This window comes from Methanosarcina sp. 2.H.A.1B.4, assembly GCF_000979385.1.
GTDB lineage: Archaea > Halobacteriota > Methanosarcinia > Methanosarcinales > Methanosarcinaceae > Methanosarcina.
The window spans coordinates 1-40,516 of sequence record NZ_JJOV01000036.1; the positions used below are offsets into that span (position 1 = coordinate 1).

The following is a 40,516-nucleotide window of genomic DNA, read 5'->3' on the forward strand; positions in this document are numbered from 1 at the left end:
AATTAATACAGTTAAAAGAAGGAGATCCAATAACTTACACCGCTAAAATGACCAGATATGGTGAAATATTAGGAATGTCTGCTGAAGACGGTGTGGTTGAATAACTTATCACTGCATGAATCCGGACTGTGATTTCTGCATAAAAGTCAAAAACGGAGTGGGTTTAAAGTTTTACCTCACTCTTTTTCTTTTTTTTCCTGTCTTATTCTCTTTTTTATGTTCTCTCATATCTGGATATGTTGTTATCTGGTTCCTTCTCTGCTGGCAGATCCCATTAAACCGGGGCTTACTGAGAAGATAAAGATATACAGGCTTCCCCTTTTCGCCTTTTCTGTGGACTGTGTGTGTTAATCCTGAGTGCTCATACTGCGAAAAGTCCAAACCGGGAAATATAGAAGGTCAGTAAAAAACAGGCCTTCTTTTTAAATTCTCAGTTTCGGCGGTGGTAAAATGGTTAATGTGTTTCGGCTGTTCAGGATCGCCTTTATCTTTACATTGATGTATAAGGCTGTCTTCCTGCTGTTTAAATTAACGTGGCTTAGTTATACTGGCTCTGCCTGTATCCTCTGTATATAGCCTTCTATCTCGGGCTTTACCCTTTGATATGGATAGTAGAAGGGTCTTTTAACTATCCCCTACTCTTTTTCTTTTGTGCTCTTTTTGGCTCGATAGTGGCTCTAGTATAAGGCTATCTATACTGTCTATGTGCATGTAGTGGGTATTCTTGTACTCTTCTATCAGTGCCCTATATGGGCTTATACATGCCTTTGTGCTAGGCTGTGCGGTGCTGTGTTGCTAAGATATGGCTCTGGAAGAGATTAGATTGAATCTTCCACAAGGAAGGATTCCTCTCTATGGGAGTGGCGGGAATAGGTACACAAAAATACTTTTATTTTTATCTTTATGCTATTTTAAATCGCATGTAGATAATATATTTTCTTGAATGGGAACATACAAGGATGTGTGTGAAATCCTTATGGTGAGCCTGAGATTAAGCCAGAATTTGTATCTAAGATCTCTGATCAGATCAGCATAAAAAGTCCGGATGTTTTATCCTGCAGGGTCTGCAAGATCGTTCCTCAGAGCCCACTGTTTTTGAATTATAATCAACTTTTCTTTTACTCTGTTTTTTCACTTTCAGTTCATATGTTCAAGTTAAGCCTTGTCTATTCATAGTAATTCTTTTCAATTATTTTTCCCACTTCATCTAAGCCTGCCGTTTTACTATATGTTTCTACTGATAATAAAACTTCTATGTCAATACTGCCACATCTAATCCAAGGTGGGTCTAACATTGTAATTTTTTATATAATGTTAAAACTGCCTTTTTTTTGTTTAAAAATTTCAGCCAGATTTCAGAGCAAAGAAAATTTCAGAAATACCGGATTCGGTTTGGGTTTGGCTCATTACCTTGCACCCTGATATCAGCCTGACTTCGACTTCGACCCTAACCTGGGTTCTACATTCTGCGTTTTGAAGTTACAGAAAGATCAGGATAATAAAAAATTTTCTTCTGCACTCTATTATCCCTGTCTATAGAAATCAATACAGAGGACAGCACTATACATCAACCACTACATACACAGATACTAATACACTATAAAGAAATAAAATGAAATGAGCTTATTATCAGCCTGTCTGCAAGGCTTTCAGTGCATGGCTGGACAAATCACATTGCCTTTATTAAAAAGCTTCTTGTAAAGGATTAGATAAGGTGTAAGTTTGCAGATAAAATCAAGAGACGAGCACAGCTTAAACTACTTAGTACTTAAGCAGTTAATCATTCAGTTCAACTGCTTAAGTCCTAACTACTAAAACATTACTTATACTATTTCTTTACTGAAATTATATAGGGAGTTTCCCGATAAGCTTACGGTACTGATTTGTCGCCTGTTGCACCTTATTGAGGTAATGTGCACTTCCAACGGTTGCAGATGCTCTTCCTTGAATAAAGTCAGCCACACTTTCTGTAATTCCTTCCTTAATCATGACGTTTAAGTGCCATTTTCGAATGGTTTTTGCAGTCACACGTCCGCTTCTGATGTCTTTCATGACGCTACAATATGACTTGAGACTGCATAGTTTCCTTAGTTCAGGAATATATGAAGTAGGGAAAAATAGATGAAATGTCTTCTTTGTACCGCTTGATAAATAAGAAGTTGGATAGTGGGCAACTTCACCCTCAATAACTATATTGCGTTCGTCGAAGTTTTCAAGCATTCGATGGATATGAGTTAAGCGGTTTCCCGAATAAACCAATAGACTATATACAGGTTTCATTTCTTCGGGACATTCTTCATACCCTTTCTTGATTTCATCCTCATTTACGTAGACCTCAACAACACCTGATTTTTTGATCTTTACAAAGCGTCTCCATTTCTCAAGGCTATAGCCGCATATTTCATCAATCTCTTTGTCTTCAAAGTAATTGAATAAATTGCGTAACCCTCTTTCTTCTTTGTCTTTTAGTAGAATATCTCTAAATTGTATTGGTTTGCTTATAATTTGATTTTCAAAGAATCTTATTAAGGCATTAAAATAGTCTCTTTTAGTAGTTTGCGATATATTTTTATAGTGTAACCAATCTTCAAAAGAATTTTTATGCTTGAACCAGATATCATTGAGTATAGAGCTTTTACATTTACTTTCTTGTAGAGGGTACGTTATCAAGGAATGAGTACTTATTAGGTCGCAATTTAATTGGTTTATTTGATTTCCAATTAGAGGTTTAATAAGGTTGAATTTGTCAAATACAGCCTTTACACGGCGGGGATCCTGAGTTCGAATCTCAGCGGGCCCACTAATCTTTTTTAAGTTTACTCAGATTTTAAAACTGGGTAGTTTTTTTATATAGTAACGTTCATGTTTGTATAATTGTGTATTAACCGTATGTTAATTTTTCGATTTATAACATAATACTTTATATAATACTGATATTGTTATATAGAAAGGGAAACGATAAAGACTTAGAATCTTTGTTACCTACAAAAAGATACGCTTTAATATATTTTGAAAGCGTTGATTCTTACAAAGATTATTCTGAATCTACAGTGGGGGAGGAGTCAGTATTGAAGAGAAGGAGCAGGACAGATATTGCAGTAGATATTCTAAGAGTAGCAATGAATGGGGCAAAGAAAACACATATCGTTTATGAGGTAAATCTTAACTTTAACATTGCTCAGAAATATCTGGAAATGTTGAAAGAAAAAGAGCTTATAAAACACGAAAACGGTGTTTTCATCACAACTGATAAAGGAAAAGTTTTCCAGGAAATGGCTAAAGAACTTAAACTCTAATATTTTTCCTTTTTCATTTATATTAGACTTACGCACTTGAGAAATGAAATCAAGTGCATATGGTCTTATCAACATTATTGTGATTTATACCGTTAAGTGTTTTCCGCTTTTGTTTTCAGTTCAACTGCGTAAGTCCGATATATGTTTTTATTTTGTTTTCATCTTTTTTCTTTTTATTTCTACTATTCCGCTTTTCAGTTTTCTATTTTCCTTAATCTATGAGCTATTTTCCCATCTATTTTTTATCAAAGACTAAGTAGTGAAACCCATCCGAGAAAATCAAAGATGAATCGTAACTCCAGAAGGAAACCGGTATCCCGGCAGTAAATCCATAATAAGGCTTGGTGAAGTAATAATCCTTCTGAACATTTATACGTTTCCGTATATATAACGGCATTTGGAAACATATATACTATGGCGATGATACTATGGCGATGAGGGCGCTTTTTTTGAACTGCACACTGAAAAAATCACCTCAGGTATCGAACACCCGTGCTCTTGTTGACAGGGCTGTGATTATTTTTAAAGAACTTGGTGTTGAGAGTGAGGTCATGAGGGTTGTTGACTACAATATAGCTTTCGGGATTTCCTCAGATGAAGGAAACGGAGACGAATGGCCCTTTATACTTGAAAAAATAAAAGCCTGTGATATCCTGATAATAGCATCTCCCATCTGGTTCGGCGTACGCTCTTCGGTGGCCCAGATGGTCCTCGAAAGGCTGGACGGGACGTATATGGATGGGAATCCCGTTACAGGGCAGTATCCCCTTTATGGGAAAGTGGCAGGGGTTATAGTCACCGGCAACGAAGATGGAGCGCACAATGTTGCTGCAACCACACTCTTCAACCTGACCCACCTCGGATGTACTGTGCCACCCAATGTTGACTGCTACTGGGTTGGTGATGCAGGTCCGGGGCCCAGTTACATCGAAGCCGGAGGGGAAAAGCACCTTTACACGAATCGGACAGTAAGATACATGGCACATAATCTTGTGTACTTCGCCAGGCTTCTCAAAGAAAACCCTATCCCTACAAACTTAAAAAAGCTTGATGAGGAGGCAAAGAGGGTAAGCGACTGAAGCCAAACCAGCCTGAAAAGTCACACATTGATCTTATTTTTTCAAAAAGCCGTATACTTTTACAGAGGGGAATATTTTACTATGGAGATGGAGGGTGTTATTTGACTGAGGGGGATAAATCGATTGTAAAACTTAAGGTTGCGGAAGCCGATCAACGGGATGTCGGAAAAGGAATCGTCCGAATTGACGAACTATTCAGGGAGAAACTGGGCCTGAAACCCTTTGATGTTGTGGAAATCAAAGGTGGAAAATCAACTTCTGCCCTTATAGGCCGTCCTTATCCCAGTGATGCCGGGCTTGATATTGTCCGTATGGACGGGCTTATCCGTACCAATGCAAAGACAAGTATAGGGGAATATGTGGAAATCCGGAAAGCTGAATGGAAAGAAGCAAAGCATGTGACCCTGTCTCCCGTTACGAGAGGCATGCAGATCTATGCTCCCAGTGAGACCCTCAGTGCGGTCTTCATGAACCGTACGGTTTCAAAGGGGGACTTTATCTCCACCACCAGCTTAAGGAGGTCCAGGGAGAGGGACACTTATAGCAAGGGGCTCATGTTCGATGACTTTTTCCAGGACTTTTTCGGACAGGGTTTCGGCCCCTCGTTCGGGCTTGGGGAAATCAAGCTGCAGGTTATTTCCACTTCCCCTTCGGGGATCGTAAAGATCACGGACATGACCGAAATCGAACTCCTGCCAGAAGCCGTGGAAATTCCTCCGGAACAGACCATTCCCACTGTTATGTACGAAGACCTGGGCGGGCTCAAGGATGCCATTACAAAGGTCAGGGAAATGATAGAGCTCCCTCTGAAACACCCTGAACTTTTTGACCGGCTTGGGATTGACGCCCCAAAAGGGGTGCTGCTCCATGGCCCTCCCGGGACGGGCAAGACCATGCTTGCAAAGGCAGTTGCAAATGAGTCTGATGCCTATTTCATTTCCATCAACGGCCCGGAAATAATGTCCAAATACTACGGGGAATCTGAAAAAGCGATCCGTGATCTCTTCGATGATGCCGAAAAGAATGCCCCTGCAATCATCTTTCTGGACGAGATAGATTCCATTGCCCCAAAAAGAGCAGAGGTCACAGGGGAAGTAGAAAGAAGGGTGGTCGCTCAGCTTCTTTCCCTGATGGATGGCTTAAAAAGCCGCAAGAACGTGATCGTGATAGGTGCAACAAACCGCCCCGAAGCCCTGGACCTTGCACTGCGCCGTCCAGGCCGGTTTGACAGGGAAATAGAACTCCGGGTCCCTGACACCGAAGGCAGGCTTGAGATTTTCCAGATCCATACCAGGGGGATGCCTCTTACCGAGGACGTAAACCTCAGGGATCTCGCCCAGATTACCTATGGGTTTGTGGGGGCTGACATTGCGGCACTCTGCCGGGAAGCTGCCATGAGTGCTCTTCGGCGTATCCTCCCAAAGCTCAACCTGAAAGAACCCCAGATCCCAAAGGAACTCCTGGACACCCTGCAGGTCACAAGAGCAGACTTCGAAGAAGCCATGAAAGAAGTCCAGCCCTCAGCCATCCGGGAAATCCTTATTGAGATCCCCAATGTCAGCTGGAACGATGTGGGCGGCCTGGAAGATGTAAAATGCCTCTTAAAAGAAGCTGTGGAATGGCCACTTAAAAACCCTGAGTCTTACCGGGACATAGGAGTGGAAGCTCCAAAAGGCGTGCTCCTCTACGGTCCTCCGGGCACTGGAAAGACTCTTCTTGCAAAAGCCATTGCCCATGAATCCGACGCCAACTTCATTACAGCCAAAGGAAGCGACCTTCTCTCCAAGTGGTACGGGGAGTCCGAAAAGAGGATTGCCGAGGTCTTCATGCGGGCAAGACAGGTTGCTCCTTCCATTGTCTTTCTGGACGAACTTGACTCTCTTGCTCCCATACGCGGGATCTCCGCAGGAGAGCCTCAGGTTACAGCCCGGATCCTTAATCAGCTCCTCTCTGAAATGGACGGGCTCGAAGAGCTCCGGGGTGTGGTGGTGATTGGCGCAACCAACCGTCCTGACATCATAGACCCGGCCCTGATCCGTCCAGGGCGCTTTGATGAGCTTATCCTTGTGCCTATTCCGGATAAAGGGGCCCGGAGGGAAATCCTCAAGGTCCATACAAAGAAGATGGCTCTTGCAGAGGATGTGGATATTGAAGAACTCGTTGACCTGACTGACCAGTACACAGGTGCAGATCTCGCAGCCATATGCAAAAAGGCAGGAAGGTATGCCCTGCGCGAAGAAATCCATGCAAAAAACGTCAAACAGAAACATTTCCTTAAAGCGATTGCAGATACAGGGCCTTCAGTTACTCCGGATACCATGAAATATTATGAAGCTATTAAAGGCGAACTGAGGACCAAGAAGTCCAAAGAAATAGAAAATCCATCTTATATCTAAAAGTCAACTATCCGCTAAATCTAAAGATTTAACGGGTTTCCTGCTAAGGTTTTATACATCTATAATCTATTTGTTCTTTTTTAACTTTGATTCTTTTTTAACTTTGATTCTTTTTTAACTTTGATTCTTTTTTAACTTTGATTCATTTTTAACTTTGATTCTTTTTAACTTTTATTCGGTTTTGCTTTTTTATTTTTAATCTTTTTTATATTGTTTTTATTTATAGTTCTCTCTTCTTTGTTTTTCATTTCATTTTTTTGTACTGTCTTCGCATTGATCATTGTTTAAAATTGACCATTTTTAGATTTTGTTCTTTTTTGAAAACCTATTTTGCAGGTTTTTTCGGATCAGTATTTCGTGTTCCCGAAAGCAATTTATATACCTACTCTTTAAATAATGTTAACCAATGACATTAAATATCATAATTACTATCGGTAATATATATGCAGCTTCCAACACCCGAAGATCTTAAAAAAAGACGAAATGAACTCGGGCTTACCCAGAGCGACCTGGCTAAAAGGGCAGGTGTCAGTCAGCCTCTTATAGCCCGTATCGAATCGGGAGATGTAGACCCCAGGCTTTCAACGGTCAGGAAAATCCTTAATGCTTTTGAGGAGGCTGAAAAGGAGCAGCAGATCATCATAAAGGACCTGATGCATTCCCCTGCAATTCATGTTTCTCCTGAAGACTCGGTAGAAGAGGTGGTAAACCTTATGCATATTCATGGTTTTTCACAGATTCCCGTGCTTGACAGGGGTATTCCGGTTGGAAGTGTTTCGGAAGATATGATCATAAAACTGATGGGCGAGAGCAAGAAAAAATCCATCTCTCAGTTGAAAGTTTCAGGGATAATGGGGGAGGCGTTCCCTACAGTATCTCCTGGAATATCGATCTCAGTAGTTTCGCATATACTGGAAGGAAACCCTGCCGTACTTGTGGTAGAAAAAGGAACAGTCGTCGGCGTTGTAACAAAACATGACGTGATGAAGCTCCTCCAGGACCAATAACCGGAATCCTTTTTCCTTGAAGAAATCTGAGACCGAACATGGAAAGCACATGAATTATATACTAGGATTCATTTAAACCTGAATCCTTAATCTAATTCAGTGCTCAACCTGTCTGAAATTGCCGAATAAACATGGCAAATGCGGTCGAAAATGTATCAGGGCATGAGATACTGCAGAGCCATCCTGGCACACCGTATCATAAAGATATAACCCTGAATTATTTCAGGACTACATGATTGAAAATTATAGAGTTTACATAAATTTCCTTTATATATAGAAAACAAAAACCGATTAAATCTTTGAAAAAGTGTGGAGTCTTATATAAATGGATCTGGAAGATACCCTTCTCATGATGCCTGGTCCCGTACCTGTCGCACCCAGAGTCCTTAGAGCAATGTCAAAACCGATGATCAACCACCGGAGTGCTGAATTTGCCGCAATATATACTGATTGCAGGGAAATTCTTGCTGACGTTTTTCAGACAAAAAACGACATCTTTTTGCTCAGTGGTTCCGGGACTGCGGGAATGGAAGCTGCAGTCGGGTCTGTGGCCGGAAGAGGGGATAAAGTTATTGCTATAGAAAACGGAAAATTCGGAGAGCGTTTCAAAGACCTTGCAGCCCTCTATGCCGAAGTGGTGCCCCTGGAGTTTGAATGGGGTCTTCCTGTTGACCTTGAACAGGTTAAGGAAAAGCTCGAGGAAGGAGCAAAAGCCATCACCCTTGTCCACAACGAGACCTCTGCAGGTATCATGAATCCTGCTGCAGAAATCGGCAAACTTGCAAAAAAACACGATGCTCTTTTTATTATGGACGGCGTAACCTCCCTTGGGGGAGATGTAGTCAAAGTCGATGAATGGGGCGTTGACATTGCAATAGTTGGTTCTCAGAAATGCCTTTCAGCTCCACCTGGAATGGCAGCTGTTTCCGTAAGCGAAAAAGCCTTTGAGGTTATAAATGGCATGAAGAAGAGGCCTTACTATAATGACCTTAAGGCATATAAAAAGAGTGGGGATAAACCCAAGCCGGAAACACCTTACACTCCTGCTATTCCTCTATTTTATGCTCTTCAGGAAGCCCTTCACATCGTTAAAGAAGAAGGCATGGAGGCAAGGATTAGAAGGCACGCGACTCTTTCCGAAGCCGTAAGGGCAGCAGCCGGCGCAATGAACATAGAGATGTTCCCTCAGCTTAACGAGTACAGCCAGTACTCCAACACCATCACTGCAATGAAATCTCCTGCAGGGATTGATGGGGAAGACATTAAAAATGACATGAAGAAGCGGGGCATTATTATAGCCGGCGGGCAGGAACGCTTGAAGAGCAAGATTTTCAGAATTGGAAGCATGGGGAATGTAACTGCAAGGGATGTTCTTTCCACTATCCAGCAGATGGAAATCGTGCTGAAGAAGCGGGGTTACATTGACAGCGTGGGAGCAGGCACAGAAGCTGCAACACGCGTTATTGACAGGTTATGAGAGGATTTAAAAAATCTTTCATAACCAAAGTTTATAAACGTTTCAGGAAAACCAGAAGAATATTAATCATTAAATTCCGATCGGATTCACATGCCCACAATAGGAATTGCAGATACCACGTTTGCGCGCTATAATATGGGGCGTGCAGCAATCGACGAGATACAGAATAACGTATCCGTAAAGATTAAAAGGGTAACCGTGCCCGGGATAAAGGACCTTCCGGTAGCAGCCAAAAAGCTTATCGAAGAAGAAGGCTGCGATATCGTAATGGCCCTTGGAATGCCTGGCAGGGAGCAAAAAGACAAAATGTGCGCTCATGAAGCCTCTCAGGGCCTTATCATGGCCCAGCTCATGACCAATACCCATATTATCGAGGTCTTTGTCCATGAGGATGAAGGAAAAGACGAGAAAGAACTCGCTTTTCTCATGGACAAGCGGACCCGGGAACACGCCTTAAACGTGATAAAGCTGCTCTTCAAGCCGGAAAAACTGGTCAGGGAGGCCGGTACCGGTCAGAGGCAGGGTTTTGAGGACGCAGGTCCTTTGAGAATGTGAAGCGACTTTAAGTTAAAAACAAGACTGGAGACCTTACTAGATGACTATCAGCCTAGGATTTGTTGTAGCTGAATTTAACAGGGATCTGACCTATCAGATGGAGCTGCTTGGAAGAGAGCATGCGGAATTTCTGGGGGCAACAGTTAAAGAGACAATTCTCGTGCCAGGAGTCTTTGACATGCCCCTTGCAATCAAGAAGCTCTGCCAGAGGGAAGACATTGATGCAGTGGTTACCATAGGGTCGGTAATCGAAGGTGAGACCGACCACGACCAGGTGGTTATGCAGCATGCCGCAAGGAAGATCATGGATCTTTCCCTTGAGTTCAACAAGCCAGTAACTCTCGGAATCCCGGGTCCGGGTATGACCAGGATGGCTGCTCATGAACGTGTCGACTATGCTAAAAGGGCAGTAGAAGCTGCAGTAAAGCTGGTGCGGCGGCTGTGAAGTTCCTTGATGCTTCAATAAGCTAGCAAAAAAGTAACAAAGCAGGACTATTCCTATGACATCCGCAAGGCTCAAGCGTGTAGAAGAATCCGCAACGATCAGGATCTCCAACATTGCAACCAGAATGATTAAAGAGGGTACAGACGTTATCAATTTTAGCCTTGGCGAACCTGATTTCGACACCCCTAAAAACATCTGCGATGCTGCAGCAAAGGCTATGTATGAGGGAAAAACCCACTACGCTCCTTCTGCAGGCATTCCGGAGCTAAGGGCAGCTATTGCCGAAAAACTGAGGACTGAAAATAATCTGGATGTGACCGAAAAAGATGTGCTGGTCACCCCGGGCGCAAAGCAGGGGATTTTCGAAGTGATGATGGGGGCCCTCGACGACGGGGATCAGGCCCTTCTCTTTGATCCTGCCTGGGTAACTTATGACGCCTGCATCCGTTTTGCAGGAGCAGAAACTGTCTGGGTTCCTACGGTTCCTGAGAAAGGTTTCCTGCCGGACAATTTCGCCGATTACATAAATGATAAAACAAAGCTCATTGTTGTAAACAGCCCGGGCAACCCGACAGGTGGAGTATTCGGGAAAAAGACCCTCAAGTGCATTGCCGATCTTGCAATTGACCACGACCTTCTGGTAGTCTCAGATGAGATCTATGAGAAAATCATCTATGACCGGGAACATATCAGTATTGGCAGTTTTGATGGGATGCAGGAGAGAACCATCACTGTAAACGGTTTTTCCAAGGCATATGCAATGACTGGCTGGAGGCTTGGATACCTTACAGCTCCCCCTGAGATCTATAAACTTCTACAGAAGATCCAGTCCCACTCTGTAAGCAGCGCCACTACCTTTGTCCAGTACGGTGGGCTTGAAGCCCTTCAGGGCCCTCAGGACGGTGTCAAGGCAATGGTTGACCGCTTTAAGATGCGCAGGGATATCCTCATCGACGGGCTGAATAAAATAGGGCTTGAGTGCAAAAAGCCAGACGGGGCCTTCTATGCTTTTGCCAATGTGAGTGAGTTTGGAAACGGGACCAGGGTTGCTGAAAGGCTCCTGAAGGAAGCTCATGTGGCAGTGACCCCGGGAATTGCTTTCGGGTCTTCCGGAGAGGACTTTATCAGGATTTCCTACGCAACATCCATTGATAGAATCCGGGAAGCTCTTGACAGGCTTGAAAAGATATTTGCATAAAACACTATTCCGAAGCAACCTTTTTAAAAAGAGATCAAAAAATATTTTCTTAATAAAAACGGTAGGGGTAAATTTACCCATACCGTTTAAGGACCTCTTTTATGATTGCGCCGGTACTGCAGAGGGGGCACTCCTTTGAAAATGGAACCCTTACTACTTTTGCAGGGAGCCCTCTTTTAGTAAGTTCTTTTTCCAGAAGCTCAATATCAAAATACTGATCGTAACCCAGGGCAACGATGTCCGGCTTTATCTCTTTCAGGGGTTCGAACATGTCTGTTTCACTACCAAGAAGGGCTTTGTCCACCGTTCCAAGTGCATTTACCATCTCAAACCGCTGCTCTTCAGGAACTATTGGTTTCGGCTTATGAGTCACATTGGAATCCCTGGCAATAATGACGAAGAGCTCATCTCCAAGAGCTCGCGCCTGGGTCAGGAAATAAACATGTCCCGGATGCAAAATGTCAAAAGTTCCGGTAGCAAGTACACGTGTCAATAAATCACCTGATCTCGGGTAATATCCTGCAAGCATAAGAAACTTACTGAAAATAACCCCACTTCCTGACTTATAAAAATTCAATTTTATTCAACCTGTATATGATGTGAACGATTATTGCTAATTTAAGAAATAGCCTTTGTGGAAAGAGATTTTCAATTACCGTAAGTAATATATATAGCTCACAATTATGACTATTGATCATTGGAATGAAGATCTGACAGCGATAGTCTTAAAATAAATGATGCAAAGCCAGAACTTTTCACCTCTTCCGGAAGTGGCTGTTACCCCGGGATTATCACAAGTAATATATAATTCTGGCAAAAATTACCATCCAGATAAATTTGTACTAAGAGGAAACCCGCATGGTTGAAAAATCGGTTCATGAGATCAATAAAAAAATTGAAGATGGAAGCGTCAATGTAGTCACAGCCGAGGAAATGGTCGGGATTGTTGAAAACCTTGGCGTGGAAGGTGCCGCAAGAGAAGTGGATGTGGTCACTACAGGCACTTTCGGAGCCATGTGCTCTTCAGGTTTGATGCTTAATCTAGGTCATTCGGAACCCCCAATTAAGATTCAGAAAGTCTGGTTCAATAATGTGGAGGCATACAGCGGACTGGCTGCTGTTGACGCTTACCTTGGAGCTGCCCAGATCTCGGACACACGCGGGATACAGTATGGTGGAGCACATGTTATTGAAGACCTGCTGAGGGGAAAAGAAATCGATGTGCATGCAACTTCCTATGGGACAGACTGTTACCCCAGGAAAGTACTTGATACGACAATCACCCTTAATGACCTGAACGAGGCAGTCCTTCTCAACCCCAGGAATGCCTACCAGAAATATGCTGCTGCAACAAACAGTTCAAAAAGGATTCTGAACACCTATATGGGAGAGCTTCTGCCCAACTTCGGGAATGTAACCTATTCCGGAGCTGGAGTGCTTTCTCCTCTCTCAAATGACCCCAGCTATGAAACTATCGGGATGGGCACAAGGATTTTTATGGGCGGAGCCCAGGGCTACATTATCGGAAACGGGACCCAGCACTCCCCCTCCAGCGGGTTTGGGACCCTCATGCTTAAAGGGAACCTGAAGGAAATGAATCCTGATTATTTAAGGGCTGCTTCTTTTACAGGCTACGGGACAACCCTTTATATGGGAATTGGAATTCCGATCCCTATTCTTAATGAAAAACTCGCAGCCTCAACTGCAGTGCGTGACGTGGACATTATGACCAGTGTCCTCGACTATGCTGTGGGCAGCAAGGATAAGCCTGTGATAAAGCAGGTAAACTATGCCGAACTAAGGTCAGGCTCGGTGCAGATTGATGGAAAGGATGTTCCGACCTCCTCCCTCTCAAGCTTCAAGAACGCAAGAAAGATTGCAAATGAACTTAAGGAATGGGTAAAGCACGGGAACTTCTTTGTTAGCATGCCTGTGGAACGGATTTGCTGTGAAGGCTCGGCAAAATCCATGAAACAGACTCAGGCAGTACCTCTCGTAAAAGACGTCATGTCCGATTTTATTGTAACAATCAAAAAGAACCAGACGGTTCAGGACGCTGCAAAGAAAATCTGGGAGAACTCCTTCAACCACCTTGCTGTGATTTCGGATACAGGTGAACTGGTAGGAATCCTGACCGCCTGGGATATCTCAAAAGCCGTCGCCGAAAACAGATTTGATTCCGTAGAAAGCGTCATGACGAAAAAAGTCCTTACCTGTGCCCCGAACGAACCTGTAGATCTTGCAGCTCGCAGGCTGGACCGTTACGGCGTTTCTGCAATGCCTGTAATCGATGCACAGAGACAAGTCCTCGGAATAATCACCAGTGACAATATAAGCAAACTTCTTGCAAGGAGGTACTGAGCGTGAAAATAAAGATCAGCATCCCTACGGAAAGGATCCATAATCCCATTATCTCCGAGTCCATTATCGAAACAGGAATCCTGCTTAATATCATGGTCGCTAATATCGACTCGACTTACGGAGAACTGATTGCAGATGTGAAAGATTCCAGGTTCGACAAGATTAAAAATGCTCTCGAATCAAGAGGGGCAATAGTTGCGATTCTGGACCGGCCCATTCACAGGGATGAGGAAGAATGTGTTGAATGCGGAGCCTGCATCTCAGTCTGCCCGATGAAGGTTTATGCTTTTGATGAGACCTGGGGCCTCTGCGTGGACGAAAAGAAGTGTATCCAGTGCGGCATGTGCATCAAGATGTGCCCGCACGGGGCTTTAAAACTTGGAGAATGAAAGAAAAACCGATCCGCGGATTTTTCTTCTTTTTTCTTCTTTTTTTTCACCTTTTCTTTTTTCTATCTTTTCCTTTTTTCCTCCGATTTTCCTTTTTTTCTATCTTTTCCTTTTTTTCTATCTTTTCCTTTTTTCCTCATCTTTTCCTTTTTTCCTCATCTTTTCTTTTTTTCCTCATCTTTTCCATCTTTCTATCTTTTCTTCCTTTCTCCGGTTTTCAGCTTTTTTTATCCGGCATAGAGCGCTCATACAGGAGTTTAGTTGTGGATACTGATTTCTATTTTGAAACTCCCCTTATTTATAGATTGAAACAAATAATTATAATGTATAGTAAGATGATAACAGGTAAAAGTCATCTGCTGTTAGAAGTGTATGCTGTCTGAAGTACTTTCTTCCAGAGCTGCATTTTAAAAGCATATCAGCAACTCCCGCAAAAGCAGATTTTTTTCTCTGTATTTTTTCATTCTGAGAAACAAAACAGGCGGGGGAATCTTTACAAAGAAAGTGAATTTGCATAGTGCCTTTGGAATCCTTGAAAAAGGGGGAGCAAACCTATGAGAATCCTTGTACTTTATTCAGGCGAACTCGGAAAAAAAGTTATCCAGAACCTTATAAATCCGTCAAGTTTCTGCGTGTCGTGCGGTGAGCTCTGCAACCACTGCCGCCAGGCAAGGAAATCTTATGCAAACCTGATTGTGGGAATCCATGAGTTTCCGGACGACCTGCCTCCATTTATTGAAGAGCCCGCCCAGTTCCTGCCTCCAAAGCTTCCGGAATGTGATTTGATCCTTGCTATAGGGATCCACCCCGACCTCCTTGCAGCCCTTCCGGAAGTCGTGCAGAAAACGGGGACAAAAGCCGTAATTGCACCTGCTGAAGACTCAAAGAAGACTCCTGCCGGCGTCCTTGAGCAGCTCAGAAAAGAACTCGAAGCCACAGGTGTTGAATTCGAGGCTCCAAAACCCTTCTGTGCCCTTGAAAAGACCGGAAAGCCAATCATAGATGCTTTTGTGGACCTTGGCTTCGGAAGGCCGGTGCTCAGGATCGAGATGAGCCCTGACGGGAAGATGTTCATAGGAGCAGGCGTAATCCGGGATGCCCCCTGCGGCTCAACCTGGTTTGTCGCAAAAAAACTCGGCTGGACCGATGTTTCCGGATACAAAGAAACCGTCTCAGGAGCCCATCACTCCTACCCCTGTACCGGAAGCATGGACAAAGACCCCCAGATCGGGGATACTATCCTGCACAAAGCCGGATATATCATCAGGGAGGCTGTGGAAGACGCAATGGAATGTGCAAAAAAAGAAAAGGACAGGCTTTCGACAACCTGCGGCGATGAAGTTCAAGCCATGGCTTCTGAAAATTAATACGGAAAAGAAGAAAAGGCACAATTTTTTCCTTTCCTTTCCTTTCCTTGCCCTTTCTTATTTTCCGGAGTAAAAAACCCGATTTGGGTTAGGTGTAAATTACGTTTGAAACTCTTTTTTCGGTCTGCGTCTGGAAATATACCTCTTCATAAGGCTGGACCACTACAAATCCTTCTCCTCTGAAAACCATCTGGACGGATTCTCCACTGCTTTTTCCAATGAGAGTTTTCAGGGAGATGTCGGTTTTTATCTCCGGCTCAAGGTTTCCTGACCAGGCAACTGTGACGCTGGGGGAAGTGAAGACCGGACGTTCTTTAGTTACCCTGAAGGTCAGAGGGTCATGGTGGGTGGTGATGGCAATTATACCGGTTCCTTCAAGTTTTACGTTGTAAACCTCATTGTCCATTACTCCTGAGAGCTTTCTCATCATCTTGATATCCCAGTTGATAGAGTTTTCAATAGCCAGGATGTCGTTACAGTTTACGAAGATAGACTCGTTTTCAAGTTTCAGAACCGAGACCTTCTTCCCTTTGTCCGCAAGGTAGAGTTTTCCCCTTCCTTCTGCTTTTATGAGGCTGATACCTTCTCCTGCAAGGGATATTTTCACGAGCTTTCCAAGCCCGTGTTCAAGGCCCCCTTCCCGCATAAACCTTATATCCCCTGTGTATGCGACCATGGAGCCCATTTTTGCCCATACCATGCCGTTGAGGTTTACCTCTAGCAGGTGTTCTCGTTCCAGTTCAAAAACTCCCTGCCCAGGGGCTCTTTCTCCTGTGCTTTTGATAAAATCTTCTAACGAATGGCATCCCATCGTTTTTTCACCTCTGGTCATATTTGTATTTTTATTATAGTGTCACTGTTTAATATTTTCTAATAAATATAAATAAGTATTCCTGTATTCCTTTCAACTAAACTGATGTGAGTTTATGTATCCGGAGCAAACTTCCTGTTATTTATATGAAGCGTGCTAAACAATTGTAAAATATAAAATCTCGTTTTCAGTTTTAATTTCAGGAGGTAGCCATGAAACCAAAGATTGATTCCACAAGTTTTGGTTCGATTACTGTAGAAGGAGAGACTTTTGATTACGATATTCTCATCCGCCTCGACGGCAGGGTTGAAAACCGGGAGAAAATGCTTTCAAAAGAAAAGTACGGGACTTCTCATAAAATATCTCTTGAAGAAGCAGAGCATATTTATGAGGAAGGGACAGAAAAAATCATCATAGGGACCGGGCAGACAGGGTTTGTGAAACTTTCGGAGGAAGCGGAAGACTTTTTCACGGGAAAAAAATGCGGAATAGAGCTTTTCCCGACTCCCTGGGCAGTTGAACGCTGGAATGAAATCGAAGGCAGAGTCTCTGCAGTGTTCCATATAACCTGCTGAGAAACAAAGACAGACAATTGACAGGCAATTTTAAGAAATAAGGCAGAGCTGTCTGGATTTTTGCTGAAGCAGCCCTGCCTTACGGTAAACTCCTGTAACTGCATTTTTTCTGCATTTTATCCGGTTATATTTACTCAAATGCTTTTATTCCAATGCTTTTTGCTTGAATTTCCTTTATTTCCTTTTTTATTTCTTTTACATGTACATCCATCTGAGGGAAGGGGATTTCAATTCCTTCTCTTCTGTAAGCCTCAAAGATCCCTGCAGTCAGATTATTCTTTACAGCCGCAAAGTCCCCTGTTTTTGTCCAGGCCCTTAGCTGCAAATTTACGGAAGAATTAGCAAGTTCGGTAGTGACCACTGCCGGTTCAGGGTCCGGGAGTACAAGAGGGTGCCCTTTCATAAGGTCGAGAGCTATCATGATAGCTATTTCAATGTCTGAAGAATAGCTTATGCCCACATCCACGGAGGCCCGTCTTGTAGGCATGCGTGTCATATTGACAATGGAACTTCCCCAGACAAGCTTATTCGGGATTGTTATAAGCTGGTTGTCAGGGGTCAGGAGTTCTGTCGACATAATCCCGACTGCTTTTACTTTCCCCGTCTGTCCGTTTACTATTACCATCTCTCCCATGTCAATAGGCCTGATTGCCGCAACCCATACTCCGGCTGATAAGTTCGTAAGGGTGTCCTGCATCCCCAGGCCCAGAACCAGACCTATTATCGCAGAAAGCCCTACTACAAAACTATCCACATCAAAACTCAGGCTCTTCAAAAAGGCCAGGATAACTATCACATACAGGAGGATGCTCAGAAAATGTGCAAGAAACTGAGTCGTAAGGTCAGGTAGTTTTGTTTTCTGTATTCCTTTCCTGAAAATATAAACAAGAAATTTTACTGAAATAAATCCTCCAATCAGCACTATTATTGCGAAAATCAGCCTGGATACTGTTATATCAGTATACGGAATCATCTGTTCTATTATTCCATTGCTTATTCCATCAATTCCATTGCTTATTCCATCACCCATTTTTTATTTCCCTCGCTTTTTAACACATATAGGGATTTAAGAAATATACCCCAAATAACTGCGTCAAATAATTAACTTTACCAAATTATTTATCCTATTAAATTATTAATTATTTTAAGTATTAAACCCTAACGAGTTCTAAACCTTAAAAAATTATTAACCTATAGATTTATTTGCTCCATATATTTATTAAACTCATCAAATTCAGGAAGGCCTAAATTGAAGTGGATCAAAAAGCTCTTCGGAAAACAAGAAAGCTCTCACGAGAAAATTATTTCCAGTGAAGTTAGTTTTGATGAACTGCCCGCATTGCTGGAAGAGAGTTCTCAAAAAATATCTTCTGAAATAGAAAAGGATGTCTCGGGCCTTTTCAGAAAGCTTGAAGTTGCGATTTCTGAGCTTAAAGAAAGCAATTCCAGGCTTCTGGAAGCAAAAGTTGAGGGAGATTTTGACATAAGGGCTGTAAAACGAGCAAAGAGCAACCGGGAAAATGTAACAAAACAGGTCGGAGTCTTCATAGATAAATTAGGAGTTATGGAGAATACGGATTTCAGGGCTCTTAAAGGGTTTCATGAAGCAGCTGTGCAGAATCTGGACACCTGCCTTGAACATATGAACCAGAGTTTCCGATACACCAGGGCTGTCTTTCCTCAGGAGTCAAAAGACGTTACTGAAAGCCTTGGCAGGTTGGGTCAGGTTCTTAATGAGCTAAGGGAAACGATTCGGGGGCATAAAAGGGAAATGGAAGCTATTGAAGCAGCTTCTACAGGCATGAAAGATATTCAGGAATTATCTGCCTCAATGGAGGCTGAAAACCTGGAAATCGAATCTAAAAAACGGAAAATCCAGACTTTAAAAGATGAAATTGCCAGAACCGGTCAGGCTCTCGAAGATTTCAAACAGGGAGAAGCCTGGCAAAATCTGCAGAGCCTTCAGGGAGAATTAGATATTGCCAGAGACAGGCTCAAAAAAGCCGAAACAGGCCTGAACTCCCTTGTCATTCCTTTTTCAGGCAACCTCTCAAAGATAAAAAAACTCCATGAAAGCAGCAGGTATACTTTAAAGCCAGAGGTAAAGCAGCAGCTTGATATCTGCCTTGAAGCTCCTGTAAACCTTGACCCTTCTTTTTTCCTGGAGCTTCAGAAGGTTTTTGAGGATCCTGCCCTTGACATACAAACTCAGAAAAAAGAGAAAACCCTGGCACAGGTCAGATCTGCAAGTTCGGGCTTTGAAGAGAAGAAAAAAGAATATATTGCAGCTCAAAAAGCGTTTGAAGCAAAAAAAGCCGAACTCGCAAGCTCAGATACCGGAAAACTTGCCGGCCTTGAACACAAGGAGGCAGAACTGCTGGCAAGAACCCGCATGCTTGAAGAAGAAGTTGAAATTTCCGAAAAGAAATTGACTGTTTTAAAGGAAGAACTTAAAAGTAAAGAAAAAGAGCTTCAGTCCAGTGTGACCGTAATTGACAGCAGCGTAAAAATTCAATTCCTGCCCTGAGATTCAAGAATTTATAATATTACCAGGAGAACCTGAATTTTAGAGGGGATTTTTAGAGAAATCCCCCTTACCTGAGTAATACCTTCCCTTGACCACAAATTACTTTTCCAGTCTAATTTTCTATCTCTTCTAGTTTTTGCTTTTTTCCTGTTGCTTTTACTTCTGGCTTTCCTCTTCTCTACCTTTTTGCAGGAAAGACCACTATTCTGCGTCAAGCGTGACAAGACGGTTCGGTAGAGCGAATACGGTTGTATGGATCAGAGATATTTGTAATTCAGTCCTCTTGAGAGAATCTCACTGCAATAAACTATAAATTAGTCTGCTTGAGCGAGCGAAGCGAGTGAAACGGACCGCGTATTCCCGAGTCGCAATTCGGGCGAGTCGCAATTCGGGCGAGTCGCAATTCGAGCGAGGCGCAATTCGGGTGAGGCGCAAGTAGGAAAGTGCAACTTGGCAAACAAACTTTTAACCTGACCAAACTGGAGGCTTTAATCCAGCTTGTATGCTTTGAACCTCCGCAAACTTACATAAAATTTTGATAACTTCCACTCAGTTATTATTCTATTTTTGGCAGGAAAATAGTCAACTTTATTCTCTAACAATGGCTCAACTTTTTTCTCACTGAACCCAAAAATATTCACCCTTATTTTTTTGGAGCTGGTTTTCCATAGAGACTTCAATAAACCAGGTTTGTTCTCTTATTCAGATTCATAAGCCTGTTTTCTTCAAAACATAACTTCAAAATGGTTTGAAGTTTAATAAAGAATTAAATGCTTTGCGGAAAAATAAATAACTAAAGAGAAACAATTAGTTATAGGGAATCAGGGTATATTTTAATGACTTATGTAAATAATTTATAAATTTTAAAACTCAAAATGGGATGTAAAGGGGATAAAAAAGTTTGAACAGAAAATTCCAAATTCTGCTGTTAATAGGGGTTTTGCTACTTATTGCAGGCACGCTTCTTAATATTACAAGAGATCCGCTTCTCTTGAGCTCAGGAGCTGTGGCTGCACTATTCATGATTCTGCTTTTTAGAATAGACCCTCTGAGCCCTAACGAATAACAGGGAAAGAGAGGTTTTTTTCTTTATTTACATAGAAAACCTAATAATTTTACGTTTAACTTATTTTTTACTGATTTTGCCTGAGGTATAGATTATGGATCCTGGAATCAGATCAGCATCAATCTACCTGATGCTTTTGCTTTTTGTTTTTTTTGCTGGCTGCTCCGATCAGAAGACAGAGCAGGACACGCCCGGCTACGCTGCAGATGTACTCAAAACAGAGGCTGTAACTTATTCGGGGCTTCTGGGCCAGGGTGCCTCCCTGCCGATAAATTATAATCTGGAAGCCCTCGATGTCGAGTTAAAAGCGCCTTCTTATGAGTTGCCCCTGGAAAGAAATAAAATCTCCAACTATGGAAACTTTTCAGGCAGAATCCCTCTGAACGAATCCGCTCTTAAAATGCTGGAAAGTAATGGTTTTGTGGTAATAGAAAACCCTTACAACCCCGCAGAAGAGGACATAACTTCAATGTACATTACCCTCAAAGAAGAGGAAATACCTGTTTTTATTACTACGGACTCCCTTCTGCACCTCTACCACATCCAGTTTGATGAGACCCTGCGCCAGATAGAGGAAAAGGAGTTTTACGATACTCTCTGGGAGACTGACCTTGCCCTGCTAAACGCCTCGGTAGAAGAATATAACAGTGCTTCTAACAGTGCTTCAGGCGAAGAAAAGGAAGCCGCAAGAAGAAACACAGCCTACTTTGCGGTTGCTTTGAGCCTGCTCCAGCCGAAGCCTGAGCAGATACAGGCAGCAGAAGACCCTTACGGCTTTGTTGATGAGGCTCTTTTCCCGGCAGGTTCGGCAGAACAATATCAGTTTGAGGTCCCTTCGTTTGTAAAAGAAGAGGTTGAAGCCGAACTCGCTTTGATAGAAGCACACGAAGGCTTTGTTACCTCTCCTATTTTCCTTTATAAGGAGGACTATTCTCAGTACGTGCCAAGAGGCCACTATACCCGCTCCGAGAAGCTGCAAAACTATTTCAGAGCCTTTATGTGGCACGGCAGGATAAGCATGCTCCTGAAGGATGAACTGATTAAATCCGAAGATCCTGCAAAAGATGCCCGCATCCAGACCATCCAGGCAAGCCTGATTTCTTCTCAGCTCGAAAACGAGCCTGAGCTTCTCAAAAACTGGGACAGGATCTACGGGGTTACGGCTTTTTATGTGGGTTTTTCCGATGACCTGGGGCCTTACGAATATATGGAAGCAATGGATTCTGTCTTTGGCAATGGAGAAAGGGAGTTTAACGAAACAACGGTAGAGGAGTTAAAGACCGTACTTGCCGAATACCAGGGCCCGAAGATCTACGGAGGCACAGGGAACTGTGTCCTGGAGCCGCCCTTCACCCCGGAGCAGGCTGACGAATGCCTCGAAAATACCACAGGCTTCCGTTTCATGGGGCAGCGCTTCATCCCGGACTCTTATATGTTCTCAAACCTGGTCGGAGCCTATACAGGAGAATATCAGGGAGAGAGGGAAGAGCCCTTCACTTTCGTAATCTCAGGGGCAGGAAGACCTATAAGGGGTTTCCCGCGCGGGCTTGACGCAATGGCTCTTCTGGGTTCGGAAAGGGCGGTTTACTGGCTCGACGAACTGAATGATTCCAGCTACGAAAATTACAGTGTCCGGTATGGGGAACTGGATTCGGAATTCTCGAATTTCAGCGCAGCCGAGTGGAACAGGAACCTCTACTGGTCCTGGCTCTATTCCCTCCAGCCCCTCCTGAAGGACTATGGGGAAGGATACCCTACCTTCATGCAGACCGATGCCTGGCAGGATAAGGAACTGAGCACCTCGCTGGCTTCCTGGACCGAACTCAGGCACGACACTATCCTCTATGCCAAGCAGAGTTACACTATAGTTGAAACATCTATGCCCATGCCTCCTGAAGAAAAACCGGTTGTAGGCTATGTGGAGCCAGTCCCTGATTTCTACGCGAGGCTGCTCGCCTTAACGAAGATGACAAACCAGGGCCTGGACGAAATAGGCGTGCTTGACCCGACATCCAGAACAAGGCTTACAGACCTTGAAAACATACTTTCCAGGCTTCAGGCAATTTCGGAAAAGGAACTCGAAAATGAGGAACTGACAGCAGAAGACTACGAGTTCATCAAGAATTTCGGAGACCAGCTTGAAGGGGTCATAGCTGACGTCGACGATAAAGCCAGAAAAACCACAGTTGTGGCTGATGTCCATACCGACGGCAACACGGGAGCTGTACTGGAAGAAGGAGTCGGATACGTGGATATGGTCGTAGTGGCATATAAGCTTCAGGACGGCAGAATCCTTGTAGGAGCCGGACCCGTTATGAGCTACTACGAGTTCAAGCAGCCCATGTCCGACCGCCTGACCGATGAAAAATGGAGAGAAATGCTGGAGGCAAACCCGCCGGAAAGGCCGGAGTGGACCTCCACATATACCTCTTAATTTTGCTCTCAACTATTTTTTAATTTTTTTATTTTTTTCAGCTTTTGGTGGTCCCTCATTAACTGTTTGATCTATTCTATACCCGGAGCTAGAAGCTTTCAATTCGTCTTCCCCACGCTGCGTTGGGCCTGGGCCGGCCTGTCAGCCAGATAAAAAATAACCCAAAAATCGACATCTCAATAAAGAGAGGCAAACATTGAAGGAAATAGCCCCATAACCGAGAGAATACTTTCATTTACCCGGGACCGGCTTTTCAATTTAAAGGTAAATATCAGCGCCTCCGCCAGCTTGTCTGGCGGCCCTATCCAGAAAGCAGAAAGAAGCAAAAAGAAACAAAATAATTACAGGTTTCCACGTTTACTTCTACTTATTTCTTACAGGTGCACTCAATTGTATTTACTCTTCTGCTTATCTACGTCCTTTTCTTTTTTTCGCGGGAAAGACCGCTCTCCTGCGTCGAGCAGAACAAGAACGGTTCGATATAGAGAATAGGGTTGTACGGGTCAGATACATTTTTTAATTTTTCATTTTATCAAAAAAGTCAACCCGGTGACAGGGAATGGCCTGTTTTTTATTTCTCAAATTTTTTAGCTGGATATGACTTAACCGGATTTTGAATAGATTGAAATATTGTAATGAGAATAACATATGGAAAAGTTAGTTTTTTAAAAAGTTTGGCCCCCTATACGAACCTTCGGTTGCAAAACAGGAATAATCTGAACCCTGACTTTGAAGGTAAAACCCCACCTTTCTGAGCGAGCAAAGCTCGAATCCGATACTGATCCAAAGCGACCGAGATGAAATAATGAAGAACCAAACTCAGATAGTTGTAGCCCTTTTGATGTTTTTTATTTTTTCAGTCTCCCTTTTTACTGGAGGATGCCTGGAGCAAAGTTCCGGGTTAAGCGGGGAGAACGGGACAGAACAGGGAGAAGAAGCAGGCAATAATAAAATCGCTTTGACGGGTAATCTGAAAACCGAAGCAGTAAATCTTTCCGGTCTTGAGGCAGGAAATTCATCTCTTGCAGGAAACTACAGGCTTGAAGCTCTTGATATAGAATTAAAAGCTTCCCAATACGAACTGCCCCTGCAGGAATCGGATGTTACGAATTACGGAGAGTTTTCTCAGAAGTTTTTGACAGATGAAGCAGCCCTGGAGAAGCTGAAAGAAAACGGATTTGTGGTAATTTCTAACCCTTACAATCCGAAAGAAGAAGATATCACTGTTATGTATGACAGGCTTGGAAGGGAAGGACAGCTAATTTTCATAACTTCAGATACCCTTCTCCACCTCTATCACGTCCAGTTTGACGACAGCATAAGCCAGGTCGAGCAAAATGAATTATATGACCTTTTGTGGGAACTCGATAAAGCCCTGCTTAATGCATCTGTAGAGGATTATAATAGAGTTTCAGGAGAAGAAAAGGAAGCCGCAAGAAGAAATGCAGCCTACTTCGCAGTTGCATTGAGCTTGCTCCAGCCAGAAGAAGAGCAGATAAAAGAGATTAAGGACCCTTACGACCCGGAAGCTGGAACATACTTTGACCCAGCAGCAAAGGAAAAGTATCAGTTTGAGGTTCCTGTGTTTGTAAAAGATGAAGTCAAAGCCGAACTGGCTCTTATCGAAAAGCAAGAAGGCTTTGAAATCTCTCCAATTTTCAGTTATAGGGAGGACTATTCTCAGTACGTGCCGAGAGGCCACTATACCCGCTCTGAGAAGCTGCAAAACTACTTCAGGGCCTTTATGTGGCACGGCAGGATGAGCATGCTCCTCAAAGGTAAATTGATCCAGGCCGAAGACCCGGAAAAAGAATCACGCATCCAGACAATCCAGGCAAACCTGATCACCTCCCGACTCGAAGACAATCCGGATCTCCTTCAGAAATGGGATAGGATCTACGCGATTACTGCTTTTTACGTAGGCGTTTCTGACGACCTCGGACCTTATGAATATATGGAAGCAATGGAAACAGTATTCGGAAGCGGGTCAAGGAATTTTAACGCAACAACGATAGGAGAGCTGAAAGTGGAGCTTGCCGGGTACCGGAGCCCGGAGATCTACGGAGGTACAGGAAGTGGAACCCATGAGCCCATTCTAACGGCCGAGCAGGCTGATGAACTCCTTGAGGATACGAAAGGCTTCAGGTTTATGGGCCAGCGTTTTATCCCGGACTCTTATATTTTCTTCAGGCTCACCGGTCCCTATACTAAAGATTACACAGGAGATCAGGAACAGGTGCCTTTTACCTATAGAGACTCCGAATACGGCAACAACAGGGGTTTCCCGCGTGGGCTTGATGCGATGGCTCTCCTGGGATCGAAGAGGGCGGTTTACTGGCTTGACGAACTGAACGATTCCAGCTATAAAAATTACAGTCTTCGGTACGGGGAACTGGACTCGGAATTCTCGAACTTCAGTGTAGCCGACTGGAACAGGAATCTCTACTGGTCCTGGCTTTATACTCTCCAGCCCCTCATGAATGATTATGGTGAAGGCTATCCCACCTTTATGCAAACCGATGCCTGGCAGGACAAAGAATTGAGCACCTCTCTGGCTTCCTGGACCGAACTCAGGCACGATACGATTCTCTACGCTAAGCAAAGCTATGGAATAGAGGATTCGCTTCCTGTGTTTGGGGACAAATCCGTGGGGTATGTCGAGCCTGTGCCCGAACATTATAACAGGCTGCTGGCCCTTACCCGGATGACCGCAGACGGGCTTGAAGAACTGGATGCGCTTGATGAAGATACTGGAAGAAACTTTGAAAGCCTCGAGAGAGTCCTGGAAAAGCTTATCGAGATTTCCGAAAAGGAACTTGAAAATGAGGAACTGACAGAAGAAGACAAATTTTACATTTTCAAGTTTGGAGAAATAATCAAAACGAGCGTGAGTGTTGACGAAGAAGCCAGGAAAACTACTCTCGTTGCAGACGTCCACACCGAACCGAATGACGAACTTGTGCTTGAGGAAGGGACAGGATACGTGGATATGGTGATTGTGGCTTACAAGGTTCCTGACGGCAGGGTTTTCCTGGCTGCAGGGCCTGTTATGAGCTACTACGAGTTCAAGCAGCCCATGTCCGACCGCCTGACCGATGAAAAATGGAGAGAAATGCTGGAGGCAAACCCGCCGGAAAAGCCGGAGTGGACCTCCACATATACCTCTTAATTTTTTTATTTTTCAAAGTCAAAAAGATCGATATTACCTGAAAAATTTCTGGAGAGCATAGCAAGGACTGATTTGCATGGACTCGTTTACTGCGGTCAGAAATTGCCCGGAGATAGACATAGAAAGATATTAATTGTATAAGTGTGAGTAATAATATGTGGGTTATATCATTATAGTAAGCCCCTTTATAAAACCATGAGGTAATAATATGTGTAGTGTTGGAGATTCGTTTGATATCGATATGGAAGGGAAATTGCCGTTTAAACAGTATGCATGCAAGGACTGTGGGAATAAATTCAAAGGTATTGGCAAGAATGTGAAGTGTCCTTCCTGCCAATCTGCAAATGTAGCAGAGTCCTGATAATCAACTGGATTTTTTAGATACTTGTTTTTAACATGGAAAAATCGACCTCTTCTAAAGACATTTCACTGAAGGAAAGTGAAATGCTTCTCCTGCGCGGCACAGCAGGAATAGTGGCTATTGTGAAAGCAGGTCCGAATGGGCAGTACTTTCTGGAAACTGAAAACGAAGAAATTGTACTCGGGCTGGAACCTCATGACCTGATTGTTGCCTCTGCGTTTTCGGTGGATGAGAAAACTGAAAAAGGGCTTAAATGCGTTCTCTTCATGATTCGGGAAATCAGGTCCCCATTAATAGTTCTTCCAAAGAAACATCCTGCATCACCAAGGCTTCCAATCGTAGTTTCGGCTGGTAAAAAGACTGTGCTTAACTGCAATATCACACCTGGCACACACCCGAATCAGGACGTGCTCTGCGGTTCAAATGAATTTGATAGCCTGGAGGTAACAGGAACACTGGAGGGTGTACAAATTAAAAATATGCCACAGTGTGAGGTATTAAAAGTTAACTTTGATATCTGACCAGCCCATCTCTTTAATCCAATTATCCCTTATTCTAATATCAGATGTCAGCTTCCTTTTTTAGTACTCTCTGATTAATTTGCGTATATATTGATAAATATACTCCAGAGCCCGAGACAGAATTTTTCAGTTTCTCTTCGCGCCGCAGTGGTTTGAAGCCGGCCTGTCAGGTTAAGACAAAAACAATATTAAGCCAACCGCAGGTAGGGATCCTGGATAACACTTATAAACAGATCACGATCTGAAATGATACTTTTTCTTAACCCCGAACCTGTATTTAAATCCAGGTAAAAATAAGCTCCTCCGCCAGCTTGTCTGGCGGCCCTTCTCAAAAGGAAGAAAAGAGTAGAAGTAAGAAAGAAGAAGTTTGAAAATACAGTAAAAAGCAAATTTAGATTACTACTTGCCTTTTCTCTTCTTCATATTGTTTTTAAGTCTGCTGTCCTGCATCGAGCGTGACAAAAATGACACAGTACAGCGAAAAGGTTGTACGGGTTAGAAAGATCTGTAATACACTTCATATAGAGTAATACACTTCAGATCGAAATCTTCTCTTCCCCTTCAGGTTTACTTGTTTTCTGTTCCTGCCTGACCTGACTAATTAGCTTTTCAAGCTGCTCCCGCGAGATGCTTTTACGCTTTTCTTCGGTGCAGACCTTGACTTTTTCGATCAGGGCACAGAGTTCGTCCCGTTCGAGGCAGAAGCCGATGCTGTTGATGATTCCTTTTAAGGCTTTTGTCCCGGTGTGCTTTCCGACAACAAGGTTACGCTTTCCGCCAACCATCTCAGGGAGGAAGAGTTCGTAGGTCCTCGGCTCTTCAAGGATTGCAGCGACGTGGATTCCGGATTCGTGGGTAAAGGCATTATGTCCGACAACGGCTTTGTTCACCGAGGGTGTAATGCCTGAGTATTCCGAGACCATTCTGGAAAGTGCAGTCAGCTTTGTTGTATCATAGCGGTCGATCCCGTACTGTACTCTGAGAGCTACCATCACTTCTTCAAGGGAGGCGTTTCCTGCCCGTTCTCCTATTGCATTGACTGTTGTATGGAGCTGCTTTGCCCCGGCTTCGGCGGCTACAAGGGTGTTAGCGGTAGCCATTCCGAGGTCATCGTGGCAGTGGATGCAGATTGAAGTGTTTACGGACTTAAAGATCTCGCTCACAAGGTAGTGGGTTGTGATAGGGTTCAGGATGCCAACTGTATCTGCGAGGCTTACATACTGCACTTTGTACTCGCTTTCAACTTCTTTGAAAGCCTGCTTGAGACGGTCAACCGGAGTACGGCTTGCATCTTCGGCTGCAAAACGCACTTTTAAACCGTGGTCAGTTGCATATTCAATGGCTTCCTTGGCACAGCCGAGCATTTCCTCAAAACTCCTGTGGTATTTGTATTTGAGGTGCATGTCGGACATTGCAATGAAAATGCTCACGATATCGACGTCACATTCAAGGGCAGCGTCTACATCCCCTTTTACTGCTCTTGAGAGACAGCAGATCCTTGAATTAAAGCCCTGGCTTGCAATTTCCTTTACGATTTCCTTTTCGTATGCGGAAACTACCGGAAATCCGGCTTCTATAACCTCAATACCCATGGAATCAAGCTCACTCGCCATTGCCAGCTTCTGTTCTTTCGTGAACACAACGCCAGGGGTCTGTTCCCCGTCGCGCAGAGTCACGTCGCAGATTTCGATATCAAGGGGGCGATATTCGACGAAGTCCATAAGTGTATTTCTGGAGTACTGCTCGCTCTCTGACATGGTTATTGTTTCCCGTGATTTTTATCATTTTGAGGAATTTATGATTATTTTTAATGATATTTGTATTAATTGCCCTGAAAAATTATTCAAAGGCCTGGATAAGAAAGTACGAGGCTAAAACGCCATTAAAAGTCAAAAAATCTTATATTTAGTAGAATTAAGCATTAGCTTTACCTACACCTGTATAAATGTTTTCCTTGGAGGAAAAGAGTTTCCGAGAGCAACGTTCCCATATTAGGGGTAAAAAATGCGCTTTCAGTTCTTTAACCTGAGATATGAAAGTGTCAGATTATAAATATCAGGGAATATCAGGAGTAAAACCCGGATTTTAAGAAAAAGGTTCTAAAAAAACTGGGGCCATAAGAAAAATTAAAGTTAATGAGAAGTCAAACCTGAAAAAAGGTTTTTCAGGAAAGTTTCCGCTGAACCCTCTCGTAAAAGCAGGTATCTGAAATCCTTACAAAACGCGCAGGGAATTTTGATTTCTTCAGTTTGACAACATCATCAGCCCTGATCCTGTAAGACTTCTGCCCGTCAATTGCAATTACAGCCTCTTTTTTAGGGTCTGACAATTTTACTGTAATCTCGCTGTCCGAAGGGATAACCCAGGGTCTTGACGATAGCTTGAAAGGAGCAACAGGGACTACCACGATTGCATTTACCCTCGGGTTTACGATAGGGCCTCCGGCGCTCATTGCATAGGCCGTTGAGCCTGTGGGGGTTGCAAAAACCACACCATCCGCGCGAATATCATCAAGCCGGCAGTCATTAATGTGGACTTCAAACTGAATAATCTTTGCGGGTTTTGCAGACATTACAGCGACCTCGTTAGTGGCTGTTTCAAGCATCTCCCCATTAAGGAAAACGTCTACCCGCATCCTTTCGAGATACGAAAAACCATAGAGAACTTCCTCTATGGCCTCAATTGCATCTTCAGGCTCCACATCTACAAGGAAACCGAGAGTGCCCATATTAATTCCCATTATGGGAAGAGGGTCTTTCATTTTGGCAATGTTCCGCAGGACTGTCCCATCGCCTCCCACAGTTATGATAAGTTCGACCCCCTCGTCCCTCATTCTTTCGACAGGAGTCCCCTCAATTCTCAGGACATCGGCTGTGGCAGTGGAAACATAGATCTGCACCTTCGACTGGAAGTTCGAGATAATATTCCTTACCATCTCAAGTACTTCAGGACTATCACAGCGCGATGCGAGCCCTATTTTTTTAATTGCCAAATTATCCCTCTGCGAGTAAGCTTAAAAGTTTTTTATGTACGTGTCCGTTGGACGCGACCATCTCCACTCTGGCAGTAACATTATCAGGAAGTCTTAAAGTCTTTCCGTATCCGTCCGTAACAAGCCCACCGGCTTCTTCAAGGATAAGCTGACCTGCTGCCACATCTGTTACACGCAGAGCCTTTCGGACATCCACAAAGGCATCAAGCCTGCCTGAGGCTACATAACACAGTTCAAGCGCCACGCTCCCGAACAACCTCACGCGACGGACATTGCTGTATATCTTTCTGGTCCTTTCCACGTTTTGCCTGTAGCCGTATACACTGACACAGAGTTTATTCAGGTCCGAATTCGCGGAGGGTTTGATTTTATTCCCATTCAGATATGCGCCCTTTCCGGCTTCTGCATAATACTCTTCCTTGAGGGCAAGGTTGCTCACATACCCGAACCTGAGGTCTAAGAGGTCGTGAGAGGCAAAAGCTATTGAAACGCTGTAGAAAGGAATTCCTGCAGAAGCATTATATGTCCCGTCGAGGGGGTCAAGCACAACAGAAAACTCAGGAGACTTCCCGATAACAAGTTCACCAAGTTCTTCACTGAGTATCCTCATGGACCTGCCGTCTGCCTTAAACACCTCGATAATGGCATCCTCTGCTGCAAGATCTATACCGGTAGTCGGCGTCCCGTCAGCTCCCATACATACGAAGCTGCTTGCCGAATCAGTGCCCACAAGGTCACAGGTTGCATCGTATGCAGCCTTGAAAGCCTCCCGGCACAATTTTAAAAAGTTTGAATCTGAAGTCATTAAGGGTCGGATCCTTCTTATCTCAGGGTTCCAGGTTCCACATACCAGGTTTTCGGGTACCTGGAACTGAGGTTTCGTAAATCAGGACTCAGGAAATTCGTCAGAAATTTCACTAGAATGTTCGTCAGAAAGTGTATCAGATACCCTGAGTCCCGGAAATCAAGAGCCTCGGGAAGGCTCAGAGCCCAAGGGCTTTATTTGTTTTCTGGATTGATTTTGCGCCGTCGCTCTCAAGCTCCATCATTGCGCGGATAGCATCCACGTTTTCAGGGACCACAATGGATTCCTGGTGGATAGCCTGGAAGAAGTAGAGTTCTCCTTCGTGCATGGTGATGGAATCAGACCAGACGCAGTTCTCCCACATATCATTTCTGGGGCGCTTTATGTCCCTGGCAACTTCGATGATTTCAGCCGTGGAAGATATGCCCTGCCCTACGAAACGGACTCTGGACTGGGAACCAAGCACTTTCCTGATGTCTTCGGCAGTGCACTCGTTCTTAAGCTCCATGTTCACGGTGTGCAGGTGCATTAAGGTCGTCGGGATTTTCATTGCGGCTGAGGTGATATTTATATGGGGAATAACAGTCTTCACATCGGGACCGTGGTGCGAAGGCAGCTTGATCGGGTCCGGCACGATTGCATTGATCGGCCCCTTCTTTATGTCGTTGGGATCGGCTGACCTTCGGGCAAGGGTTACCCTGACCTTCTTTACCCCAAACGCTTTGTCTATGGGATAGATGACCCTGCAGAGCCCTGTGGTGTTGCAGGAAACCACCCTCAAGAAGTCAAGGCCCAGGGCCCCTTCGTAGTTTGAGACGGCGTTAAAGGAAAAACCCGTAAGTTCGTGCTCCTCACCACCCTGCCAGATGGCCTTTACCCCGGCTTTTTCGTACAGGGCTTTATTAGCTTCCCCCACTCCTCCAGGAGTGCAGTCCACAACCAGGTCGGCTTTTTCCACCATTTCCTCAATGCTTCCTGCGGCAGGTATTCCTGCCTTTTCAAAAGCTCCCAGATTGGCGGCAGGGGCATAGATGTCATACCCTAGCTGGTGGGCTACTGCAGCCTCATAGTTTGGCTTTGTCTTGGAAACGCCTATGATTTCCATATCGTCCTGAGCCTGTACGGCGTCTGCAACTCTTTTCCCTATAGTTCCGTAACCGTTTACTGCAATCTTTGCTTTAGCCATTTATTATCCTGTCCTGTTTATCCTGAACTATCCAATTCAGGATTAGTCTAAATTATAGTAAATTAGTCTAAATAAATTAGTCTAATTTGTAGTAAATTAGACTAAATTAGAGTGAATTACAGTCTAATAGCCTGAACAACTGAAAATTGTTTTTTATAAGTTTGTGATTTCCGGGTAGTGAATTAAACTAATCTACATATATGCATAAATTTAAAGTGTTTCATGGATTTATAATGCACGTATGAAATTAAGAGATGCTAAAAACTGCCCGATCTTCGAACTAAGATACTGATTTAAGTGATAAATATTTTGAGTGCTTTAAATTTACGCCTGATTGTTGATTGTTATATCTCAGGTAACACTGAGGTTATAGAGAAGAATAGATAAATGCTTTTCCCGGGTAGTTATTGCAAATTAAAGAAACTGGAAGAGAGATTCAGTGCTTCCGGGGCTTCCAGATGGTTTTCCGAAAGGTTAGAAATTCACCGGTTCTTCAGTACATTAGCAAGTTCACCGGTTCTTCAGTACATTAGCAAGACTCTTTATCAGGCCTGTCTTCCCACTAAAACAGATAATCTAATTCCTGCTAAAGAAAAAAGGTCAATAAGCAGGTAAAACTCAGGAATAAGTAAACTAAAAAAGTAAAAAAATCAATTTGACAGAATAAGGGCTTCCCCGCGTGAGAAATTGATTTCCTTTATCGAGCCTTCAACCGTCATTTTATCTCCGAGGATTCCGGTAAGCTGAATTGAGTTTCCTTCAACCAGAATCTTTGCTACAGACTCCATGACCTTCTCTCGGTTTTCTCCACGAAGCATAATTACATTAAGTTCACACATCTTAGATCTCTCCTTATACTGTTCTTCTTATACGGTTTTGATAATATATACTTATATATCAATAACTATCTGGCTTGCCTGTATTTTGAAACTGTCAAATCTTATAAAATTCCGCACTGACCTTAAAGTATTTTTCATTAACTATATTTAATGTGTAGCTCTGATCAATAAAAAGTTGCCGAAAAAAGTCCGGCAGCCGGAAAACCTTAAAAAATATACCCCGAAATATCAGGACAAAAGATCCGGCAGGCGCGAACTTCAGGGGAAGTTCATCAGTTTTGCAACCGACAGGCCCTGTTCAAGCCCGAGGTCTTCAGCCACACACTCGCATTTTGTAAGGAGCATATAGGCAATCGGCCCGAAATTATGTTCGGAGAGGGTCTCGTAGTTTGCCATGCCCTTGCTGATGATAAGGGTTGCGTCTTTCATTACGTCGAGAAGTTCGGCAGGGGCTTCTTCGATCAGGATACCTACAGCATTTGAACCTGTGGTCATTATCCTGTCAACCTTTTTATCGATTTCAAACTCTTTTACCTCTTCTAATGTAACATCTGTGAGAATGGGACCTCCTCGGACCACGAGTGTGATATTTCCGCCGAGTTTTTTTATCACGTCGAAAACTATAATATCAAAAAGGATCTCTCCGCAGTTGTCGGCAATATAGACAACATCCTTAAGGAGCCCCATCATCTTTGGGGTATCATCAACGTCAAGCCCATGTTCGAAAAGTTTTAGAAAAGCAGCTTCAAATTTATCTTCGCTGGCATCAAAGCCCATAATCCCGAAATCAAAATAATTCGCGACAACCGACGCAAGCACTGCCCGCCTGAAGAGTTCCCCGTCGTCAGGAGAGTTTTCGTAAATTTTTTCTTTTGCTGCGGGCAGGACTTTTAATGCAGCCTGGTTGATGAGCTTTTTTGTGACTTCATATGGATCATTGTCTTCGAGGATTTCATAGCACTTTCGGTGAATTTTAGTTGCTACGGATGCTGATACCGCCTCGGGGTCATAATGTTTATTCATGACGTCAAGGCATTCATGAATCGTCTTGCAGATCAGATCTTCATCATCCGTTGAAAGCTTTGATTGAAAATGCACTCTCGAAAGCAGGCAGTAGGTACAGCGTGGGTTCATCTTCATGGGGAATCTCCCTGTTTTTTGGATTATATGATAGGGTTTTTCAGAATGTTACTGGTATGTTTGGCAAGTGTTATACCTTTACTCTTTCTGGTACAATAAACCTTTAAAAAAATAAACCTTTAAAAAGGTAACCTGTAAACCTGGATATTAAATAAAAAATTTAGATCTGAAGATTTCACTACAGCCCCGTATGTATATATGTCCTCTACGTCTCACAATATGTATAAAGGCAACGAACTTTGCCAGCAGATTTTTTTGAAAAGGGAAATTCTTTATAGCTGATGAATCTAAAATAATTTACAATGATTCACGGGATCCGAAACTTCAAATTATTTCCAATTCTGGTTTTACTTACAACACTGTTGATCTTTTCTGCAGTTTTTCCAGTTCCTGCATCTGCACTTACCGAGGTTGAGGTAAACCCTGTCAATACACCTGACGGTGCAGTCGTGTTGATCGTTGACGGCTTAAGTGCCCCTTTTATCTATCCGGAGCTTACACCGCACGCACTTGACGGTACACCCCTTGAAAACGCCAGGCTTGAGAATATTCCGGAAATAGGCAAAAACAGTGCCCGGATTCTCGAGTTTCGTGCTCCGCAAACATTTACCGAAGGCGGACACTCGGTCCTTGTTACCGGAAACCCGGGTGCAGACAGCGAGTTTGTTAGTTTTAAAGATGCAAATATTTTCGATGTTTTACACAGTGAGGGCTATCTCTGTATTGCTGTAATGGAAAAAGGGGATTCCTGGTCAATCTGCGCCGAACAGGATGCTGTCCTGAGGGATGAAAACAACTCACTAAAGAAGATGGAGATAGTGCTTGCGCAGTATGAACATTCCCAGGATAATCCGGTGCCATCCGGGCTTTTGCAGCTAATGGAAGAGAAGGCTGACCTGGCTCCGGGATATGTCACCTCAAAAGAGACTGGGGAAAAGTATAACGGATATAACAGGTGGGGTATTGAAACTGCCTGTGCTGTTGTAGAGTACATGGCAAAAAACAGGCCCGGGCAAAAATACTTGCTGACTGTCAATGTAGGGGCAATTGATATGAGCGGGCACTACAGGGGCAACTATGGATATATAGACTGCATCGAAAACCTTGATTCGGAGCTTTTATCCCTCTATAAACTATGTGAAAAAAACAACCTTGCTTTTGTCCTGACCTCAGACCATGGGATGGCTTTTTCGGCAGATGGTTCTAAAGGAGGGCATCAGTCCGAAAAATACTCGGTATCGGATGAAGCGCAGATGGTCCCGCTCATCGTATATGCGCAGGATGTCGAGAGCGGAGTTATCAGGGGAGAATTCGGGCAGGAGGACTTTGCTCCCACCCTTCTTGGAATCCTTGATGTCCCGGACAGGCCCAGGTTTACGCAAGGAGAGCAGATCCTGCTTACAGGGCACGTGAACCTGAAAGTCAAACTTCCTGAAAAAGGATCCGTAGAACTCAGGAAAGATGGAAAAGTAATCTCATCTCCAGGAAACGATGACCAGTTCCTTTTCCTCGGCCTTGAGCCGGAGAACTCCTATGCTGTCGGGGCTGTTCTGAATTCCGGAAATAGCCTTGAAGAAAAGGAGAAAGAGTTTTCTCTTAAAACTGATTCGGTGATCGAATTCGGGAGTAAAGGAGCCAAAACAAAGGAAAGTGAATCCTCCCTGGAGGGAGCAAAAGAAGAAACCAGCTCTGCAGGTGTTTTCGGAGACGGAGATTCGATTTTTGGCAGGAACTCAACGCACCTGATAGGATATTTCCTGATAGGAGCAATAAACCTTGCAGGGTTTTTTATCATTATGAAAATTCTGAAAAAACACGGTTGATATTTTTGGCTCAGAGTTTCTGTTCAGCTAATGCTTTCGTTTTTACCTATTGTATGCAGATGGGCTCAAGCGGACTCAGGTGGACTCAGGCGGGTTCAGGCAGACTCAGGCAGGCTAAAGCGGCAGGCAATACTATGCGCTGGATAAAAGGGGCATCTGTTTACCAATAGGGAGTTAAATCTAATAAATGGGCTTTATAATTACCAAAAGGGAGTTAAAAAGAATGTAACGGAACTGTCATTCAGGTTTCCCGGAATAACATCAACAGATTTCTCAGGCACTTCCAAAAAAGCGATAAAATTGATGAAATTATAAAAACGGTAAAAATAGCTAAAAACAGTATAAACCTATGGTTTACTTATGGTTTACCTGCTGTTTACCTCTAATTTGATACAAACCAGTTATTTTTAAACGTTGAATTTATGCCTTAGTAAAAATTATTTAATTCCTTTTCCCTCTGGCTAATACTATCATTAGATATGCTTTTCTTTTCTATTCGTATTTTTATTTATTTAGTTTTCGTTTTTTCATTCCAGTTAATAGTAACACTTTTTATGTTTTTATAATCAATGATCTATTTTTATTACGTCTCCTGCCCTACATCCCTTGTTTTTTATCCTGCAAAATATATTTTTTTATGAAACCGTTGTCGTTCAATGCAATCAGTGGTTTTATTTTGCGTAATAAAGGGATAGAATGTTATACGATAATTATAATATTATACTCGGTCTCTTATACACTATTCAAACACTAATAGTATGTCTAATAATCATACGCAATATTCACTCACTAATATATTCAATTAAGCGTAAACTATACTCCGGATGTTACACTGACAACCCCCTACCAGAACATTCACTTTTCTGAGGTGCCGGATACATGGACTTTGATGCTATTGACGATTTTGTGTACGATGTTATTGGAATAATCGGATCTGACCAGAAAAACCTCTCCTGTGCAGCTGATTTTGCTCTGAAAAGCTCTAAAGAAAAATCTTATCCCCCAAAACTTTTACTTGAACTCTCTAACGCATGCAAGCAGCAAAAAATGCACCTGGAAGAATACGTTTTTGCAAAGGTCTGCTTAATGCAGGCTTCCGGAAAGCTTCGCGAAGATTCCTGCTATGCGCTGGGTATTGCAGCACATGTACTGGGCTTTTCCCCTGAAGCCGAAGCAAGCTACCTTGAAATCCTGAACGAAAACCCTGAAAATGCAGATGTAAGATGTGCTTACTCTGAGCTTCTTTTAGAGCTCGGAAGGGTTCAGGAAGCCGAAAATGAGTATAAAACCGTTCTTGAAACCTCGCCCGAAAATGTAAAGGCAAATACCGGGTACGCTTACCTTCTGGCCGAATACGGGCATGTAGATGAAGCAGAGGAATGTTACTCGAGAGCACTTGCCGGTAACCCGAACTATGTCCCTGCCAGAGGCGGGTATGCAAACCTGCTCTTTGAACTCGGAAGGCTCAGGGACGCCGAGAAAGAATACAGACTTGCCATGAAGCTGGACCCCGAAGACCCAAGCCTCCACCACAACTTCGGGGTTTTGCTCTCTTTCCTTGGGCGCTCTTCGGAAGCCGAGGTCGAGTACAGAAAGGCCCTTTCCCTTAACCCCAGGCACAGGAGAACTCTGTTCAACTACGGAAACCTCCTCGCAAGGGAAGGCCGGGTCTCGGAAGCTGAAGAACAGTATATGGAAGCCCTTGCCCTTGACCAGAACGATGCAAAAGTCCACTCAAACTATGCAAACCTTCTTGCTCGCTTTGGAAGAAGGTACGAAGCTGAAATGGAATACAAAAAAGCTCTAAGTCTTGACCCGGAAAGCGTTGAGGGACATTACAGCTACGGAAACCTTCTTTCAGAACTCGGGCGCTTACCTGAAGCAGAGGACGAATACAAGAAAGCCCTTGCTCTCAATCCATATTATCCTCCACTCCACTACAACTACGGACTGCTCATGAGAAAAATGAGTCGTTTTGACGAAGCTAAGATCCAGTATACAAAAGCAATGCAGCTCGATCCGGATATAGGGAACAAAATGACCGATTCCTGGATTATTCTTGATTAAGAGCAATTAAGCATCAAATCTAATCATCAAATCTAAGCATCAAATCTAAGCATCAAATCTAAGCATCAAATCTAAGCATCAAATCTAAGCATCAAATCTAAGCATCAAATCTAAGCATCAAATCTAAGCATCAAATCTAAGCATCAAATCTAAGCATCAAATAATAACCAAATAATAACCAAATAATCCGAACCAAAATATTCCGGCATTCAAAAATAACAACTATCGACAATCCGGCATATATAAAGACTCCAGTTTGAAGTAGTGACTCAGGCTGGAGCAACTTTTCATTGATTTTAACTGATTTTTTGCTTTAATCCGGCTTTTTCTTTCCTGTTCAGGCCAAATTTTCGGTTTTACTGAGACCGATTTCCAAAGGCAATAATTTTCAGTTCTCCTTTCTCTATATAGGCAAAAGCAGCAGCGTTTCCGAGTCCGACATAATCCGGGCAGGAGAAAAGGGAAAGCAGTTTCCCGTCGAACCACCATTCATATCCGGTTCTGAGAGCTGTATGCCCTCTCACAATCTTTTTCAAACCATTTGTTTCTAAAAAGCCGTCAACAATATCAGGCCCGAACTCCTTAACGGTAGAACCTCTTGATGATTTGCTCAGCCCCGGACTTTTTGAGGGGTCATTCCATAGATAAGGAAAAGCGCCTTCTTTTGTGATGGCATCAACACTCTCGGTTCCATTGATTCCTCCGTGCACACAGAAGGTATGCCCCGAGATTATTGCTGCTACCGGCAGCCTGTCATATGTCCTGCTGACATTCAGGAGAAAACCCTGATCAAAGCCAATTTCCTCAAAAAAGCCGTAATAGAGGTTCATATCCACAGTTTCATGGTTCCCTCTGAGCAGGAAAATGTTTTGAGGCTCCTCAAGTTTCAGCCGGAAAAGCCTTATAAGGACTTCTGTGCCCTGCATCCCGCGGTCTACATAGTCACCCAGAAAAAGCATGTATTTACAGCCAAGTTCTTCTCTCATTTCCATTACAAAGTTAAGGGCATCTAGGTCTCCATGGATGTCCCCGATAAGCATAATAGACTCCGTAAATGCCGGGTCAATCCGGAGCACGGCAGGTTCGGAATCCAGTACGTTATTTATCTTCGGGAGGAGAAGGCTCAGTTCTTCTTTTGTTTTTGCTTTCTCAAGATTATTTACTGATGTTATGGAACCACCCCGACAAATTCCCTTAAATAAAGTCTGAAGAGGCTTTAAAGATTGTAAAGACCGCCTGTCGGAAATTTTTCTAATGAGATAAGAGGGAGTTTTACTCGATAAGCATTTCTGAGCCAGATACAAAAGGTCAGTATACAGCTCATATTCAATAATAAATTCCTGCAAGAATATCAGCTATTAAACCTTATTACCTGCATATACTAAAACAGGAAAAACCAGTTCAAGCAGGAAAGACCGAAAGCAGGAATGACTGAATGCAGGAAAGACCGAAAGCAGGAAAAAGCAGTTAAATAATAAAGAATGAAAAATAAATATATTTGTGAAGTTTAAGGATCTGAACGGGAGTACAGGACAATGGAACTTGATATCAGTGAGCAGGACCCCGAAGAGATGGATCTTGCCGATGTTGCGCTTGAGTATGAAGAGCTTGTCTCTGCAATATCCATTCTGGAAAAGAGGCGGGAAGAACTTAGAGCCCGAATTATGGATACCTTTGCGGAAAAAGAAATTGATGTCCTGAGAATAGGGCATGTGGAGCTCAGGCGGCACAGGGCGGATTGGAAGCTCTGGCACATTAACAGGCTAAAGCCTTATCTTGTGGAACGTGAACTCTGGGATATGGTCGAATCAGTTGATAGGAAGAACCTCAGTAAGCTAATAGAGAAAGGTTTCCTGACTGAAGAAGAACTCAAGGGTATGTATGATGTGGAAACAAGGTACAGTTTGCGTGTGAACAGAGTTTAATTTAGTGATCGGATCTTTGCGGCACTGACTTTCAATTTGTTACTTCATCTGGTTGGTAGGTCGATCCAGAACTCGCGAGGTACATGACGAGAATAGTGAAAGATAACTTGTGGAGAAAAGTGGGGAATCGTACCAGCCTGTGCATGATCTCGCAGTCAGGGACTGCAAAGTAGTTCAAGAATACTATAAGTCAATACAGGTATTGGCTTAGTATATTTTATTTTGTGTTACTTCTGATATTTATAATATGCAGAATATGGTTGCAGTCGAGTATTCGTTATATAGTTTCTGGCCAGATCATCGAACTATCAACGATCAGGAGATAACTTTAGATTCAAAACAGGTATGAAAAACGGATAGTTAGAGAGAATGGCCAGAAAACTTATAAGGAGTTAGATCGAAGGGATTTATGGAGTTCAGAAGTGTTTTCCAGGTACCGCCCGAACTCCACAAAATACGCCCTAAAGGCATGAGTTATGTTAGCTTTGTCTGTATTTAAGGCTTAGCTTGCCTGATTCTGCCTCCTGGGTATAAGATCCACAGGAGATAAAGTAATGAACCGTAATAAAATTGGAGTAGGTATACTTGTTTTAGCAACACTGCTGGTTGGTATGGTGTTAATACCGGCAGTAAGTGCACAGGAAGAAAAAGATTATTCTGTAACTGCTGAGGAAGCTTTTAAGCATGCCAATGCGAACATGATAA

The 40,516-nt window shown here is 43.3% G+C and carries 33 protein-coding genes and 1 pseudogene; 21 read left to right on the top strand and 13 right to left on the bottom strand.

Features of this window, described 5'->3' with window-relative positions; all coding sequences use genetic code 11:
- Positions 1 to 171: 171 nt before the first annotated feature.
- Positions 172 to 381 carry a hypothetical protein gene (locus tag EO92_RS05900; protein ID WP_048170013.1) on the bottom strand — a complete coding sequence of 70 codons (210 nt, stop codon included), beginning with the start codon at positions 379 to 381 and terminating at the stop codon, positions 172 to 174.
- A 1,464-nt stretch (positions 382 to 1,845) separates the two neighbouring features.
- Positions 1,846 to 2,670: an integrase gene (locus EO92_RS17010; protein ID WP_162197449.1), complete on the bottom strand. Its 825-nt coding sequence runs from the start codon at positions 2,668 to 2,670 to the stop codon at positions 1,846 to 1,848.
- Positions 2,671 to 2,975: 305 nt separating this feature from the next.
- On the opposite strand from EO92_RS17010, the gene EO92_RS05915 reads away from it, so the two are divergent.
- The 8 genes from EO92_RS05915 (at position 2,976) to EO92_RS05950 (ending at position 11,453) form a co-directional block, all read left to right on the top strand.
- Positions 2,976 to 3,296 (top strand): winged helix-turn-helix domain-containing protein, encoded by a 321-nt coding sequence (locus EO92_RS05915; protein ID WP_235282998.1) that lies wholly within the window; start codon positions 2,976 to 2,978, stop codon positions 3,294 to 3,296.
- Positions 3,297 to 3,724: 428 nt separating this feature from the next.
- Positions 3,725 to 4,375, top strand: a complete 651-nt coding sequence (locus tag EO92_RS05920) for a flavodoxin family protein (RefSeq protein WP_048170017.1) — start codon at positions 3,725 to 3,727, stop codon at positions 4,373 to 4,375.
- A gap of 101 nt (positions 4,376 to 4,476) precedes the next feature.
- Complete coding sequence (locus EO92_RS05925; RefSeq protein ID WP_048170019.1) at positions 4,477 to 6,771, top strand: CDC48 family AAA ATPase; 2,295 nt, start codon at positions 4,477 to 4,479, stop codon at positions 6,769 to 6,771.
- A gap of 443 nt (positions 6,772 to 7,214) precedes the next feature.
- Positions 7,215 to 7,778: a CBS domain-containing protein gene (locus EO92_RS05930; RefSeq protein WP_048135003.1), complete on the top strand. Its 564-nt coding sequence runs from the start codon at positions 7,215 to 7,217 to the stop codon at positions 7,776 to 7,778.
- A 325-nt stretch (positions 7,779 to 8,103) separates the two neighbouring features.
- Positions 8,104 to 9,255: an alanine--glyoxylate aminotransferase family protein gene (locus tag EO92_RS05935; protein ID WP_048170021.1), complete on the top strand. Its 1,152-nt coding sequence runs from the start codon at positions 8,104 to 8,106 to the stop codon at positions 9,253 to 9,255.
- Between the two features lie 90 nt (positions 9,256 to 9,345).
- On the top strand, positions 9,346 to 9,810 hold the full coding sequence (gene ribC / locus EO92_RS05940) for a riboflavin synthase (RefSeq protein ID WP_048135006.1): 465 nt from the start codon (positions 9,346 to 9,348) through the stop codon (positions 9,808 to 9,810).
- 40 nt (positions 9,811 to 9,850) lie between these two features.
- A complete protein-coding gene (ribH, locus tag EO92_RS05945; protein WP_011032198.1) occupies positions 9,851 to 10,255 on the top strand; it encodes a 6,7-dimethyl-8-ribityllumazine synthase in 405 nt (134 codons plus the stop codon).
- A 55-nt stretch (positions 10,256 to 10,310) separates the two neighbouring features.
- Entirely contained in the window at positions 10,311 to 11,453 is a 1,143-nt protein-coding gene (locus EO92_RS05950) for a pyridoxal phosphate-dependent aminotransferase (protein WP_048135008.1), read from the top strand.
- Positions 11,454 to 11,526: 73 nt separating this feature from the next.
- Here EO92_RS05950 and EO92_RS05955 read toward each other — a convergent pair whose 3' ends face one another.
- Positions 11,527 to 11,982 carry an adenylyltransferase/cytidyltransferase family protein gene (locus EO92_RS05955; RefSeq protein WP_048135010.1) on the bottom strand — a complete coding sequence of 152 codons (456 nt, stop codon included), beginning with the start codon at positions 11,980 to 11,982 and terminating at the stop codon, positions 11,527 to 11,529.
- A 329-nt stretch (positions 11,983 to 12,311) separates the two neighbouring features.
- On the opposite strand from EO92_RS05955, the gene EO92_RS05960 reads away from it, so the two are divergent.
- From EO92_RS05960 to EO92_RS05975, 3 genes are all read left to right on the top strand, one after another.
- Positions 12,312 to 13,814 carry an L-aspartate semialdehyde sulfurtransferase gene (locus tag EO92_RS05960; protein ID WP_048170023.1) on the top strand — a complete coding sequence of 501 codons (1,503 nt, stop codon included), beginning with the start codon at positions 12,312 to 12,314 and terminating at the stop codon, positions 13,812 to 13,814.
- 2 nt (positions 13,815 to 13,816) lie between these two features.
- Positions 13,817 to 14,203 carry a 4Fe-4S binding protein gene (locus EO92_RS05965; RefSeq protein ID WP_048135013.1) on the top strand — a complete coding sequence of 129 codons (387 nt, stop codon included), beginning with the start codon at positions 13,817 to 13,819 and terminating at the stop codon, positions 14,201 to 14,203.
- 554 nt (positions 14,204 to 14,757) lie between these two features.
- Positions 14,758 to 15,570: a DUF166 domain-containing protein gene (locus tag EO92_RS05975; protein ID WP_048170025.1), complete on the top strand. Its 813-nt coding sequence runs from the start codon at positions 14,758 to 14,760 to the stop codon at positions 15,568 to 15,570.
- Between the two features lie 88 nt (positions 15,571 to 15,658).
- Here EO92_RS05975 and EO92_RS05980 read toward each other — a convergent pair whose 3' ends face one another.
- Positions 15,659 to 16,381 carry an AIM24 family protein gene (locus EO92_RS05980; RefSeq protein ID WP_048170027.1) on the bottom strand — a complete coding sequence of 241 codons (723 nt, stop codon included), beginning with the start codon at positions 16,379 to 16,381 and terminating at the stop codon, positions 15,659 to 15,661.
- A 212-nt stretch (positions 16,382 to 16,593) separates the two neighbouring features.
- Between EO92_RS05980 and EO92_RS05985 the strand changes: the two genes are divergently transcribed.
- Positions 16,594 to 16,956: an Mth938-like domain-containing protein gene (locus EO92_RS05985; protein WP_048135022.1), complete on the top strand. Its 363-nt coding sequence runs from the start codon at positions 16,594 to 16,596 to the stop codon at positions 16,954 to 16,956.
- Between the two features lie 130 nt (positions 16,957 to 17,086).
- Here the strand turns inward: EO92_RS05985 and EO92_RS05990 are convergent, their stop codons facing one another.
- Positions 17,087 to 17,986 (bottom strand): mechanosensitive ion channel family protein, encoded by a 900-nt coding sequence (locus tag EO92_RS05990; RefSeq protein WP_048170029.1) that lies wholly within the window; start codon positions 17,984 to 17,986, stop codon positions 17,087 to 17,089.
- Between the two features lie 219 nt (positions 17,987 to 18,205).
- Here EO92_RS05990 and EO92_RS05995 point away from each other — a divergent pair, with 219 nt between their 5' ends.
- On the top strand, positions 18,206 to 19,483 hold the full coding sequence (locus EO92_RS05995; RefSeq protein ID WP_048170030.1) for a hypothetical protein: 1,278 nt from the start codon (positions 18,206 to 18,208) through the stop codon (positions 19,481 to 19,483).
- Positions 19,484 to 19,494: 11 nt separating this feature from the next.
- On the opposite strand, the gene EO92_RS17545 is transcribed toward EO92_RS05995, so the two are convergent.
- Positions 19,495 to 19,698: a hypothetical protein gene (locus tag EO92_RS17545; protein WP_156165733.1), complete on the bottom strand. Its 204-nt coding sequence runs from the start codon at positions 19,696 to 19,698 to the stop codon at positions 19,495 to 19,497.
- A 686-nt stretch (positions 19,699 to 20,384) separates the two neighbouring features.
- Here EO92_RS17545 and EO92_RS17550 point away from each other — a divergent pair.
- The 4 genes from EO92_RS17550 to EO92_RS06010 all read left to right on the top strand — a co-directional run bounded on the left by EO92_RS17550 (position 20,385) and on the right by EO92_RS06010 (position 27,034).
- Positions 20,385 to 20,549, top strand: a complete 165-nt coding sequence (locus tag EO92_RS17550; protein WP_156165734.1) for a hypothetical protein — start codon at positions 20,385 to 20,387, stop codon at positions 20,547 to 20,549.
- Between the two features lie 94 nt (positions 20,550 to 20,643).
- A complete protein-coding gene (locus tag EO92_RS06000) occupies positions 20,644 to 22,983 on the top strand; it encodes a DUF3160 domain-containing protein (protein ID WP_048170032.1) in 2,340 nt (779 codons plus the stop codon).
- A gap of 805 nt (positions 22,984 to 23,788) precedes the next feature.
- Complete coding sequence (locus tag EO92_RS06005) at positions 23,789 to 26,152, top strand: DUF3160 domain-containing protein (RefSeq protein WP_048170034.1); 2,364 nt, start codon at positions 23,789 to 23,791, stop codon at positions 26,150 to 26,152.
- Between the two features lie 396 nt (positions 26,153 to 26,548).
- A complete protein-coding gene (locus EO92_RS06010) occupies positions 26,549 to 27,034 on the top strand; it encodes a hypothetical protein (protein ID WP_048163471.1) in 486 nt (161 codons plus the stop codon).
- A 536-nt stretch (positions 27,035 to 27,570) separates the two neighbouring features.
- Here the strand turns inward: EO92_RS06010 and EO92_RS06015 are convergent.
- From EO92_RS06015 to EO92_RS06040, 6 genes are all read right to left on the bottom strand, one after another.
- Complete coding sequence (locus EO92_RS06015; RefSeq protein ID WP_048170036.1) at positions 27,571 to 28,791, bottom strand: homocitrate synthase family protein; 1,221 nt, start codon at positions 28,789 to 28,791, stop codon at positions 27,571 to 27,573.
- Positions 28,792 to 29,198: 407 nt separating this feature from the next.
- Positions 29,199 to 30,026: an NAD(+)/NADH kinase gene (locus tag EO92_RS06020; RefSeq protein WP_048135038.1), complete on the bottom strand. Its 828-nt coding sequence runs from the start codon at positions 30,024 to 30,026 to the stop codon at positions 29,199 to 29,201.
- A gap of 1 nt (position 30,027) precedes the next feature.
- Positions 30,028 to 30,831: a bifunctional fructose-bisphosphatase/inositol-phosphate phosphatase gene (locus tag EO92_RS06025; RefSeq protein WP_048135040.1), complete on the bottom strand. Its 804-nt coding sequence runs from the start codon at positions 30,829 to 30,831 to the stop codon at positions 30,028 to 30,030.
- A 178-nt stretch (positions 30,832 to 31,009) separates the two neighbouring features.
- Positions 31,010 to 32,017 (bottom strand): type II glyceraldehyde-3-phosphate dehydrogenase, encoded by a 1,008-nt coding sequence (locus EO92_RS06030; RefSeq protein ID WP_048170039.1) that lies wholly within the window; start codon positions 32,015 to 32,017, stop codon positions 31,010 to 31,012.
- 650 nt (positions 32,018 to 32,667) lie between these two features.
- Positions 32,668 to 32,856 carry a CooT family nickel-binding protein gene (locus EO92_RS06035; RefSeq protein ID WP_048134691.1) on the bottom strand — a complete coding sequence of 63 codons (189 nt, stop codon included), beginning with the start codon at positions 32,854 to 32,856 and terminating at the stop codon, positions 32,668 to 32,670.
- A 258-nt stretch (positions 32,857 to 33,114) separates the two neighbouring features.
- Positions 33,115 to 33,996, bottom strand: a complete 882-nt coding sequence (locus EO92_RS06040; RefSeq protein WP_048163464.1) for a DUF89 domain-containing protein — start codon at positions 33,994 to 33,996, stop codon at positions 33,115 to 33,117.
- A gap of 302 nt (positions 33,997 to 34,298) precedes the next feature.
- Between EO92_RS06040 and EO92_RS06045 the strand changes: the two genes are divergently transcribed.
- Together EO92_RS06045 and EO92_RS06050 are read left to right on the top strand one after the other, a co-directional pair.
- Entirely contained in the window at positions 34,299 to 35,819 is a 1,521-nt protein-coding gene (locus tag EO92_RS06045) for a sulfatase-like hydrolase/transferase (RefSeq protein WP_048170043.1), read from the top strand.
- Between the two features lie 879 nt (positions 35,820 to 36,698).
- The gene (locus EO92_RS06050) at positions 36,699 to 37,886 is read left to right on the top strand and encodes a lipopolysaccharide assembly protein LapB (RefSeq protein ID WP_048170045.1); all 1,188 of its coding nucleotides are present in this window, start codon (positions 36,699 to 36,701) and stop codon (positions 37,884 to 37,886) included.
- A gap of 356 nt (positions 37,887 to 38,242) precedes the next feature.
- Here EO92_RS06050 and EO92_RS06055 read toward each other — a convergent pair whose 3' ends face one another.
- On the bottom strand, positions 38,243 to 39,190 hold the full coding sequence (locus EO92_RS06055) for a metallophosphoesterase (protein ID WP_235283209.1): 948 nt from the start codon (positions 39,188 to 39,190) through the stop codon (positions 38,243 to 38,245).
- A 231-nt stretch (positions 39,191 to 39,421) separates the two neighbouring features.
- Here EO92_RS06055 and EO92_RS06060 point away from each other — a divergent pair, with 231 nt between their 5' ends.
- Both EO92_RS06060 and EO92_RS17555 read left to right on the top strand, forming a co-directional pair.
- Entirely contained in the window at positions 39,422 to 39,811 is a 390-nt protein-coding gene (locus EO92_RS06060) for a hypothetical protein (RefSeq protein ID WP_235283210.1), read from the top strand.
- A 554-nt stretch (positions 39,812 to 40,365) separates the two neighbouring features.
- A pseudogene (locus tag EO92_RS17555) lies at positions 40,366 to 40,516 on the top strand (GTPase - sulfate adenylate transferase subunit 1); the annotation flags it as partial.

What these genes read in the sequence shown, in the direction of transcription:
- EO92_RS05930 (WP_048135003.1), top strand. Translation starts at nt 7,215, where the DNA reads ATGCAGCTTCCAACACCCGAAGATCTTAAAAAAAGACGAAATGAACTC.
- EO92_RS06025 (WP_048135040.1), bottom strand. Translation starts at nt 30,831, where the DNA reads ATGACTTCAGATTCAAACTTTTTAAAATTGTGCCGGGAGGCTTTCAAG.
- EO92_RS06050 (WP_048170045.1), top strand. Translation starts at nt 36,699, where the DNA reads ATGGACTTTGATGCTATTGACGATTTTGTGTACGATGTTATTGGAATA.
- EO92_RS06005 (WP_048170034.1), top strand. Translation starts at nt 23,789, where the DNA reads ATGAAGAACCAAACTCAGATAGTTGTAGCCCTTTTGATGTTTTTTATT.
- EO92_RS05960 (WP_048170023.1), top strand. Translation starts at nt 12,312, where the DNA reads ATGGTTGAAAAATCGGTTCATGAGATCAATAAAAAAATTGAAGATGGA.
- EO92_RS06015 (WP_048170036.1), bottom strand. Translation starts at nt 28,791, where the DNA reads ATGTCAGAGAGCGAGCAGTACTCCAGAAATACACTTATGGACTTCGTC.
- EO92_RS05935 (WP_048170021.1), top strand. Translation starts at nt 8,104, where the DNA reads ATGGATCTGGAAGATACCCTTCTCATGATGCCTGGTCCCGTACCTGTC.
- ribC (WP_048135006.1), top strand. Translation starts at nt 9,346, where the DNA reads ATGCCCACAATAGGAATTGCAGATACCACGTTTGCGCGCTATAATATG.
- EO92_RS06000 (WP_048170032.1), top strand. Translation starts at nt 20,644, where the DNA reads ATGGATCCTGGAATCAGATCAGCATCAATCTACCTGATGCTTTTGCTT.
- ribH (WP_011032198.1), top strand. Translation starts at nt 9,851, where the DNA reads ATGACTATCAGCCTAGGATTTGTTGTAGCTGAATTTAACAGGGATCTG.
- EO92_RS05920 (WP_048170017.1), top strand. Translation starts at nt 3,725, where the DNA reads ATGGCGATGAGGGCGCTTTTTTTGAACTGCACACTGAAAAAATCACCT.
- EO92_RS05975 (WP_048170025.1), top strand. Translation starts at nt 14,758, where the DNA reads ATGAGAATCCTTGTACTTTATTCAGGCGAACTCGGAAAAAAAGTTATC.
- EO92_RS05980 (WP_048170027.1), bottom strand. Translation starts at nt 16,381, where the DNA reads ATGGGATGCCATTCGTTAGAAGATTTTATCAAAAGCACAGGAGAAAGA.
- EO92_RS05955 (WP_048135010.1), bottom strand. Translation starts at nt 11,982, where the DNA reads ATGCTTGCAGGATATTACCCGAGATCAGGTGATTTATTGACACGTGTA.
- EO92_RS06010 (WP_048163471.1), top strand. Translation starts at nt 26,549, where the DNA reads ATGGAAAAATCGACCTCTTCTAAAGACATTTCACTGAAGGAAAGTGAA.
- EO92_RS06045 (WP_048170043.1), top strand. Translation starts at nt 34,299, where the DNA reads ATGATTCACGGGATCCGAAACTTCAAATTATTTCCAATTCTGGTTTTA.
- EO92_RS05950 (WP_048135008.1), top strand. Translation starts at nt 10,311, where the DNA reads ATGACATCCGCAAGGCTCAAGCGTGTAGAAGAATCCGCAACGATCAGG.
- EO92_RS06060 (WP_235283210.1), top strand. Translation starts at nt 39,422, where the DNA reads ATGGAACTTGATATCAGTGAGCAGGACCCCGAAGAGATGGATCTTGCC.
- EO92_RS06035 (WP_048134691.1), bottom strand. Translation starts at nt 32,856, where the DNA reads ATGTGTGAACTTAATGTAATTATGCTTCGTGGAGAAAACCGAGAGAAG.
- EO92_RS06030 (WP_048170039.1), bottom strand. Translation starts at nt 32,017, where the DNA reads ATGGCTAAAGCAAAGATTGCAGTAAACGGTTACGGAACTATAGGGAAA.
- EO92_RS06040 (WP_048163464.1), bottom strand. Translation starts at nt 33,996, where the DNA reads ATGAAGATGAACCCACGCTGTACCTACTGCCTGCTTTCGAGAGTGCAT.
- EO92_RS05990 (WP_048170029.1), bottom strand. Translation starts at nt 17,986, where the DNA reads ATGGGTGATGGAATAAGCAATGGAATTGATGGAATAAGCAATGGAATA.
- EO92_RS05985 (WP_048135022.1), top strand. Translation starts at nt 16,594, where the DNA reads ATGAAACCAAAGATTGATTCCACAAGTTTTGGTTCGATTACTGTAGAA.